General features: G+C 73.2%; 57 protein-coding genes and 2 riboswitches (2 of these 59 cut by a window edge). Of the genes, 24 read left to right on the top strand and 33 right to left on the bottom strand.

Annotation, left to right across the window (positions count from 1 at the left end; all coding sequences use genetic code 11):
- On the top strand, positions 1-245 hold the 3' end of the coding sequence (locus HHX37_RS27645; protein WP_220503238.1) for a cobyrinate a,c-diamide synthase. 1,084 nt of this gene lie to the left of the window's left edge; 245 of the gene's 1,329 nt are visible here — the last part of the coding sequence; its start codon lies beyond the left edge, outside the window; its stop codon occupies positions 243-245.
- Here HHX37_RS27645 and cobN read toward each other — a convergent pair.
- Positions 203-3,790, bottom strand: a complete 3,588-nt coding sequence (gene cobN / locus HHX37_RS27640; protein WP_182887336.1) for a cobaltochelatase subunit CobN — start codon at positions 3,788-3,790, stop codon at positions 203-205. The two genes, HHX37_RS27645 and cobN, sit on opposite strands and share 43 nt — an antisense overlap.
- 53 nt (positions 3,791-3,843) lie before the next feature.
- Positions 3,844-3,966, bottom strand: a riboswitch (cobalamin riboswitch).
- A 78-nt stretch (positions 3,967-4,044) separates the two neighbouring features.
- Between cobN and cobG the strand changes: the two genes are divergently transcribed.
- The 3 genes from cobG (at position 4,045) to HHX37_RS27625 (ending at position 7,470) form a co-directional block, all read left to right on the top strand.
- Complete coding sequence (gene cobG / locus HHX37_RS27635) at positions 4,045-5,262, top strand: precorrin-3B synthase (RefSeq protein WP_182887335.1); 1,218 nt, start codon at positions 4,045-4,047, stop codon at positions 5,260-5,262.
- 78 nt (positions 5,263-5,340) lie between these two features.
- Positions 5,341-5,967 carry a precorrin-8X methylmutase gene (locus HHX37_RS27630; RefSeq protein WP_182882321.1) on the top strand — a complete coding sequence of 209 codons (627 nt, stop codon included), beginning with the start codon at positions 5,341-5,343 and terminating at the stop codon, positions 5,965-5,967.
- Positions 5,968-5,973: 6 nt separating this feature from the next.
- Positions 5,974-7,470: a precorrin-2 C(20)-methyltransferase gene (locus HHX37_RS27625; RefSeq protein WP_182882322.1), complete on the top strand. Its 1,497-nt coding sequence runs from the start codon at positions 5,974-5,976 to the stop codon at positions 7,468-7,470.
- Here the strand turns inward: HHX37_RS27625 and HHX37_RS27620 are convergent.
- Genes HHX37_RS27620 through cobF form a run of 4 tightly spaced genes read right to left on the bottom strand, consistent with a single transcriptional unit; the run spans position 7,458 to position 10,910 of the window.
- Positions 7,458-8,198 (bottom strand): cobalt-precorrin-6A reductase, encoded by a 741-nt coding sequence (locus tag HHX37_RS27620; protein WP_182887334.1) that lies wholly within the window; start codon positions 8,196-8,198, stop codon positions 7,458-7,460. The genes HHX37_RS27625 and HHX37_RS27620 overlap by 13 nt on opposite strands.
- On the bottom strand, positions 8,186-8,938 hold the full coding sequence (gene cobM, locus HHX37_RS27615) for a precorrin-4 C(11)-methyltransferase (RefSeq protein WP_182887333.1): 753 nt from the start codon (positions 8,936-8,938) through the stop codon (positions 8,186-8,188). Before cobM ends, HHX37_RS27620 begins: the two co-directional genes overlap by 13 nt.
- Positions 8,935-10,155, bottom strand: coding sequence for a precorrin-6y C5,15-methyltransferase (decarboxylating) subunit CbiE (cbiE, locus tag HHX37_RS27610; protein WP_182887332.1), 1,221 nt, complete (start codon positions 10,153-10,155; stop codon positions 8,935-8,937). Before cbiE ends, cobM begins: the two co-directional genes overlap by 4 nt.
- Positions 10,152-10,910, bottom strand: a complete 759-nt coding sequence (cobF, locus tag HHX37_RS27605) for a precorrin-6A synthase (deacetylating) (protein ID WP_182882325.1) — start codon at positions 10,908-10,910, stop codon at positions 10,152-10,154. Before cobF ends, cbiE begins: the two co-directional genes overlap by 4 nt.
- Positions 10,911-10,934: 24 nt before the next feature.
- Positions 10,935-11,141, top strand: a riboswitch (cobalamin riboswitch).
- A gap of 28 nt (positions 11,142-11,169) precedes the next feature.
- Here cobF and HHX37_RS27600 point away from each other — a divergent pair.
- Together HHX37_RS27600 and HHX37_RS27595 are read left to right on the top strand one after the other, a co-directional pair.
- On the top strand, positions 11,170-11,382 hold the full coding sequence (locus HHX37_RS27600; RefSeq protein WP_111698211.1) for a CbtB domain-containing protein: 213 nt from the start codon (positions 11,170-11,172) through the stop codon (positions 11,380-11,382).
- A gap of 10 nt (positions 11,383-11,392) precedes the next feature.
- Positions 11,393-12,148, top strand: coding sequence for a CbtA family protein (locus HHX37_RS27595; protein WP_182887331.1), 756 nt, complete (start codon positions 11,393-11,395; stop codon positions 12,146-12,148).
- Between the two features lie 44 nt (positions 12,149-12,192).
- Here the strand turns inward: HHX37_RS27595 and HHX37_RS27590 are convergent, their stop codons facing one another.
- The 7 genes from HHX37_RS27590 to HHX37_RS27560 all read right to left on the bottom strand — a co-directional run bounded on the left by HHX37_RS27590 (position 12,193) and on the right by HHX37_RS27560 (position 22,227).
- Positions 12,193-13,959, bottom strand: coding sequence for an ABC transporter ATP-binding protein (locus HHX37_RS27590; RefSeq protein ID WP_259403879.1), 1,767 nt, complete (start codon positions 13,957-13,959; stop codon positions 12,193-12,195).
- Between the two features lie 493 nt (positions 13,960-14,452).
- Entirely contained in the window at positions 14,453-15,850 is a 1,398-nt protein-coding gene (locus HHX37_RS27585) for an arabinofuranosidase catalytic domain-containing protein (RefSeq protein ID WP_220503208.1), read from the bottom strand.
- Between the two features lie 559 nt (positions 15,851-16,409).
- Positions 16,410-17,258 carry an alpha/beta fold hydrolase gene (locus tag HHX37_RS27580; RefSeq protein ID WP_182887329.1) on the bottom strand — a complete coding sequence of 283 codons (849 nt, stop codon included), beginning with the start codon at positions 17,256-17,258 and terminating at the stop codon, positions 16,410-16,412.
- Positions 17,259-17,382: 124 nt separating this feature from the next.
- Complete coding sequence (locus tag HHX37_RS27575) at positions 17,383-18,300, bottom strand: DUF72 domain-containing protein (protein ID WP_182887328.1); 918 nt, start codon at positions 18,298-18,300, stop codon at positions 17,383-17,385.
- Entirely contained in the window at positions 18,285-19,448 is a 1,164-nt protein-coding gene (locus HHX37_RS27570; protein WP_182887327.1) for an acyltransferase family protein, read from the bottom strand. The genes HHX37_RS27575 and HHX37_RS27570 overlap by 16 nt, the downstream gene beginning before the upstream one ends.
- 10 nt (positions 19,449-19,458) lie before the next feature.
- Positions 19,459-21,135, bottom strand: a complete 1,677-nt coding sequence (locus tag HHX37_RS27565) for a serine/threonine-protein kinase (RefSeq protein ID WP_182887326.1) — start codon at positions 21,133-21,135, stop codon at positions 19,459-19,461.
- 183 nt (positions 21,136-21,318) lie between these two features.
- Entirely contained in the window at positions 21,319-22,227 is a 909-nt protein-coding gene (locus HHX37_RS27560) for a DUF72 domain-containing protein (protein ID WP_182887325.1), read from the bottom strand.
- Positions 22,228-22,354: 127 nt separating this feature from the next.
- On the opposite strand from HHX37_RS27560, the gene HHX37_RS27555 reads away from it, so the two are divergent.
- Together HHX37_RS27555 and HHX37_RS27550 are read left to right on the top strand one after the other, a co-directional pair.
- The gene (locus HHX37_RS27555) at positions 22,355-23,146 is read left to right on the top strand and encodes a hypothetical protein (RefSeq protein WP_182887324.1); all 792 of its coding nucleotides are present in this window, start codon (positions 22,355-22,357) and stop codon (positions 23,144-23,146) included.
- A gap of 46 nt (positions 23,147-23,192) precedes the next feature.
- A complete protein-coding gene (locus HHX37_RS27550; RefSeq protein ID WP_182882335.1) occupies positions 23,193-24,392 on the top strand; it encodes a helix-turn-helix domain-containing protein in 1,200 nt (399 codons plus the stop codon).
- Here the strand turns inward: HHX37_RS27550 and HHX37_RS27545 are convergent.
- The 12 genes from HHX37_RS27545 to HHX37_RS27490 form a co-directional block, all read right to left on the bottom strand.
- Positions 24,346-25,776: a DHA2 family efflux MFS transporter permease subunit gene (locus HHX37_RS27545; protein WP_182887323.1), complete on the bottom strand. Its 1,431-nt coding sequence runs from the start codon at positions 25,774-25,776 to the stop codon at positions 24,346-24,348. The genes HHX37_RS27550 and HHX37_RS27545 overlap by 47 nt on opposite strands.
- Entirely contained in the window at positions 25,773-26,288 is a 516-nt protein-coding gene (locus HHX37_RS27540; protein WP_182882337.1) for a PadR family transcriptional regulator, read from the bottom strand. Before HHX37_RS27540 ends, HHX37_RS27545 begins: the two co-directional genes overlap by 4 nt.
- Before the next feature lie 58 nt (positions 26,289-26,346).
- The gene (locus tag HHX37_RS27535) at positions 26,347-26,715 is read right to left on the bottom strand and encodes a group I truncated hemoglobin (RefSeq protein WP_182882338.1); all 369 of its coding nucleotides are present in this window, start codon (positions 26,713-26,715) and stop codon (positions 26,347-26,349) included.
- 235 nt (positions 26,716-26,950) lie between these two features.
- Positions 26,951-28,006 carry an endo-1,4-beta-xylanase gene (locus tag HHX37_RS27530; RefSeq protein ID WP_111698236.1) on the bottom strand — a complete coding sequence of 352 codons (1,056 nt, stop codon included), beginning with the start codon at positions 28,004-28,006 and terminating at the stop codon, positions 26,951-26,953.
- A gap of 285 nt (positions 28,007-28,291) precedes the next feature.
- Positions 28,292-29,230, bottom strand: a complete 939-nt coding sequence (locus tag HHX37_RS27525; RefSeq protein WP_182887322.1) for a GerMN domain-containing protein — start codon at positions 29,228-29,230, stop codon at positions 28,292-28,294.
- Between the two features lie 263 nt (positions 29,231-29,493).
- Positions 29,494-30,624, bottom strand: coding sequence for a GH12 family glycosyl hydrolase domain-containing protein (locus HHX37_RS27520; protein WP_220503207.1), 1,131 nt, complete (start codon positions 30,622-30,624; stop codon positions 29,494-29,496).
- A 134-nt stretch (positions 30,625-30,758) separates the two neighbouring features.
- Positions 30,759-31,334: an alkaline shock response membrane anchor protein AmaP gene (locus tag HHX37_RS27515; protein WP_182887321.1), complete on the bottom strand. Its 576-nt coding sequence runs from the start codon at positions 31,332-31,334 to the stop codon at positions 30,759-30,761.
- Positions 31,335-31,369: 35 nt separating this feature from the next.
- The gene (locus HHX37_RS27510) at positions 31,370-31,978 is read right to left on the bottom strand and encodes a DUF6286 domain-containing protein (RefSeq protein WP_182887320.1); all 609 of its coding nucleotides are present in this window, start codon (positions 31,976-31,978) and stop codon (positions 31,370-31,372) included.
- Positions 31,953-32,279, bottom strand: coding sequence for an Asp23/Gls24 family envelope stress response protein (locus HHX37_RS27505; RefSeq protein ID WP_182875082.1), 327 nt, complete (start codon positions 32,277-32,279; stop codon positions 31,953-31,955). The genes HHX37_RS27510 and HHX37_RS27505 overlap by 26 nt, the downstream gene beginning before the upstream one ends.
- Positions 32,276-32,461, bottom strand: coding sequence for a hypothetical protein (locus HHX37_RS27500; RefSeq protein ID WP_117410211.1), 186 nt, complete (start codon positions 32,459-32,461; stop codon positions 32,276-32,278). The genes HHX37_RS27505 and HHX37_RS27500 overlap by 4 nt, the downstream gene beginning before the upstream one ends.
- Positions 32,462-32,466: 5 nt before the next feature.
- The gene (locus HHX37_RS27495) at positions 32,467-32,814 is read right to left on the bottom strand and encodes a hypothetical protein (RefSeq protein ID WP_310738241.1); all 348 of its coding nucleotides are present in this window, start codon (positions 32,812-32,814) and stop codon (positions 32,467-32,469) included.
- Complete coding sequence (locus tag HHX37_RS27490; protein WP_182882344.1) at positions 32,811-33,284, bottom strand: Asp23/Gls24 family envelope stress response protein; 474 nt, start codon at positions 33,282-33,284, stop codon at positions 32,811-32,813. The genes HHX37_RS27495 and HHX37_RS27490 overlap by 4 nt, the downstream gene beginning before the upstream one ends.
- Positions 33,285-33,632: 348 nt before the next feature.
- Between HHX37_RS27490 and HHX37_RS27485 the strand changes: the two genes are divergently transcribed.
- From HHX37_RS27485 to HHX37_RS37215, 13 genes are all read left to right on the top strand, one after another.
- Positions 33,633-34,196 carry a hypothetical protein gene (locus HHX37_RS27485; protein ID WP_182887319.1) on the top strand — a complete coding sequence of 188 codons (564 nt, stop codon included), beginning with the start codon at positions 33,633-33,635 and terminating at the stop codon, positions 34,194-34,196.
- Positions 34,197-34,200: 4 nt separating this feature from the next.
- Positions 34,201-35,712 (top strand): SRPBCC family protein, encoded by a 1,512-nt coding sequence (locus HHX37_RS27480; protein WP_182887318.1) that lies wholly within the window; start codon positions 34,201-34,203, stop codon positions 35,710-35,712.
- Positions 35,713-35,793: 81 nt separating this feature from the next.
- Positions 35,794-36,207, top strand: coding sequence for a gas vesicle protein GvpJ (gvpJ, locus tag HHX37_RS27475; RefSeq protein ID WP_182887317.1), 414 nt, complete (start codon positions 35,794-35,796; stop codon positions 36,205-36,207).
- Between the two features lies 1 nt (position 36,208).
- Entirely contained in the window at positions 36,209-36,997 is a 789-nt protein-coding gene (locus tag HHX37_RS27470) for a GvpL/GvpF family gas vesicle protein (protein ID WP_182887316.1), read from the top strand.
- Between the two features lie 27 nt (positions 36,998-37,024).
- Positions 37,025-37,258, top strand: coding sequence for a gas vesicle protein GvpG (locus HHX37_RS27465; protein ID WP_117409907.1), 234 nt, complete (start codon positions 37,025-37,027; stop codon positions 37,256-37,258).
- 6 nt (positions 37,259-37,264) lie between these two features.
- On the top strand, positions 37,265-37,597 hold the full coding sequence (gene gvpO, locus HHX37_RS27460) for a gas vesicle protein GvpO (protein ID WP_138461554.1): 333 nt from the start codon (positions 37,265-37,267) through the stop codon (positions 37,595-37,597).
- The gene (locus tag HHX37_RS37225) at positions 37,594-38,103 is read left to right on the top strand and encodes a gas vesicle protein (protein ID WP_259406819.1); all 510 of its coding nucleotides are present in this window, start codon (positions 37,594-37,596) and stop codon (positions 38,101-38,103) included. The genes gvpO and HHX37_RS37225 overlap by 4 nt, the downstream gene beginning before the upstream one ends.
- Positions 38,096-39,061: a GvpL/GvpF family gas vesicle protein gene (locus HHX37_RS27450; RefSeq protein WP_310740564.1), complete on the top strand. Its 966-nt coding sequence runs from the start codon at positions 38,096-38,098 to the stop codon at positions 39,059-39,061. Before HHX37_RS37225 ends, HHX37_RS27450 begins: the two co-directional genes overlap by 8 nt.
- Positions 39,058-39,378 (top strand): gas vesicle protein, encoded by a 321-nt coding sequence (locus tag HHX37_RS27445; protein ID WP_310740563.1) that lies wholly within the window; start codon positions 39,058-39,060, stop codon positions 39,376-39,378. The genes HHX37_RS27450 and HHX37_RS27445 overlap by 4 nt, the downstream gene beginning before the upstream one ends.
- Positions 39,359-39,976: a gas vesicle protein K gene (locus tag HHX37_RS37220; RefSeq protein WP_259406818.1), complete on the top strand. Its 618-nt coding sequence runs from the start codon at positions 39,359-39,361 to the stop codon at positions 39,974-39,976. Before HHX37_RS27445 ends, HHX37_RS37220 begins: the two co-directional genes overlap by 20 nt.
- 67 nt (positions 39,977-40,043) lie before the next feature.
- Entirely contained in the window at positions 40,044-40,280 is a 237-nt protein-coding gene (locus HHX37_RS27435; RefSeq protein WP_182875089.1) for a hypothetical protein, read from the top strand.
- 82 nt (positions 40,281-40,362) lie between these two features.
- The gene (locus HHX37_RS27430; protein ID WP_182887315.1) at positions 40,363-41,115 is read left to right on the top strand and encodes a class I SAM-dependent DNA methyltransferase; all 753 of its coding nucleotides are present in this window, start codon (positions 40,363-40,365) and stop codon (positions 41,113-41,115) included.
- Entirely contained in the window at positions 41,116-43,242 is a 2,127-nt protein-coding gene (locus HHX37_RS37215; RefSeq protein WP_259406817.1) for an iron-containing redox enzyme family protein, read from the top strand.
- 268 nt (positions 43,243-43,510) lie between these two features.
- On the opposite strand, the gene HHX37_RS27415 is transcribed toward HHX37_RS37215, so the two are convergent.
- From HHX37_RS27415 to HHX37_RS27395, 5 genes are all read right to left on the bottom strand, one after another.
- Complete coding sequence (locus tag HHX37_RS27415) at positions 43,511-43,753, bottom strand: CDGSH iron-sulfur domain-containing protein (RefSeq protein ID WP_182887314.1); 243 nt, start codon at positions 43,751-43,753, stop codon at positions 43,511-43,513.
- A 55-nt stretch (positions 43,754-43,808) separates the two neighbouring features.
- Complete coding sequence (locus HHX37_RS27410; RefSeq protein WP_182887313.1) at positions 43,809-44,630, bottom strand: hypothetical protein; 822 nt, start codon at positions 44,628-44,630, stop codon at positions 43,809-43,811.
- Positions 44,631-45,663: 1,033 nt separating this feature from the next.
- Entirely contained in the window at positions 45,664-46,416 is a 753-nt protein-coding gene (locus HHX37_RS27405; RefSeq protein ID WP_182882352.1) for a hypothetical protein, read from the bottom strand.
- Positions 46,416-47,396, bottom strand: coding sequence for a MinD/ParA family ATP-binding protein (locus HHX37_RS27400; protein WP_117409899.1), 981 nt, complete (start codon positions 47,394-47,396; stop codon positions 46,416-46,418). Before HHX37_RS27400 ends, HHX37_RS27405 begins: the two co-directional genes overlap by 1 nt.
- A 67-nt stretch (positions 47,397-47,463) precedes the next feature.
- Positions 47,464-49,791: a hypothetical protein gene (locus HHX37_RS27395; RefSeq protein WP_182887312.1), complete on the bottom strand. Its 2,328-nt coding sequence runs from the start codon at positions 49,789-49,791 to the stop codon at positions 47,464-47,466.
- Positions 49,792-50,413: 622 nt separating this feature from the next.
- Here HHX37_RS27395 and HHX37_RS27390 point away from each other — a divergent pair.
- Both HHX37_RS27390 and HHX37_RS27385 read left to right on the top strand, forming a co-directional pair.
- Positions 50,414-51,025 (top strand): DUF998 domain-containing protein, encoded by a 612-nt coding sequence (locus HHX37_RS27390; protein ID WP_182887311.1) that lies wholly within the window; start codon positions 50,414-50,416, stop codon positions 51,023-51,025.
- Between the two features lie 85 nt (positions 51,026-51,110).
- Positions 51,111-52,406, top strand: a complete 1,296-nt coding sequence (locus tag HHX37_RS27385; protein WP_182887310.1) for a cryptochrome/photolyase family protein — start codon at positions 51,111-51,113, stop codon at positions 52,404-52,406.
- A gap of 11 nt (positions 52,407-52,417) precedes the next feature.
- Here the strand turns inward: HHX37_RS27385 and HHX37_RS35925 are convergent, their stop codons facing one another.
- Genes HHX37_RS35925 through HHX37_RS27375 form a run of 3 tightly spaced genes read right to left on the bottom strand, consistent with a single transcriptional unit; the run spans position 52,418 to position 53,599 of the window.
- Positions 52,418-52,516: a zinc-binding dehydrogenase gene (locus tag HHX37_RS35925; protein ID WP_310740562.1), complete on the bottom strand. Its 99-nt coding sequence runs from the start codon at positions 52,514-52,516 to the stop codon at positions 52,418-52,420.
- A 7-nt stretch (positions 52,517-52,523) separates the two neighbouring features.
- The gene (locus HHX37_RS27380) at positions 52,524-52,967 is read right to left on the bottom strand and encodes a zinc-binding dehydrogenase (RefSeq protein WP_220503206.1); all 444 of its coding nucleotides are present in this window, start codon (positions 52,965-52,967) and stop codon (positions 52,524-52,526) included.
- Complete coding sequence (locus tag HHX37_RS27375) at positions 52,964-53,599, bottom strand: TetR/AcrR family transcriptional regulator (RefSeq protein WP_259402457.1); 636 nt, start codon at positions 53,597-53,599, stop codon at positions 52,964-52,966. Before HHX37_RS27375 ends, HHX37_RS27380 begins: the two co-directional genes overlap by 4 nt.
- 68 nt (positions 53,600-53,667) lie before the next feature.
- On the opposite strand from HHX37_RS27375, the gene HHX37_RS27370 reads away from it, so the two are divergent.
- Positions 53,668-54,075 (top strand): PPOX class F420-dependent oxidoreductase, encoded by a 408-nt coding sequence (locus HHX37_RS27370; protein WP_138461541.1) that lies wholly within the window; start codon positions 53,668-53,670, stop codon positions 54,073-54,075.
- Here the strand turns inward: HHX37_RS27370 and HHX37_RS27365 are convergent.
- A protein-coding gene (locus HHX37_RS27365) for a selenocysteine-specific translation elongation factor (protein WP_182887308.1) crosses the window boundary here: on the bottom strand, positions 54,067-55,641 show its 3' portion. It continues 207 nt past the right edge of the window; the window shows 1,575 of its 1,782 coding nt (coding positions 208-1,782); the start codon falls outside the window, past its right edge; it ends in the stop codon at positions 54,067-54,069. The genes HHX37_RS27370 and HHX37_RS27365 overlap by 9 nt on opposite strands.

Genomic DNA, 55,641 nt, shown 5'->3' with positions numbered 1-55,641 from the left:
TGGCCGTGCGCGACACGCTGCTGACCCGGCAGGGCGAGCGGTTCAGGGGCCACGAGTTCCACCGGACCACGGTCACCGGCGGCGGGCAGCCGGTCTTCCGGTGGCGTGGCGGCGCCGACGGGGCCGGCGACGCCCGGCTCACCGCTTCGTACCTGCACCTGCACTGGGCGGGCGCCCCGCAACTCGCCCGCCGGCTGCTCGCCTACGCCGAGCCCTCCTCAAGGTCGCCCTCGATCGCGAGATAGGCGTCGCGCAGCCCGGCGAGCACCTCCGGGTCCGGGTGCTCCCACATGCGCCGCTCTGCGGCCTCCAGCAGGCGCTGCGCGATGCCGTGCAGCGCCCACGGGTTCGACTTGGCCATGAAGTCGCGGTTGACCGGGTCGAGCACGTACGTCGAGGCGAGCGTGTCGTACATCCAGTCGGCGACGACGCCGGTCGTGGCGTCGTAGCCGAACAGGTAGTCCACGGTCGCCGCCAGCTCGAACGCGCCCTTGTAACCGTGGCGGCGCATGGCGGCGAGCCAGTTGGGGTTGACGACCCGGGCGCGGAAGATCCGCGCGGTCTCCTCCGACAGGGTCCGGGTGCGGACGGCGTCGGGGCGGGTGCTGTCGCCCACGTACGCGGCGGGCGCGCGGCCCGTCAGCGCGCGTACGGTCGCGATCATGCCGCCGTGGTACTGGAAGTAGTCGTCGGAGTCGGCGATGTCGTGTTCGCGGGTGTCCACGTTCTTGGCGGCGACGGCGATGCGGCGGTAGGCGTTCTCCATGTCCTCGCGGGCGGGCGCGCCGTCGAGGTCGCGGCCGTAGGCGTAGCCGCCCCAGACGGCGTACACCTCGGCGAGGTCGGCGTCGTCACGCCAGTTGCCGCTGTCGATGAGCGGCAGCAGGCCCGCGCCGTACGCGCCGGGACGCGACCCGAACACGCGCAGCGTCGCACGCCTGGCGTCGCCGTGCGCGGCCCGGTCGGCGTCCACGTGGGCGCGCACGTAGTTGTCCTCGGGGCTCTCGCCGAGCCCGGCGACGAGCCGGACGGCGTCGTCGAGCATCGCCACCACGTGCGGGAACGCGTCCCGGAAGAACCCGCTGATGCGCACCGTCACGTCCACGCGCGGGCGGCCCAGCTCGTCCAGGGGCACGGGTTCGAGCGTGGTGACGCGCCGCGACGCCTCGTCCCAGACGGGCCGCACGCCGAGCAGGGCGAGCACCTCGGCGATGTCGTCGCCGGCGGTGCGCATGGCGCTGGTCCCCCACACCGACAGCCCGACCGAGCGCGGCCACTCGCCGGTCTCCGCGCGGTAGCGGGCGAGCAGCGAGTCGGCCATGGCCTGCCCGGTCTCCCAGGCGAGGCGGCTCGGCACGGCACGCGGGTCGACGGAGTAGAAGTTGCGGCCGGTCGGCAGCACGTTGATCAGTCCGCGCAGCGGCGACCCCGACGGCCCGGCGGGGACGTAGCCCCCGGCGAGCGCGTGCAGCACGTGGTCGAGTTCGTCCGTGGTACGCGCGAGCCGCGGCACCACCTCGGTCGCCGCGAACGTCAGCACCCGCCCGACCTCCGGGTCGTCCGTGACGTCGGCGACGGCGGCCGGGTCCCAGCCGAGCCGCTCCATGGCGGTGACGAGGGCGCGGGCCTCGGCCTCGACGCGGTCCACGGACGCGGTCGCGGCGCTGCCGTCCTCGGTCAGGCCGAGCGCCTCGCGCAGGCCGGGCAGGGTCTCGCGGCCCGCCCACATCTGGCGGGCGCGCAGCATGGCCAGCACCAGGTTCACCCGGGCCTCACCGGCCGGGGCCGCGCCGAGGACGTGCAGGCCGTCGCGGATCTGCGCGTCCTTGACCTCGCAGAGCCAGCCGTCCACGTGCAGGATGAACTCGTCGAACTCCGCGTCGTGCGGGCGCTCGGACAGGCCGAGGTCGTGGTCGAGGCGGGCGGCCTGGATGAGGGTCCAGATCTGGGCGCGGATCGCGGGCAGCTTCGCCGGGTCCATGGCCGCGATCGTCGCGTGCTCGTCGAGCAGCTGCTCAAGGCGGGCGATGTCGCCGTACGTCTCGGCCCTCGCCATCGGCGGCACCAGGTGGTCCACGAGCACGGCGTGCGCGCGGCGCTTGGCCTGGGTGCCCTCGCCGGGGTCGTTCACCAGGAACGGATAGACCAGCGGCAGGTCGCCGATCGCCGCGTCGGTGCCGCAGGAGGCCGACATGCCCGCCGACTTGCCGGGCAGCCACTCCAGGTTGCCGTGCTTGCCGACGTGGACCATGGCGTGCGCGCCGAATTCGGCCGACAACCACCGGTAGGCCGCCAGGTAGTGGTGGCTCGGCGGCAGGTCAGGGTCGTGGTAGATCGCGATCGGGTTCTCCCCGAAGCCGCGTGGAGGCTGGACCATCACCACGACGTTGCCCGACCGCAGCGCGGCGAGCACGATGTCGCCCTCGTGGACGAACAGCTCGCCGGGCGGCGCGCCCCAGTGGCGTTCCATGTCGGCGCGCAGGCCGGCGGGGAGGGTCTCGTACCAGGCGCGGTAGGCGGCGGCGGGGATGCGCACCGGGTTGGCGGCGAGCTGTTCCTCGGTGAGCCAGTCCTGGTCCTGGCCGCCCGCGGCGATCAGGGCGTGGATCAGCGCGTCGCCGTCCTGCTCGGCCTGGCCCGGGAAGCCGCCGCCGAGGTCGTAGCCCTCCTCGGCCAGCCGGGCCAGCAGCCTGACCGTGCTGGCCGGGGTGTCCAGGCCGACGGCGTTGCCGACCCGGGAGTTCTTCGTCGGGTACGCCGACAGCATCACGACGAGCCTCTTGTCCGCCGGGGGCACGTGGCGCAGCAGCCCGTGGCGTACGGCGATGCCCGCGACCCGCGCCGCGCGTTCGGGGTCGGCGACGTAGACGGTCAGGCCGTCGTCGTCGATCTCCTTGAACGAGAACGGCACCGTGATGATCCGCCCGTCGAACTCGGGGATCGCGACCTGCGAGGCGGCGTCCAGCGGGGACAGCCCGTCGTCGTTGTCCTCCCACTCGGCGCGGCTCGTCGTCAGGCAGAGGCCCTGCAGGATCGGCACGTCGAGTGCGGCGAGCGCGCCGACGTCCCAGGCCGCGTCGTCGCCGCCGGCCGACGCCGTCGCGGGCCGTGCCCCGCCCGCCGCGAGCACGGTCACCACCAGGGCGTCCGCGCCGCCCAGCACGTCGAGCAGATCCGGCTCCGCGGTGCGCAGCGAGGAGCAGAAGACCGGCAGCGCCCGGCCGCCCGCGTCCTCGATCGCGTCGCAGAGGGCGGCGACGAAGCCCGTGTTGCCCGCCATGTGGTGCGCCCGGTAGTAGAGCACCCCGATCACCGGCCCGTCGCCGGGGCGGCCCTCGCGTTCGAGGACCCCCCAGCTCGGTGTGGGCGCCGGGCCCGCGAAGCCGCGCCCGGTCAGCAGGACCGTGTCCGACAGGAACGCGTGCAGCTCGGCCAGGTTGGCGGGCCCTCCGTACGCGAGGTAGGCGTGGGCCTCGGCGCAGACGCCGCCGCTCACCGTGGACAGCTCCATGAGTTCGGCGTCCGGGGCCTGCTCGCCGCCGAGGACGACCACCGGGCACGGCCCCGCGAGGAGCGCGTCCAGCCCGTCCTCCCAGGCACGCCGGCCGCCGAGCAGCCGGACGACCACGAGGCCGGCGCCCTCGACCAGCGCGGGCAGGTCGTCCACGGTCAGCCGCGCCGGGTTGCCCAGCCGGTACGCGGCCCCACTCGCGCGGGCGCTCAACAGGTCGGTGTCCGACGTGGACAACAGGACGACGACGGGCTGCGCGGCGGACGCGTCTGTGCGCACGGCAAGGTCCTCCCTCGGGGTCCTCGCCCCGGGTCGTGGCGGCGCGACGGCAGGAGTCTCCTGGCTCCCGGATCGACGCTCACCCCGGCCTTCCCGTCTTCCGACAGTGGCCGTGTGGTGGGGTTCGCTCCCCGGTCACAGTGGCGGGACCGCGCCGGATTCACACCGGCTTCCTCCGCTTGCCATCGCTCACCGCAGACCCTACGTGACGGAGGTCGTGTCAGAAAACTGGCGTTAGCATCCTGTTCGTGGTCATGGGTGGCTTTTCTGGGCGCGCCGCCCAGGACGCGTGTCCCGGCGCGCTCCAGGTGCACGCGGCGGCGGACGGGGCGCTGGCCCGCGTCCGCGTGCCCGGCGGCGGGCTGGCCGCCGGCGCCCTGCGCGAACTGGCCGCCTGCGCCCGCGAGCTGGGCGCCGGGGTCGTCGAACTGACGTCACGGGCCAACGTGCAGGTGCGCGGGCTGGCCGACCCACCGGCGTTCGCCGCGCGGATGGCCGCCGCCGGACTGCTGCCGTCCGCGACCCACGAGCGCGTGCGCAACATCGTCGCCTCGCCGCTCAGCGGCCGTTCGGCGACGGCCCTCCTGGACGTGCGGCCCCTGGTGGCGGACCTCGACGCGGCCCTGTGCGGCCGCGCCGCCCTGGCTCAGCTGCCCGGCCGGTTCCTGTTCGCGCTCGACGACGGAACGGGTGACGTCCTCGGGCTCGGGGCGGACGTGACCCTCGCCGCGCACCCCGTCTCCCAGCCCGGCGGCGGCCTGACCCTGCTGCTCGCGGGGGAGCCGGTCGGGTCGGTGACCGCCGACGACGCCGTCTCCGTCGCGCTCGCCGCGGCCGAGGAGTTCCAGGAGGTGCGCGGGGACGCCTGGCGGGTGGCCGAACTCCCCGGCGGACCCGCGACGATCGCCGCCCGCCTCCCCGGCCGGCTCCCCCGTCGGCTCGCTGTCCTGCCCCCCGTGCCGGTGACGCCCGCCACTCCGCGCAGGGGCGGCCCGTCCGCGCAGGTGGACGGCCGGGTGGCGCTCGACGTGATCGTCCCCCTCGGCAGGCTGACCGCCGGCCAGGCCGGCCTGCTCGCCGATCTGGCCGCCGGTGAGGTGCGGCTGACGCCGTGGCGTACGGTCGTGCTGCCCGACCTCGCGCCCGAGGCGGTCGGGCCGGTGACCGAGGCGCTCGCCGGGGCGGGGCTGGTGATCGACCCCGCCTCGCCGTACGCCAGACTGTCGGCCTGCACCGGGCGGCCCGGCTGCGGGAAGGCGCTGGCCGACGTCCAGGCGGACGCGGTGCGCTGGGCGGAGTCCGGCGTGCCCGAACCACCGGTTGTCGGGCCGCCGGGTCTCCAGCCACCGGGTGCCGAACCGCTCGACGCCGGCCTGATCCACTGGGCGGGCTGCGAACGCCGCTGCGGCCGCCCGAGGGGCCGGGTCACCGACGTGGTCGCCACGACCGGCGGCTACGACGTCCGCCGTTGACCGTCCGTCCAGTCCGTCCAGTCCGTGCATCCACCGCCCGCTCCATCCACCGTCCGCCATCCACGAACAGAGGTGTCCGTGCCCGAGCACGACTACGTCCGCGACGGAGCGGAGATCTACCGGCGGTCGTTCGCGACCATCAGGGCCGAGGCCGACCTGTCGGGGCTGCCCGCCGACGTCGCCCGGGTCGCGGTCCGCATGATCCATGCGTGCGGCATGACCGACCTCGTCGGCGACCTCGGCTACTCCCCCGGCGTGGTCGAGAAGGCGCGCACCGCGCTGCTGGCGGGTGCGCCCGTGCTGTGCGACGCGCGGATGGTCGCCTCCGGCATCACCAGGAAGCGCCTGCCCGCCGGCAACGAGGTCGTCTGCACGCTCGGCGACCCCCGCGTGCCCGCCCTCGCGGAGCGGCTCGGCACCACCCGCAGCGCCGCCGCGCTCGACCTGTGGCTCGACCGACTCGACGGCGCGGTCGTGGCCGTCGGCAACGCCCCGACCGCGCTGTTCCGGCTGCTCGAACTGGTCGCCGGAGGCGCGGGACGGCCCGCCGCCGTGCTGGGCGTCCCGGTCGGCTTCATCGGCGCGGCCGAGTCCAAGCGCGCCCTCGCGGCGTCCGGCCTGGAGTTTCTGGTTGTCCACGGCCGCCGGGGCGGCAGTGCCATGACGGCGGCGGCGGTCAACGCCATCGCCTGCGAGCAGGAGTGACGAGACGTGACAGGAACGCTCTACGGCGTCGGCCTCGGCCCCGGCGACCCCGAACTGATGACCGTGAAGGCCGCCCGCCTGATCGGCGAGGCCGACGTGATCGCCTACCACGCGGCGCGGCACGGCCGCAGCATCGCCCGGTCGATCGCGGCCCACCACATGCGCGACGGGCAGATCGAGGAGCTCCTGCAGTATCCGCTGACGACGGAGACGACCGACCACCCCGGCGGCTACCAGGGCGCGCTCGACGACTTCTACGCCGGCTGCGCCGACCGCCTCGCCGCGCACCTGGACGCCGGGCGCGACGTCGTCGTGCTGTGCGAGGGAGACCCCCTCTTCTACGGGTCGTACATGCACATGCACAAGCGGCTCGCGCACCGCTACCCGGCCGAGGTCGTCCCCGGGGTCACCTCGATCGCGGGGGCGTCCGCCGTGCTGGGCCGCCCGCTGGTCGAACGCGACGAGACGCTGACGGTCCTGCCCGGGACGCTGCCCGCCGCCGTGCTGGCCGAGAAGCTGCGCGGCACGGACTCGGCGGCGGTGCTCAAGCTGGGCCGCACGTTCGAGAAGGTGCGCGACGCGCTGGCCGAGGCGGGCCGCCTCGACGAGGCCTGGTACGTCGAACGCGCCACCACCGACGCCCAGCGTGTGGCCCCGCTCAAGGACGTCGACCCGGGGCAGGTGCCGTACTTCTCGCTGGCGCTGATCCCCAGCCCGGCGCAGCTCACGTTCGTGCCGGAGCCCGCCGGACGCACCGGTGCAGGCGAGGTCGCGGTCGTCGGCCTCGGCCCCGCCGGGCGGCCCTGGCTGACCCCGGAGGCCCAGGAGGTCCTCGCCGAGGCCACGGACCTGGTCGGGTATGGCCCCTACGTCGACCGGGTCGCGCCCAACCCCCGCCAGACCCGGCACCGTACCGACAACCGCGTCGAGGCCGAGCGCGCCCGTCACGCGCTCGACCTGGCCCTCGCCGGGGCGCGGGTCGCGGTCGTGTCGTCGGGCGACCCGGGCGTGTTCGCGATGGCCAGCGCGGTGCTGGAGGCCGCCGCCGACCCGCGTTACGCGGACGTCCCGGTGCGGGTGGTGCCCGGTCTGACCGCCGCGCAGGCCGTGGCCGGCCGGGCGGGCGCGCCGCTCGGCCACGACTACTGCGTGCTGTCGCTGTCGGACCAGCTCAAGCCGTGGGAGGTGGTCGCCGGGCGGATCTCCGCCGCCGCCCGCGCCGACCTCGTCCTCGCGATCTACAACCCGGCGTCGAAGACCCGCACCTGGCAGGTCGCCGCGGCCCGCGACCTGCTGCTCGAACACCGCGATCCGGGCACGCCCGTGGTGGTGGGCCGCGACGTCGGCGGCGAGCGGGAGTCGGTCGTGATCACCACTCTGGGCGAGCTCGACCCGGCCGCGATCGACATGCGCTGCCTGCTGATCGTCGGCTCGTCCACCACCCGCGTCGTCGAGCGCGGGGACGGGGCGGTCGTCTTCACCCCGCGCCGCTATCCCGCGTGATCGCGTACCCAGGTGACGGCGTCGGCGACGTCCGTCACCCGGGTGACGCCGCCGGGCGTCGCGGGCCGGTCCACCATGACGACCGGCAGCCCCGCCTCGCGCGCCGCGACCAGCTTGGCGCGGGTCTGCTCCCCGCCGCTGTCCTTGGTGACCAGCACGTCGAGCCGGTGCTCGCCGATCAGGGCGCGCTCTCCCGCCACCGTGTACGGCCCCCGGGCGAGGATCACGTGGACGTTGGCGGGCACCGGCGGCTCCGGCGGGTCGACCGACCTCGCCAGGAACCACAGCCCGGTCAGCGGCGCGAACACCGGCAGGCTGCGGCGGCCCGTCGTCAGGAACACGCGGCTCCCGAGACCGGGCAGCGCGTCCGCCGCCGCCCGGAGCGACGGCACCCGCAGCCAGACGTCCTCCGGGCCCTCCGACCAGCCGGGACGCCGCAAGCCGAGCAGCGGCGTCCCGGTCGCCGCGCACGCGTGCGCCGCCGACTCGCTCATCCGCTGGGCGAAGGGATGCGTGGCGTCCACCACGACCCGCGGACCGTGCTCGGCGATCCACCGGGCGAGCCCGTCCGGGCCGCCGAAGCCGCCCGACCTGACCTCGCCCACCGGCAGCCGGGGATCGGCGACCCGGCCGGCCAGCGACGACACCACCCGCAGGCCCGGCAGCGGCGCCAGCTCGGCGGCCAGCGCTCGTGCCTCGGCCGTGCCGCCGAGGATCAGGACGAGCACGCGCGGTCCCGCGCGGCCGAGTAGAGGTGGCTGTCGGGGAACTCGTGCGCCGTCAGCGCCCGCCCCACCACGATCACGGCGGTCCGCCTGATCCCCGCCGCGACCACCCGATCGGCGATGTCGCCCAGGGTGCCCCTGATGATCTCCTCGTCGTCCCGGCTGGCCCGGGCGACCACCGCCACCGGGCAGTCCGCGCCGTACGCGGGCAGCAGGTCGGCCACGACGGCGGCGATCCGCTGCACGGCCAGGTGCAGCACCATCGTGGCGCGGCTCGCCGACAGCGTCGCGAGTTCCTCGCCGGGCGGCATCGGGGTGGCCCGCGCCGACGTCCTGGTCAGGATGATCGTCTGGCTCACCCCCGGAACCGTCAGTTCCCGCCCCAGGGCCGCGGCGGCGGCCGCGAAGGCGGGCACCCCCGGGATCACCTCGTACGGCACGCCGTGGGCGTCGAGCCTGCGCATCTGCTCGGCGACCGCGCTGAAGACCGACGGGTCGCCGGAGTGCAGCCGCGCCACGTCGAGCCCCGCCTCGTGCGCCGCCGTCATCTCGGCGACGATCTCGTCGAGGGTGAGGTTCGCGGTGTCCACGAGCCGCGCGTCCGGCGGGCAGTCGGCGAGCAGGTCGCGCGGCACGAGCGACCCGGCGTACAGGCAGACCGGGGCCGCCTGAAGGGCCCGCAGCCCACGCACCGTGATGAGGTCGGCCGCGCCGGGCCCCGCACCGATGAATCGAACCGTCACTGCTCGCGCTCCTTCCGCGCCGTCCAGATGGTCACCGGCATCAGGGGACGCCACCCGGTGAAGCCGCCCACCGGCGAGGCGCGCTGCACCGACAACCGCACGAGGTCCCCGCCGAGCCGGGCGTGCCACTGGGCGAGAACCGCCTCCGACTCCACGGTGACGGCGTTCGCCACCAGCCTGCCGCCCGGGGCGAGGGCGTCCCAGCAGGTCTCGACCACACCGGCCCCCGTCACGCCGCCGCCCACGAAGACGGCCGCCGGGGCGGGCAGCCCGCCGAGCGCGTCCGGGGCGGCTCCGGTGACGACCCGCAGGCGCGGCACGCCCAGCGCGTCCGCGTTGTGCCTGACGCGGTCCGCGCGGACGGGGTCGCGCTCGACGGCGACGGCCCGGCACGACGGATGCGCGCGCAGCCACTCGACGGCCACGCTCCCGGAACCCGCGCCCACGTCCCAGAGCAGCTCGCCCGGCAGGGGCGCCAGCTTGGCCAGGGTGACCGCCCGCACCTCCTGCTTGGTGAGCTGCCCGTCCGACTCGTACGCCTCGTCCGGCAGCCCGGGCACCCACCCCAGCGGCACCGCCGACGGGACGTCTGTGCAGGCCACCGCCACGACGTTCAGCGCGGGCGACGTCTCGCCGGCCGGCCAGCCCGCGGCCGTGCCGTCGCGGCGGGACTCGGTCGCCGCGCCGAGATCGCCGAACACGGTGACGCGGCTCGCGCCGTATCCCCGCTCGGTCAGCAGGGCGGCGACCAGCGCGGGCGTGTCCGCGCCCGCGCTGAGGACGAGGACGCGACGGCCCGGCGCGAGCGCCGCGGTCAGCGCGGCGAGCGGCCGTCCGACCAGGCTGACGGTCTCGACCTCCTCGGCGGCCCAGCCGAGCCGCGCGCAGGCCAGGGTGGCCGACGACACGTGCGGCAGCACCCGCAGCCGGTCCGGCCCGAGCAGCCGGGCGAGCGTCGCGCCGACGCCGAAGAACATGGGGTCGCCGCTGGCGAGCACCGCGACCGCGCGTCCCGCGTGCGCGTCGAGCAGCCCCGGCAGCCCCGCGACCAGCGGCGACGGGTACGGCGCCCGCTCGCAGGCCACCGACGCCGGCAGCAGGGCGAGCTGCCTGGCCGACCCGACCACGACGTCGGCGGCGACCAGTTCGGCGCGCGCCGCGTCGGTGAGACCGGCCCAGCCGTCCGCGCCGATCCCGACGACCGACACGGGCCTCATCGGGGGGGCTTCCTGAGCAGGTAGGTGTCCATGACCCAGCCGTGCGCCTCGCGCGCCTCCGCCCTGAGCCGCCGGATCTCGCCGGCGACCTCGCGCACCGGCCCGGCGACGAGGATCTCGTCCTCGGTCCCGACGTACGCGCCCCAGTAGACGTCGGCGTCGGCGGCCTCCGGCAGGTCCGCGAACGCGCAGCCCGCGTCGAGCATCACCACGATGTCGCCGGCGGCCTCGACGTCTGCGGGCAGGCGGCGGCCGGTCGTGATGTGCAGCGGCCTGGCGACCCTGGTCAGGCTGACGCGGTGCCGCGCGGCCAGCGCCGACACGCTGCTGATCCCCGGGATCACTTCATAGTCGAACGGCTCTCCGCCCCTGGCCAGGACGTCCTCGACGATCGCGATCGTGCTGTCGTACAGGGCGGGGTCGCCCCAGACGAGGAACGCGCCGACGCCGTCCTCCGGCACCTCCTCGGCGATGAGCCGGGCGTAGACATCGGCCCGGCGGGCCCGCCAGTCGGCCACCGCCTCCACGTACGCGCCGCTCGTACGGTCACGCTCCGGGTCGCGCGCCTCGACCGTCCGGTACGGCTCCCGCGCGTGGGCCGCGATCAGCTCGCGCCGCAGCCGCACCAGGCCGTCCTTCACGGCTCCCTTGTCGAGCAGGAAGAACACGTCGGTCTCCGCGATGGCCGCGGCGGCCTGGAAGGTCAGGTGGGCGGGGTCCCCGGCGCCGATGCCGATGATCAGGACTCGCTTCATAGGTCACGAGTATGGACCCCGGCTTGACGTACTTATGCGGACGGTGCACGCTCAAGGCGACAAAAGAAGACAGAGGCGACGGTGCGCAGGAACCTGGTGTGAATCCAGGACGGTCCCGCCACTGTGACCGGGGAGTGTCTCCCGCTCGTCACCACGGCCGCGACGGCTGGAAGGTTCGGGCGACACGATGACCCGGGAGTCAGGACACTGACCCGTTGTCCTCCATCACCGGGGCGAGCGACCCCGTGAGGAGAATCACATGGCTCAGCCGGCCGTCCCCGTCTCCCGGCCCTTGCCGGTCACCATCCCCGTGCGTGAGATCCTGCCCTGGGCGGTCTTCGCCGCCGTGGCCGGGCTCATCCTGCTCTACTTCGTCGGCGCGGAGCAGGGCGCCACCCACCTCATCAGCGGGCACACCGTGCACGAGTTCGTGCACGACGGCCGGCACCTCCTCGGCTTCCCCTGCCACTGAGGCCCGCCCGATGCCCACCATGCGCTCCCTGCTGGTGCGCGGCATGCTCGTCGGCCTCGCCGCCGCGCTGCTCGCGTACGTCGTCGCCTGGTTCGCCGGAGAACCCCAGGTCGCCGCCGCCATCTCCATCGAGGAGGCGAGGGCGGCGGCCGGCGGAGAGGCCGCCGAACCGGAACTCGTCAGCCGGACCGTCCAGGAGACCGCCGGCCTGCTGACCGCCCTGCTCGTCTACGGCGCCGCCCTCGGCGGCTTCTACTCCATCGCGTACGCCTTCGCCCACGGCCGCCTCGGCGCTCTCGGCGCCCGCGCCACGGCGCTCACCGTCGCCGCCGCCGGCTTCGTCGTCGTGTACGTGACCCCCATCCTGAAGTACCCGGCCAATCCCCCGGCCGTCGGCAACCCCGATTCGATCGGCCGCCGGACCACGCTGTACTTCGCGATGATCCTCGTCGCCCTCCTGGCGGCGGCGGTCGCCGCGTACGCGGGCCGTTCCCTGTCGTCCCGCCTGGGCACCTGGAACGCCGCTCTGTCGGGCATCGTCGTCTACGCCGTCCTCGTCGGTGTCGCGTACGCCGTGATGCCCCCGATCGACGAGGTTCCCGACGACTTCTCCGCCGACACGCTGTGGTGGTTCAGAGTGGCGTCGTTCGGCATCCAGTTCGTCCTGTGGGGAGCCATCGGCCTCCTGTTCGGCGGCCTGACCGAACGCTCCCTGCGCCAGGGAACCCCCCGGGAGGCCGGGCTCCGGCCCGCCGCGACGCGCTGAACCGGTCGGGACCACCCGCGGGCCGCCCGCGTGAAGCCGGCGTGTCACAGGTGGAGCGCGTCGGGGGCGTCGTCCTCGACGAGGAAGCCCCCGGACTGGTGGTGCCAGAGCCGGGCGTAGGACCCCTGGGCCTGGAGCAGCTCGCCGTGGGTGCCCTGCTCGACGACGCGTCCCCGGTCGAGCACGACCAGGCGGTCCATGCGGACGACGGTGCTGAGCCGGTGCGCCACCACGAGTGCCGTACGGTCCTGCATCAGGCGCCACAGGGCCTCCTGGATGAGGATCTCGCTCTCGGAGTCCAGGGCACTGGTCGCCTCGTCCAGCAGCAGGACGGGGGCGTCGCGCAGAATGGCGCGCGCGAGCGCGATGCGCTGCCGCTGGCCGCCGGAGAGCTTGACGCCGCGCTCGCCGATCAGGGTGTCGAAGCCGTGCGGCAGAGACTCGACGAACTCCGTGACGTGGGCCGCCCGCGCGGCCCGGAGGATCTCGGCGTCGGTCGCGCCCGGCCGGGCGAACGCGAGGTTCTCCCGTACGGACCGGTGGAACATGGCGGGTTCCTGCGGAACGTAGGCGATGAGGCCCCGCAGGTCGGCCTGCCGCAGCCGGGCGATGTCCTGACCGCCGATCAGGATCCTGCCTCCGTCCACGTCCATGAGACGCAGCAGCAACCGGGTGAGGGTGCTCTTGCCGCCACCGGACCGCCCGACCAGCCCGATCTTGGTGCCGCCGGGGATGTCCAGGTTCAGGCCGTCGAACAGCGGCGCGCCGCCGGCGTACCCGAATCTCACCCGCTCGAAGCGGACGCTCGCGTCGGCCGGGCGCAGGGGCTGCGGGTCGGCCGGGTCCACCACGGTCGGCGGCGTGAGGAGCAGCTCGGTGAACTGGGCGGCCTCGGTGAGCGTGCTCTCCATACGCCGGTACACCTGGTTGAACTCGAACATGATGTTGATCGCGTTCGTGTAGTAGGTGAACGTCACGACGATGGCCTCCACACCGAGGCCGCCGCGGAGCGCCGCGGCGAGGAGCAGGCCCGCGGCACTGGTGAGCACCGACAACGGGGCGACGACCATGTCCACCCTGAGGTTGTTGTAGTCCCAGGACCGGATGGACAGCCGGCGCTGCTCGGCGATCCTGGCCCTGTGCTCGACGGCCTCGCGTGTCTCGGCGGCGAACGCGCGGACCGTCTCCATGTTGGCCAGCACGTCGGCGACGTGACCCGACACCAGCACCTTGGCCGCCTCACGCGCGTCGACCAGGGCCTGCCGGTGGCGGATGAGCGGAGCGACGAGAACACCGGTGACGACGATGAGACCCACGAGGACGAGCACCAGCAGCGGGTCGTACCGCCACAGCACCACCGAGGCGAAGGCCAGGGGCACCACCTTCGCCATGATCGAGAACGTGAGGGTGTCCATGAACTCCTCGAACCTGGAGGAGAATCCGAGCACCCTCTTGGTCAGCGAACCGGCGAAGTTGTCGTGGAAGAACGCGACGTCCTTGGCCAGCAGCTCGTCCATGCCCAGCACGCCGAGCCGCTCGATGCCCCGGCCGTCGGCGCGGTTCAGGAAGTGCATCCCCGCCCGCCAGAACGCCTCACCCGTCAGAAGCAACGCGGCGAAGCCGAGCACGTAGGGCAGCAGCGCGTCGAAGGAGCCGTCCCGGCCGCCGGAGAGGTGCCCCACAAGGCCCGCCACCGCCAGCGGCGCCAGATAGAACAGGCAGATGTTCCCGATCGCCGGCAGCACCAGCGCGGGAGCCGCGATCGGCCACTGCCGCTTCAGCTCGCCGCAGTAGTACCGCAATGCCAGCAAAAGCGCCGATCTCCGCGCGGATTTATCATTTTCGGCCTCGTCCACCGTCCCGAGCACAGCCATCAGCCCTCCCGAATGCCGATATCGCCCTGGCCATGCTCCCGCAGCCCGTACGGGAGGAGCGAACGATTTTTCGCCGCCCGGCGAATAGGACCGAGGGGTAAACCTCACGCAGATGACCGAAATATTCATTAAGGGAGTTATCAGCTGCGACCTTTCCTTACGGCGGCCGGAGGCGTGCGCGGACGACACGAGATCAGCCTCGGCCGTCACATGGTCCTGAGCTCTGCTCAGCTGATCCCGGATCCGGCCACGCCCGGTGTGGCCCGACGTCTGCCCGGCATCGGGCCATGCCGGCCGGTTCCCGAGCACCCCGAACCGTACGCCGGAACAGCGGAGAGCCGCCCCCGGTGGTGCAAGGGGCGGCTCGGTCTTCCGGCTTCCGGATCCGCTGTGGCCGGTCTGCCTTTGCCTGACTTACCGGTATCCGGCCTTACCGGTATCCGGCGGCGACGATGTTCGCCTGCACCGCGTCCTCGGTGGCGTTCGTCGGGTATCCGGAGGTCATCACGCCCTCGTAGAAGGTGCCGGCGGCGCCGTGGCTGTTGTCACCCCCGATGCCGAGGATGATGGCCCCTTCCTTCTTCATCGGGTTGTAGCCCGAGACGTTGGGACGCTTGCCGTCGTAGAAGGTGCCCAGGCCGCCCGACTGCGCGTTGCCGCCGCGGATGGCCCAGTGGTTCGGCTCGCCCTTGATGATTGCGGTCAGGTAGCGGTGGCTGATGGTGGGGTCGCCCGCGTTGTACTTCTGGTTGACGCCGGAGAACAGGCCGTTCTCAAGGTCGGCCATGATCCACGGGCCGTTGCCGGCGCCGTAGCCCCAGACCTTGATGTTGCCGAAGTAGATGGCCTCCATGGTGCCGTTGCCGTTGTCACGGCTGTTGGTCTCGGCGTTGCCGTAGTCGAAGCAGCAGCCGCCGTTGTAGTGGGTGCCGTCGAAGATGGCGTACATGCCCTCCGGCTGGTCGCCCTTGGCCACGCCGTTGGTGTTGTTGTTGCGGTAACCCACACCGGGATCCACGTAGACGCCGTACGCCTTGCTGCCGTAGACCGTGGTCGGCGCCTTGGTCGCGGTGGCGAGGTTGTCGTACCCGCCGGGAGCCGGGCCCGAGAAGCCGCCGGGAGGCGCCTGGGTGAGGCGGTTGTTGCGCCCGGACTGGTCGTAGATGATCGTGATGAGGCAGGTCGTGTTCGCGCAGAACGAGTCCTGCGCGGCGGCGTTCGCGGCGCCGCCCGCGCTCAGCACGCCGATGTCCCGGGTGGTGTTGTCCGAGGAGCGGCGCACCTGGTAGAGCGGGCCGTTGTAACTGCCGTACAGGGCGCGGGTCGTGCTGTGCGCCGCGACGCAGGGCGTGCCGCCGGCGGCGTAGATGTCACACGGCCGCGTGCCACCCGGCGGCGGCGAGGGGGTGGACGAGGGCGTCCGCGAAGGAGACGCCGAAGGGGACGCCGAGGGCGAGCCGCCGGGGGACGGGGAGGTGACGCCGCCGGTGCAGGTCACGCCGTTGAGGGCGAAGCTCGCCGGCTTCGGGTTCGAGCCGCTGAAGCTTCCGTTGAACCCGAACTCGGTGCTCCCGCCGCTGGGGATGGCGCCGTTGTACGAGACGTTGGTGACCGTGACCTGGGAGCCCGACTGGGTGTAGCTGCCGTTCCACAGCTGGGTGATGGTCTGCCCGGCGGGGAACGCCCAGGTCAGCCTCCATCCGTCGATCGGGTCGCCGAGATTGTTAACGTTAACACTTGCGTTGAAGCCGCCCGGCCATTCGCTGGCCACCGTGTAGGTGACCTGACATCCGGCCGCGGCTGCCGAGGCCGCGTGGGTCCCCGCCATACCGGCGCCGGCCACCAGAAGGGCGGCGACGGCCGCGGCTGAGAGTTTCAGGCGCCGACGTAATGAGCTGACGTTTCGCACAGATGTTTCCCATTCTCCGAGATGTGCGTTCTCCGCGGCGTCATCGCCGCGGACGATCAACCCACCTGTTGGGAGTCAGTCCATATCCGATTTGCTGTTAGCGTTAACATTTTGCGGCCGATCACGGATGCGGCTCCGTTCATGGTGGTGGTGTGCTGCTGAGCCAATCCCGGCGCGGGGCATCAGTCAATCAGGCGGAACCCGGCCGCGCCCTCCGCGCGGCCGCCGACCCTTTTGAAGTGGAACGATGAACCGCGGTGAGGACCGGCGGTTCACATCCACGCTGAAAGTTTCAGTCCTCCGACCATTCATGGGCTTAGAAGAGCCGTGAGTCAAAAAGGTCATAACAATGATGACCGGTTATCGGACCTTTCGCAACCGCCGGGTTGCAGTCGATCGTGATACAGGGTCGCGAGCACGGCCGGCCGCCACTGGCGGAATCGAGATCGGGCCTGACTCTCCGAACCGGAGCGAAGTGTCAGGGCCGAGCGAGGAACTCCGCCGTCGTCGTCGTGAACCGGTGGGCGTCGTCGAGCCAGGGGAAGTGTCCCGCTCCCGGCTGCACGACGAACTCGGCGTGCGGGAACAGCGCCGCGAACTCGGCGACGACGTCCGGCGGCGTGTTCAGGTCGACCTCTCCGGCGAGCAGCAGCACCGGCGCGGTGAACGCGCCCAGCGCGGCGCGGGTGGCCGGTGGGTCGAACGCGCCCGGGGCGCCGAAGGCCGCCGCGGCCTCCTCGTTCCGCCCGCCCTCCTGGGCCGCCTGATGGTCCCGGGCGGCGGCGTCCCAGCGTCCGTAGAAGAAGGGGTCGATGCGCTTCCAGTCGTCGTCGGCGGCGTCACCGGCGACGATCGACTCGAGAGCCGCGAACGCGGCATCGAACCACGGCTCGTCCCGGCGCAGCCGGGCGGTCGCGAGGCGCGACTCCGCCGTGACCTCGATGCCGACCGCCCTGGTGCTCGGAGTGATCAGGGCGAGCCGGCGTACCCGGCCGGGGTGCCGGGCGGCGTACAGCGTCGCGAGGTTCGCGCCGGCGCAGTGCGCGAGCAGGTCGATCCGGTCGAGGCCGAGATGTTCGCGCAGCGCCTCGACGTCGCCGACGAGCCTGTCGCAGCGGTAGGAGGACACGTCCTCGGGTGTCGCGGACCGGCCGGCGCCCCGGGGATCGAGCATGAGCAGCCGCCGGTGCGCCGGCAGGCCACCGAGGTCGCCGAGGTAGTCCGCGCTCTGCATCGGGCCGCCGGGCAGGCAGATCACGGGGTCGCCCGCTCCGGACACGTGACAGGCCAAGGTCGTTCCGTCATGGGCGGAGTACGTCTGAAGCATGCCCGGAAGCCTGTCAGCGGCGTTTGGGCGCGGGCAACGGATTAACCGCCGGCGGGTGCGCGACCCCCTGGCCGTGCGCGACCCGCATCCCGGCACGAGCCCTCCCGGGACACCGCGTACGCGGTCACGGCCGGCGGTTCTCGCCCGGGGTGACGACGTCGGCGCCTCGCCGCCCCAGCAGTTCGGTCAGCCGCTCGGCGTTGCGCTGGGCGTTGTCGGCGCAGCAGTTGTTGTGCAGCACGTGCGTGGTCACCGCCTGGCCGGCCAGACCCGCGATCCGGTCCGCCCAGCTCCGGAGTTCCTCCTCCGAGTAGAGGTAGCCGAACCGCTCCTCGATGACGCGGCTCGTCCACTTGTCCGAGTGACCGTGCAGGCGGACGACGGCGAGGTCGGAGGTAGCCGCGAGCACGGGCGGGATCGACGACGGATGCCCCTGCGGCATGTCCACCCCGACGTACGGCAGGTCGTTGTCCGCCAGGAAGCCGAGGGTCTCGTCCTGGGCGGCGGGGTCCATCCAGGCCCTGTTGCGGAACTCGACGCACACCCGCATCGGCAGGCAGCGGTCCCGGCATTCGAGGATGTAGCGGCGGTTGGCGCTGCCGGGCGGGAACCACTGGGGGAACTGGAACAGCACCGCGCCCAGCTTTCCCGCCTCGTGCAACGGCTCCAGCGCGGAGAGGAAGCGCCGCCACACCTCCTCGACGACCTCGGTGGGAAGGTCACGCGCGTAGAGCGTGCCCTTGGGCTCCCCCAGCGCGGCCCGCAGGTCCTTGTACAGCGCCGAGGGCCGGGTCGGATGCCCGGTGAGCAGCGAGAACGCCTTGACGTTGAAGGTGAAGTCCTTCGGCGTGCGGTCCCGCCACAGCTCGGCCGTACGCCGGGCCGGCGGGTTGTAGTAGGTGGCGTCCACCTCGACCAGGGGGAACCGGCCGGCGTAGTAACCGAGCCGGGTCTCGGGGGTGGACGCCTCGGGGGGATACCAGCCGGACGCGAGCAGCGACTTGTCCGTCCAGGAGGCCGTACCGATCAGGATCTTGCCCATCCCCCGACCGTAGGCCCCCGCGCGCCGTCGCGGGCGCCGCTCCGGCCGGACAGGCGTCTGCCGAGGCGCTGGCCCGGGGCCTCCACGAGGCGGTACGTCACGTGGCCGAGCGCCACCGTGGCGAGGAAGAACAGCGGCAGGTTCGGCGCGATCCGCAGCAGCAGCGGGTGCAGCAGGTAGAGGGAGAAGCTGATCACCCCGAGGTGGGTGAGCCACCGGGGGAACGCCCGGCCCCGCAGCGCGAAGGCGGCCAGGAAACAGGCCGCCGCGAGCACGATCGCCACCGTGTGCGTGGGGTCGTCCTCGGCGATCACCGCGCAGGCCAGGACGGCCGACAGGACCGCCGCGGCCGTGCGCCACCGGATCGCCCCGCGCTCGGCCCGGTACACCGCCGTCCCGGCGAACATCATCGCCGCGATGACCAGCCCCTGGCCGGCGCCGCCCCGGCTGCCCAGCACGACCAGCGCCAGACCGAGGAGGCCCCCGATCACCGCCGCGGCCCTGCGGACGACGCCGTACGGGCCCGCGGACGCCACGACGGCGAGCACGACGGCGACGGCGAGGACCAGAGCGGCGGCGCCCGCGCGGCCGTTGATCGTCGCGCGCGGCAGCAGCAGGCCGAGGGGCACCGCCGCGAGCGCCAGGACGACGGCGATCGGCGCCGGCCGGTGCGCCTGCCGAACGGCGAACAGCCCGGCGACCATCAGGTAGAACGCCATCTCGTAGGAGAGCGTCCACATCACGCCGATCACGGCGGGCAGGCCGAGCAGTTCCTGCAGCATCGTGAGGTTGCCGAGGGCGACGAGCGCGAGCGGACGCCGGTCCAGGCCGGGCGACGGCACGAACGCGCCGGCGTACGCGAGGAGCAGCGCGAGGGCGAGCGCGGCGAGCAGCAGGGGCAGCAGCCGGAAGGCCCGGCCGGTCCAGAAGGCCCGCAGGTCACCGCGCCGTTCCAGGGATGCCGGGATGATGTATCCGCTGACCAGGAAGAAAGCGAAGACGCCCCAGGTGCCGACGTCGACCTTCCCGTCCACTCCCGCCCAGAACTCCGGGACGAAGGTCCAGGCACCGTGGTGCAGGGCCACGCCCAGCGCGGCGACCCCGCGCAGCGCGTCCAGCCAGGCCAGCCGGGAGGGATTCGCCGCCATTCAGGTGACTTTATCCCGCCTTGCTCACGCTGAAGTCGTCGAACGAGACGGTGACCACGCCGCCTCCGGCCTCGGGGACGCGAGCGAGGACCCCCGCCTGGCTGTGCGGGCCCGGCGGCAGCGGATGGGCGTCCTCGGCGTCGAGAACGCGGGTGCCGTCGATCCAAAACGTCAGGTGGGAGCCCCGGCAGGAGGCCTGGAGGCGCACCGCGCGCCCGGCGCTCGGCGGGGCCGCCTTCACCGGCGGCACGACGTCGAGGCTCGTGCCCTCGGACCGCCGCACGACGCGGGCGGTGCCGTCGAGGCCGAGCAGGAACGCGTAGCCGCTGGGAACGTCCTCGTCCCATCGGCACACGAGCCCGAGGCCGCCCTGCCCGGAGTCCTCCCGCGGTTCGGCCGTCACGCCGACCAGCACGTCGCGTCCGGCCGCCGCGTCGGTCTTGGCGGGCACGGGCGACAGCGCGACGTTGTGGGGATCGGTGCTGTCGGCGCGGACCGTGTAGACGCCGCGCTCGATCTCGTAGCCGCGCGTCGTGCGCTGGTCGCCGGCCGCGTCGGGGTCGAAGGTGTAGCCGTCCCAGTTGCCCCGATCGCCGAAGTCGTCGCCGTAGAGCAGGCTCCCGCCCCGGGGACCCGCCTCGCCGCCGCGGGACGCGTACAGGAGGATCCCGCCCGCGACGAGCACGGCCGTCACCCCCGCCGCGAGGCCGAGGAGCCACCGCCGCCGCGACGGCGGGTTCCCGGTGTCCGCGCCCGCCGGGATCCCGGCGCCGCCGGAGACGACCGTACGGGCCGGGTCGCCCGGTGCTGTGGTGAACGGTGCCGTGGTGGAAGGTGACGTGGCGGCGGGTGCTGTGGCCACCGTGGGGGCGTCGTCGCCGGTGAGTGCGCGCAGCAGGGCGGAGGCGGCGGGCCGGGCGGCGGGATCCTTCGCCAGGCACGCCTCCAGCAGCGGCCGGAGGTCGGCGGGCACGCCGGACAGGTCGGGCTCGCGGGCCGAGATGGCCATCAGGATGGCCGGGACGGTCGGCCCGGCGAAGGGCAGGCGCCCGGTCGCGGCGTACGCGATCGTCACGGCCCAGCTGAAGACGTCGGAGGCGGGACCGGGCCGCTGCCCGGCGAGCTGCTCGGGGGCGATGAAGGCGGGCGTGCCCGCCATGCCGCCGCCGGTGACGGTGTGGTCGGCGGCGCTCGCGATGCCGAAGTCGATGACCACCGGCCCCTCCGGGCCGAGGATCACGTTGCCGGGCTTGAAGTCGCGGTGCACGATCCCGGCCCGGTGGATCGCGGCGAGGGACGTCAGCGTGGCGACGGCGAGCCGGTGCAGCCCGCTGCCCGTACGCGGGCCGTCCTCGGCGACCGCCGTCGCCAGCGAGGGCCCGGGAATGTACTCGGTGACGATGTACGGCCGCCCGTGGTGGGACCCGGCGTCGAGCACGCGGGCCGTGCAGAAGAGGGCCAGCCCGCGCGCCGTCTCCGCCTCCCGGAGGAAGCGGCGGCGGCTCGTGGCGTCCGCGGCCTCCCTGGCGTGCAGCAGCTTGATCGCGACCTGGCCGCCCGAGGCGTCCCGCGCGAGGTAGACCGCGCCCTGGCCGCCCTCGCCGAGCACGCCGACGAGGCGGTGGTCGCCGATCCGCTCGGGATCACCGGGGTCGAGGGGGCGTCGCGGCCCGGCGGGACCCGTCACGACCGGCGGTCGCAGGTGGTCCGTTCCGGCCGTTCCCGCATTCGTCCCGCTCCCTCGCGATGCCGTCGATATGTCGATGGAACAGGCCGGATCCTGTCATATCCGGAGGTGACCCGGCAGCGAAATCACGCCCCGGCGTACGGACGGCAGGGGATGTGCCTGTGCCGCGACGGGCCCCGCAGGTCACGGGTGAGCCGGACGGGGGCGGACCTCGCAGTCCGGCAGGCCCGCCAGCACGGCGGCGAGTTGGCGGGCGTTGGTCTGCGCGTAGTCGCGGTAGCAGTTGTTCATGAGCACGTGCGTGGTGGTCGCCTCCGCGCCCAGGTCGCACAGCCTCGGCGCCCACCGCCGCAACTCCTCCAGCGAGTAGTGGTAGCCGAAGCGCTCGTGGACGTCGTGGCTGGTCCACCTGTCGCTGTGCCCGTGGAAGCGCACGACCTCCAGGTCGGAGGTGGCCGCGACGACCGGCGGGACCGAGTCCGGGTAGCCCTGCGGCATGTCCACGCACACGTACGGCAGCCCGTACGACCGGAGGAAGTCGAGGGTCTCGGCCCGGTTCTCCTCGCTCATCCAGGTGTGGTTGCGGAACTCCACGGAGATCCGCAGCGGTTCGCAGCGCCGCTTGCACTCCAGGATGTAGTGCTTGTTCGCCCGGCCGATCGGGAACCACCGGGGGAACTGGAAGAGCACCGCCCCGAGCTTGCCCGCCTCCAGCAGCGGCAGCAGGGCGGCGCGGAACCGTTCCCAGACCTGCTCGACGATCCGGGGATCGAGGTCGCGGGCGTACAGGTTCTTGCCCGTGCCGCTCGGCCGCAGGTCCTTCGGCAGCGCGCCCGGCCGGGTCGGATGCCGCGTGAGCAGGGAGAACGCCTTGACGTCGAAGACGAACCCCGGGGGCGTGCGCTCGGCCCACAGCCGTACGGTGGCCTCGGCGGGCGGCGCGTAGTAGGTCGAGTCGACCTCCACCAGCGGGAACTCGCCCGCGTAGTGGCGCAGGCGCTCCTCGGGTGTGGTGACGCCGGGCGGGTACCACCCGGACTCCAGCAGCGTCTTGTCCGTCCACGACGCCGTGCCGACCAGGATCTCTCCCATATCTCACGATAAGTCAGGAGAGGTGCGTTGGTTGTGACGCGTGAAGCGTGCGTGGGTCTATGATGTTGGAAAATAAAGCGGCCCCGGCGTGCGGTGGTCGCCGGCCGAAGCTCACCGGAGGTGGCCGATGCTGTCGACCTGGGCCCTGGAGACGTTCGGCCCGCGCGCCGAGCAGATCCGCCGCGGCGTGGCCGAGGCGCTGGCGGTCGCCCTGGAGAACGCCCGGGACGCCCAGCAGACGGCGCGGACCCGGCATCTGCATCCGTTCGGCTTCACGCTGATGTCGCGCAAGTTCGAGGCGCTCGCCCGCGCGTTCGCGGACATGGCGGACGTCGATATCGTCAAGCCGCAGGGCTCCCAGCACGAGCTCGTCGTCCTCGGCGGCAACCTGCTCTTCCCCTTCCGCTACGCGAAGGACCGGTCGGTCAGCGTCGTCAACGCCCGGATCGGCGACGGCAGGCCGTCCGGACTGGTCCAGGCGTTGTTCACCCGGTTCGGCCCGCGGCCCTGGACCGAGCAGCTGACACTGGGCGGCGCCGAGACCGGCATGCCCGAGCCGGTCACCCCGGCCGCCCGGGCTCTGACGCAGCTGCCCGAGGGCACCCGCCTGGTGCTCATCGCGTACGCGTGCAACGCCGGGGCCGGACTGCTCGACGCGTGGTGGGGCGAGGCCGAGCTGCTCGACCGCACCGGCAACCTGCGCTGGCACCACTACGAGGCGATCCCGCTCGCCGGAGCCGCCCTCACGGGAACCCTGCCCACACAGGCCCTGCCGATCGAGACCCTGCCGATCGAGGCGTCCGTCTTCTCCGGGGGCACGATGCCCGCTCCCGAGATGAACCCCCGGTCGCCGTACGAGCGCGCGGCGGCCCTGCCGCCGGTCAGCGAGGCGCCGGACGTCGCCGATGAAGGACGATAGGCCACTCCGGCTGGTCGGAAGTCCGGTCGAGGGGCAGGCCCGAAGGATGGCCGAGGGGCCGGTCGAGGGACCGGACGCGCGGCCGGGCGGGGAGCCGGGCGATGACGCGCCCTCCCGCGAACCCAGCCCGCAGGCGGTGGCGGACGCCTTCGACGGGACCCGGCTCACGCAGGCCAGACGGCTCGCCGCGCTGACCAAGAAAGAGGTCGCCGAGCGCGTCGGCGTGTCGCCCGCCGCGGTCGGCCAGTACGAGGCCGGGGTCACCCGGCCGCGGCCCGACCTGGTGCCGCTCCTCGCCGAGGTGCTCGCGGTCCCCTCGGCGTTCTTCCTGCCGGGCCGCCCGCACGGCAAGCTCGACGGCTCGATGGCGCACTTCCGCAGCCTGCGCTCCACCCGGGCCTACCAGCGGGCCAAGGCCGTCGCCTTCGTCGAGCAGGTCTGGGAGCTGACGTACGCGCTGGAGAAGCGGGTGCGGCTCCCCTTCGTCGACCTGCCGGGCTTCGCCGGGGGCGAGGTCGACTCCGGCACCGCCCTGCCCCGCGATCCGGTGGGCGCGGCCCGCGCGCTGCGGGCCCACTGGGGCCTCGGCGCCGGGCCGGTCAGTCACCTGGTGCGGCACATGGAGTCGCGGGGGATCGTCGTCGTCTTCCCCCGGGCCGACGAGGACGCGGTCACGGTCGACGCCTTCTCCACCTCCAGCCTGCCCCGGCCCATCGTCGTCCTGACGCCCAACCGCTTCGACGACGTCTACCGGCACCGCTTCACCGCCGCCCACGAGCTGGGCCACCTGGTCCTGCACGGCGACGCGGCGGCCGGGGACAGCCAGCAGGAACGCGAGGCCGACTCCTTCGCCGCCGAGTTCCTCACGCCGCGCGACAGCGTCGGGCCGAGCCTGCCCGCCCGCGCCGACCTGCGGCGGCTGGCCGAGTTGCGCCGCGTCTGGGGCGTGTCGGTCGACTCGCTGCTGTACCGGTGCCGGGAGGTCGGCCTGCTGTCCGACTCGGCGGCCGGCCGGGCCTGGCAGCGGCTCGCCGCGCTGCGCGACCAGCCCGGCTTCGCGGCGGAGCCGGTGTCGGGCTACCCCGGCGAGCAGCCCGTGCTGCTCGCCCGGGCCTTCGAGATGGCGGCGGCCGAGACCCGGCTGACCGTGCCCGCGCTGGCGCGGGAGCTCGCCTGGCCGCCGGCGCGGGTGCGTGAGCTCATCGGCCTCCCCGGTCACCGTCCGGAGCTGAAACTGGTCTTCTGACCAGCGGCGACCGCTCCGCCGGCCGCCGCAGCAGCGCCGCCCCGAGAGCGCCGAGCAGCGCCGTCGCGGCGAGGACCAGCATGGTCTCCCGGAAACCCGTGAGCGCGGATCCGGTGGCCGCGCCACGAGTGGTGAGGAGCGTCACCAGCAGCGCGATCCCGAACGATCCGGCCAGCCGCTGCACGACGCTGAACAGGGTGTTCGCGTCCGGGACGCGCTCGGGCGGCACCCCGCCCAGCAGCGAGACGACCAGGGGCTGGCTCGTGAACCCGATCGCCAGGCCGCGCCCGCACAGCAGGAGCGTGGTCAGCCAGACGGGCGTGCCGGCCGACAGCAGCGCCATGAGACCGGTCGTGACCGCGAGGAACAGCATGCCGGCCACGACCACGAACCGCACCGAGAAGCGCTCGGCCATCCTGGTGCCCGCGGCGGCCGACACTCCCATCGCCAGCCCCTGCGGCAGGAGCGCGAGCCCGGTGACGAGGCCGCTGTGGTGCTGGATCGTCTGGAGATAGAGCGGCGCGAGGAACAGCACGGCGAACAGCACGACGCTCGACACCGCGCACAGGGCGAGCGTGAGCGCCCGTACGGGATCGCGGGCGAGGTCGAGCGCCAGGGCGGCCTGCGGCCGGTGGCGCGCCCACAGCACGTAGGCGGCCAGGAGCGCCAGGCCGGCCGGCCAGGAGGGGGTGGCCCACCCGTGCGCCGCCGCCCGCTCCACTCCGTAGGTCGTCAGGCCGAGCCCGGCCGCCAGCAGGACCAGCCCGGGCAGGTCCGGCCGTACGGCGCGGTCGCCCCTCGCCCCGAGGCCGGCCCGGCGGGCCGCCAGCGCGCCGGGCAGGGCGAGCAGCCCGACCGGCAGGTTGACCAGGAAGATGGAGCGCCAGCCGTACGCGCCGATCAGCAGGCCGCCCAGGGAGACGCCCAGCGCGGGCGCGGCGAAGAACGCGAGTCCGGCGGCGAGCGGCACCTTGCCGCCCGCCCCCTCGGCGGCGCCTCCCCTGCCGATCAGCAGGCCGATCGCCAGCGGAATGAGGGGCGCCCCGGCGAGGCCCTGCACGACCCGGAAGCAGATCAGCATGCCGGCGTCGGCGCTGAGCGCGCACGCGGCGGAGGAGACCGTGAACAGGGCCAGGCTCCCGGCGTACGTCGGCACCATGCCGAAGCGCCTGGCCAGGTACGACGTGGCGGCCAGGCCGATCGCCAGGGCGAGCAGGTAGCCGCTCACCGCCCACTGGACGACCTCCAGCGGGCGGCCCAGCTCGCGGACGAGATCCGGCACCGCGAGGTTGACCACCGACGAGTCGATCATCGAGAGCACCGGCCCCGCGACGAGGCCGGCCGACATGAGGCGGGAGGGCGTCGCGCCCGCGACGTCCGTCACCCCGTCTCCTCCAGCACCGCCTCCAGCTCGGTCAGCCAGAGCAGTTCCAGCCGGAGCCGTTCGACGGTGAAGGCGAGGACGCGCTCGCCCCAGGGCGCGTGCGCGGCGGCGGCGGCCAGTTCCTCCTGCAGGGCCAGTTCGTGCTCGACGCGCTCCCGCCTGACCTCGACGATCCTGCGCCGGTCGGCGGCGGGCAGCAGGTCGAACAGCCCGACCCTGACCTGGAACTCCTCGTCCTTCGTCAGCACCTGGGGATCGGCCGTGCGCAGCAGCGCCAGCAGACGTTCACGCCCCTTGCCGGTGATCCGGTAGACGGTCCGCTGCGGACGGCCGGGCGCCACCTCTTCGGCGATCTTCTCGATCTCCCCGCGCTGCTCGAAGCGGCGCAGCGCGGGATAGAGCGTGTTGTTGTTGAGAAGACCGCCCGTCAGGCGCTCCATGTACTTCTTGATCTCGTAGCCGTGCTTCGGCGCGGTGAGCAGGCCGCGCAGAATCATTATGTCGGAGTACACCCGTCCAACATAACCTAGGTTAAGTTAACCTACCACTCCTTACGCGCCGGGCAGCGGGTCAGGCGACGGCCTGGCTCTGCACCACCTGGTCCTTCAGCGGGGCGAGGGCTCCGGCGATGGCGCCGATCGTCTCCCCGTCCACCCCGCACGACTCCAGCGCGCCGGCCAGGTGGACGACCACCTGGTCGAACTCCTCGGCGGTGATGCCGAGCCCGGCGTGCGCCACGTCCATCGACTTGCCCCGGTACTCCTGCGGACCGCCGAGCGCCGCGGCGACGAAGCTGCGCTGGTGCGCCTTGAGCTTGTCCATGTCGACGTCCGCGAAGTATCCCCGCAGCATCGGATCGGCGACGACCCGCCGGTAGAACTCGTCGACCACGGCCGAGACCGCGGCCGACCCGCCGATCTGATCGAAGATGGACGGCATACCGATTTCCTCCCGCGTCTGTGTGACCTCCTCGCCGAGGATCGACACGGAAGGTTACAGCGCGATTACCAACCGGAAATACGTGCGTAGCGGCCCGCTCACGCGGTCGATACGTTCGACCCGGAACGGTGCCCGCACCCCCGAGTGCGGGCACCGTCGTCCCGGAAGGCCCGGCAGAAGGACGGCACCCCGAAGGACCGGTGCCGTCCGGAAGAGCCGGTGCCGCCCGGAAGGGTCAGCGCCCTCCCGCGCTCCGGAGCGCGTCACGGATCGCGGCGTAGGCGGGCTTCGGCTGGAGGTTCTCGTCGTACGGCAGCGCCGCGCCCTCACCCTGGAAGACGGCGGGGATCCAGGAGTACTTGTCGGTGTAGTCCCAGACGGTGATGCCGACGCAGCGGCGGACGGCGAGGCAGGCCTTGGTGACCCTCGCGTACCAGTCGGCCTGGGTGGCGAGCTTGGTCGCGTCGGCCGGCAGGTACATGCGGATGTCCAGTTCGGTGACGGCCACGTCCAGGCCGAGGTCCGCGAAGCGCCGCAGGTTCTGCTGGAGCGTCTCCGGATAGCCGTACTGCAGCGCGAGGTGTCCCTGGAAGCCGACGCCGTCGATCGGCACGTGCTGGGCCTTGAGCGACTTCACGAGGTTGTAGTAGGCGTCGCTCTTCGGCCCGATCGCCTCGATGTTGTAGTCGTTCAGGTAGAGCTTCGCGTGCGGGTCGGCCTGGTGCGCCCAGCGCAGCGCGTCGGCGATGTATCCGGGACCGAGCGTCCGGTAGAAGATCGTGTCGCGGTAGGTGCCGTCCTCGTTGAACGCCTCGTTGACGACGTCCCACGAGTAGACCTTGCCCTTGTAGTAGCGGGCCACGGTCGTGATGTGCTTCTTGAGGATCGCCCGGAGCTGGTCGGCGGTGAAGGTGCCGTTGTTCAGCCAGTCGGGCAGCTGGTTGTGCCAGACCAGGGTGTGCGCCCGGAACGACATGTGGTGCCTGCGGGCGAAGTCGAGCACCTGGTCGCCCTGGGTGAAGTCGAACACGCCCTGCTGCGGCTCGGTGGCGTACCACTTCAGCGCGTTGCCCGCCGTCGTGGAGTTGAACTCGCTGCCGAGGATGCCGAGGTACGCCGTGTCGGAGAACTCGGGGTTGTCGGTCGCCGAGCCGAAGTAGCGGTGGGTGTCCGCGGCCAGCCGGCCCAGCGTCTTGTCGCCGTGCCGGTCGGGTGCGGCTGAGGCCGGCGTCGCCGCGATCGCGGTGACGAGCCCGGCGGCGGCCAGTGCGGCGGCGAGTCTGTGCGACATGAGGAAGGTCCTCCGGTGGGGGTACGTGGGCGGACGTCCAGATCCACGAGCGAGGCCGTCCGAAACGTTTCGGAATGTTTCCCTAACTTTCTGGTGACGTACCCTACGAATCCTTCACTCGTCGGTCAATACGAAGTGACAAATCCCGTTTCGAACAGCGAGAATGACGTTGGACGACTTGACAGACGTCCGAAAGTTTCAGCTCCGCGCCCTTTTCAGGGGTAAGGGTGCGGAAAGGGAAGGGGAGGGCCGGATCGTCCCGGCCCTCCCCTTCGTACGACCCGGTCAGGGTTCCAGGCTCTCCGGGATGGAGTCGGAGCGGCCCGCCGGGTGCTCGGTGCGGCCCCGGGCGTCGTAGATCTTCACCCGGTGGACGCCGGGCAGCCGCTTGAGCGTGGGCATGATCTCGTCGGCGACGGTGAACGCCGACCCGCCACTGCCGACGGCGCCGGTGAGCCGTACGTGGGCGACCCCGCCGCGGACGACCACGGACCGGAAGCCGGTGGCCCCCGAGGCGACGAAGCGCAGCCCGGCGGCGTACTCCGCCCGGGTCGGCCCGGCGAACAGCCGCTGGAGCGCGCCGCGCGCGGTGGCGGGCGCAACCACCGGCCGCCGCACCGCCCTGGTGTACGGCTCCCGCCCCGCGTGATAGCGGCGGGAGTCGAGGAAGTGGACGCCGACCGGCACGGTGCGGTGCGGCGTCCTGATGTCCACGACCACCCGGCTCGGACGGGTGAGCGTGTAGACGCGGTAGGGGGCCTTGCGCGCCAGGCCGATGCCGAACGAGAGCACCGCCTCGAAGTCGCCCGCTCTGACGACCTGGAGAACCCCGGGCAGCGCGAAGGTCTCACGGGCGGGACCGTGCGTGGAGGCGCCGCTCCCGTCGTGGCCGATCGCGCGCTCGAAGCGCAGGGCGAGGATCGCGTCGCCGGCCACCGGGATGGTGGCGCCCGATCCGTCGGCGATCAGCCGGGACACGTAGCCGGCGCTCCGCCGCGCCGGGAGCGGGCCGCGGAACTCGAAGACGACCCGGTCCAGGCCGGGGTGGTGCGAGGCGCGCACGCCGACCAGGGTCGCGACGGGCGCGGCGGCCCGTAGCGCGGAGGCCGGGGCCGCGGAGGCCGGCGCGGCGGCCGCCGGGACCGCCGGTAGGACCGCCAGTGTGAGCGCGCTCACCAGCGACGTGGCCGAGGCCGCGAGCGAGCGCATGGGAGGCAGAAACATGAGGGCTCCTCTGCCGGGTTCCTTTCGCGGGAGTGGGGGACCCGCACGGGCCGGACCGTTCCAACGGCCCGGCTCCTAACTGGAGTATCTCCATATCGCCACGGCCTTCGGCGTGACAGACGTGTCACTTTCGGCCGCACTTTTCTACCCGGTCGACGAGAAGGCCGGCGCCGGTCCTGCGTACGCGGAAAAGGGAGCGCCGCCGGAGGGACGTCTCTCCGGCGGCGCTCCTTATTCGGGGGGTGTCAGGCGTGGTGGTGTCGTCAGGCGTTGGTGCAGGCGGTGCCGTTCAGCGTGAAGCCGGTCGGGTTGCCGTTCGAGCCGCTCCAGGTGCCCTGGAAGCCGAACGAGATGCTGCCGCCCGCGCCGACCGAGCCGTTGTACGACAGGTTCTTCGCGGTGACCGAGGACCCGTTCTGGGTCACGGTGGCGTTCCAGCCACTGGTGATCTTCTGGCCGTTCGGGAAGTTGAAGCCCACGGTCCAGTTGTTCACCGCGCTGGAGGGGGTGACGGTGACGTCGGCGGTGAAGCCGCCCTGCCACTCGTTCTTCGTGTACTTCACCTTGCAGCCGCCGCCGTTGCCCGGGTTGCTCGGCGACGTCGTCGGCGTCGAACTCGGCGTCGAGCTCGGGATGGTGCCGCCGATGCTGTAGGAGAAGTTGTTGACGGCGAGGCCGGCGCCGCCCACCCAGGGCTCGAATCCGGCCTGGACGCTGGTGAGGTACCACGACCGCTGGCCGTAGCCCCGGTTCACGGTGTCGTCGTAGAAGTTGCGCACCGCGAAGCTGATCGAGTTCGTCGGCGAGGTCCGCACGTAGGAGATGACGTTCCAGCCGATGTTGCCGAACCAGACGTCCCAGGTGGCGCCGGCGATGTTGGCGGTGCCGACGCGGGATCCGACGGGCTGCACCGACCCGGTGTGGTTGAGCCACACCATGATCTCGGCGCCGGTGTTCTGGCCGTCCCGGCGGGGCGTGGGGTCGAACCAGATGTCGTACGCCGCGTCGTAGATCCCGGAGCCCGGGTAGCTCATGCTGACGCTGGTCTGCACCGTGTTGAACTGGCTGTTGCTCGCCTGGAGAGGCAGGCCGCTGTTCGTGGAGCAGTTGGCGTAGTGGCAGCCGGCGTAGATGGCCGGATAGGCCGCAGGGGTGCCGCCCGTGTTGTTGTGCTGCGCCTGCGTCACCGTGAAGCCGGTGTTCGTGACGTTGATGCACTGCGTGGCGCTGCTGCCCCACACGTTGTTGATGACGACGTACTTCCCGTTCTGGACGGTGGTACTGCCGTACTTGTCGCAGATCACCGTGTCTGCGTGCGCCGCCTGACCGACGACGAGCGACGCGGCGACGGAGCCGAGCATGGCGAGGCTCGCCGTGATCATTCGCATCTTCATGACCCGGACCATAGACACCTGACCATGGACCGCAACATGAGTTGATTTGGTCGACAAACTGGACGAAACCGCAACCAGCCACAACGCTGTGACGGTAGGTGAAACTTTCACCTACACCTCTGCCACTTTGTCCGTCAATGCACCACCCGCGTGCGGCGGCCCGAGGCGAGGCGCAGCCGCACCAGCGTCGGGAGACGGCGCAGCCCGAGGGTGGTGCGCAGGCCGGGGACGGCCTCCTCGTGCAGCCGGGTGACCAGCGCCCCGAGGTCGGCCGGTGCGACGGCGGAGACCCCGAGATCGAGGTGCGGGTCGTCGGAGGGGCCGCGCAGCACGGCGTGCGCCCTGCGCACGTCCGGGTACGCGCTGACCTGCTCGGCCAGGGCCGCGCTCGCCGGATAGGCGTCGACCTCCGTCACGCCGGAGGCGCCCGACTCCAGTCGCAGCCGCCTCGGCCGGTCGACCCGGAGCAGCGCGAGCAGCCAGGCCAGCCCGACGAGCGCGAGCACCACACCGGCCGCCGCCACCACCGGCCAGAACCAGGGGGTGGTCGCCGCGAAGGACGTGGTCCCCGCGTCGAGCACAGGCCGCCGCGCGGCGTCGCCGCCGAAGGCCCCGAGCGCCCGCGCCAGCGCCAGGCCGCCCGCGGCCAGCAGGACCAGCCCGAACAGCGTGAGACCCGTCCTATTGCCCTTGGACGGCTTCGTCGTCATGCCCTGCCTCCTCTTCGTCCTTTGGTTCCGGTGGCCTACGTGGGGCCGTGGACCCGGACCCGCAGGGACACCGGGTGAGCGGGGGCGAGCCGGGCGATCTCCTGCTCCGCCGCCGCGCGGACGCGCTCGCGGAGGACGGCGGTGTCGCGCAGGTCGGTCCGGACGGTCACGTCCGCGTGCCATCCGCGCACCCGTGCGCCCGCCGCCCGCACGCCGTCCACACGGCCGGCCGCCCCGCCGAGCACCCGCGCGAGCGCGCGGCGCGGCACGCCGACCACCAGGTCCGGATCGGCCGTACGCAGCGCGACCAGCCGTCCCCGCCCGGGCACGGCCGCGATCAGCACCAGCACCAGCCCGATCAGGGCCAGCGCGGCGGCCACCGCGAGCGCCCGGTCGTCGTTCCACGCCGTGGTCCTCGCCCACCCGGCCACCTGCTCGTACGGCACGACCCTGACGGGACGCCCGATCGCCGCGGAGATCACCTCGACGGCGGTCAGCACGCCGATCGCGAGCAGTGCGAGCGCGGCGACCGCGGCGGGCAGGCCCCGGCCGGGCCGGAAGGCCCGTTCGGCTCCCGCGCCGTCGAACCCCCGCACCGGCACGAAGAGCGGGGTCTTCTCAGACCGGCCTCCGCCTTCGTTCATCCCCACTCCTCTGCTCGGGCACGAGCCCGACGACCTCGATGTCCACGTTCTCCACGGTGACGCCGGTGAGCTCGCGGACGCGCCGCCGGACCCGCTCGCGGATCTCGCCGGCCACCCGCGGCACCGGCGACGGGTAGCGGACGGTGACGTCGCAGCGGACCGCCGCGACCATCCCGCTCAGGGACGCCGACACGTGCGGCGGCTCCGTCACGTGCTCCTCCTCGCCCACCACCTGCTCGACGATCTTCGTGAGCGCGCGCTCCGAGATCGTCGTCGTGCCGCGCTCGGCCGGGAGGCTCACTGCCGTCTCGGGTGCATCTGAGGCATGCGTACGCCGCCTTCGAGCACCATGCCGACGAAGAACCCGACGATGCCGAGGACCAGGACGATGAGGAACGCGTTGAGGCCGCCGAAGGCCCCGACCACCCCCAGCACCGTGCCGAACAGCAGCCCCGCGAGGGCCCAGACCGGATACCCTTCCATGATCATTACTTCCTTCCGTCGGATGTGACCAGGTCGGCGATCGCGACGTCCATCCTGCGGCCCGCCGCGAGGTCGCCGATGGCGTCGCGGATCAGTTCGGCGACCTCGGGGAGCGGCCTGCCGTACCGGGCGACGACGTGCACCTCGATCACGTCGTCCCGTACGGCGACGCCCGGGACGAGGTCGCCGGGGAGATAGGTCGCCACCGCGCCGAACGGCCCCCTCGACAGGCCGGCGACGTCGGGGCAGGACAGCACGCGTTCGGCGATCCGCCGGGCCGGCGCCAGAGGTACGGCGGCCTCCCGGTCGCCGTCCTCCCGGCTCGCGACCGCGTCACCCTGACCGGCGCTCACTGGACCCGCGGTTCCCCGTCGGCGGGCGCCGACGACTCCTGCCGGGGGAGATGGACGTCGTCGACGGCGACGTTCACCTCGGTGACCTCCAGCCCGCACATGCGCTCCACCGCGCGGATCACGTTGCCCCGTACGGCCTGCGCGAGGTCGGGGATCGCGACGCCGTACTCGACGACGAGATGGATGTCGGCGGCCGCCTGCCGCTCGCCCACTTCGACCGACACCCCTTTGGTGACGCCGTCCTCCGCGCCGAGCACGCCCTTGATGGCCCCGAACGCGCGGACCCCGCCGGCGCCGAACTCGTGGACGCCTTCGATCTCACGGGCGGCCATCCCGGCGATCTTGGCGACCACCTCGTCCGCGATGGTGGTGCGCCCGCGCTCGGTCATCAGGCTGGAGCCGCCCTGGCCTCCGTGCGGTCGGACGGGGGCCTGCTCCGCGGTCGCGGACGACGTTCTGGTCTCGGTCATGTGACTCCCCCGCTTCGCGCGCGCGGCAGATACGGCCGCTTCCCGCCGATTCACGGCCGTAATACCCGATTCGCGCACAGTAATCGTGCGAGGTGAGGCGAGGTTACGCCATCGGAAAGTCTCGAATACACCAAGACCACGGAGCCGGTCACAGCTCCGGGCATGGCCGTGGCCCATGCCCTAAGAGAGGGGTTATGGCATCCCAAAACTGTCCGCTATGTCCTCGATTGAGTTTTTGTGTCACCTTCTAGGGCATTCATACCGTTCGATTGGATCGCAGCGCCGCGCGGCGAGACGGGCGACACGACCGGCATCGGCGCTCCGGGCCGGCCAGTAGGAGGCGCGATCATGAAAGACGGACTGAAGGTGGCGCTGGCCGTCATCGCGGGCTACTACCTGGGGCGGCATCACAAGCTGCGCTTCGCGCTGGTGCTCGCCCTGGCCATCCTCGCCGCCCGCCTGCGTGGAGAGGGAGCCGCCGGCGCCCTCCTTGAGCAGGTGCCCAAGATCCTCGGCGGGGCCACCCCCGACCTCAGCAAGATCACCGAACGGGTCCGCGGCGATCTGGTGGACATCGGCAAGGCCGCGGCCAGGCGCGCCACCAGCCGGCAGATCGACACGCTCAGCGACAAGCTGCACGAACGCGCGGAGGCGCTCCGGCAGCCCCGGGGGCGCGGCCGGGCCGCGGAGGAAGAGGAAGAGGAGCGCCCGGAGGAGCCCCGCCGCAGGCCGGGGCGGGGGCGGGCGCGACGGGCCGAACCCGAGCCCGAAGAGGCCTACGAGGAGGAAGAGGAGTACGAGGAGGAGCCGTACGAGGAAGAGGAAGAGGAAGAGGAGCCCGAGCCCGAGCCTGAGGAGAGGCCCAGGCCCCGAGCCCGGTCCGCCCGGCCCGTGACACGGACCCGGAGGTGAGCCCATGACCGAGGAGACACAGGAGCGGGCACAGGAATCGGAGGAGACCGCGCTCCCCACCCAGCGCCTGGGCCAGGAGGTCCAGAACCTGCTGACGGCCGCGGCGGAACGCGCGCTGTCCGGTGTGGCCGGGAGGGTCGACCGGGTGGCCGGCCGTCTCACCGACTACGTGGAGCAGGGCGGCACCGGCCTGTTCGACGCGGTCACCGGGAGGCAGCGGAACGGCGGTCCCGGAGCGCTCGGCAACCTGACCGGCAGGCTGACCGGCGGCGAGGGTGGCCGGGGGCTGCTGCGGTCGCTCTCCGACCGCCTCGGCGCCACGGGCGGGGGCGGCCTGCTCGGCACCCTCACGGAGGCGCTGACCGAGGGCGGCGGCGGTGGCGGCGGTGGCAGCCACCCCGTACGCGCCGCCCTGTTCGCCTACGGCAAGGAGAAGATCAAGGGCCTGTTCGGCGGCGGAGGCAAGGGCAAGGGCGGCAAGGGCAAGAAGCTGAAGCTCACCAACATCGTCGAGTCGCTCGACGTCGGCGCGCCCCTCCGCGTGGTCTACAACCAGTGGACGCAGTTCGAGGACTGGCCGGGCTTCATGAAGAAGGTCGAGACGGTCGAGCAGAAGTCCGACGAGAAGCTCGCCTGGAAGGCCCAGGTCTGGTGGTCGCACCGCACGTGGGAGTCGACCATCGTCGAGCAGGTCCCGGACAGCAGGATCGTCTGGCGGTCGCAGGGACCCAAGGGCTGGCCGGACGGCTCGGTCACCTTCCACGAGGTCACCCCCGAGATGACCCGGGTCCTGCTGGTGATCGAGTACAACCCGCAGGGCCTGTTCGAGCGCATCGGCAACCTGTGGCGGGCCCAGGGCCGCCGGGTCCGGCTGGAGTTCAAGCACTTCAGGCGGCACGTCATGACCAACACCCTGCTGCACGCTGACGAGGTCGAGGGCTGGCGGGGCGAGATCCGCGACAGCAAGGTCGTCAAGGACCACGAGACGGCTCTCCGCGAGGAGCGCGAGCAGGAGGAGGGCGAGGAGGCTCCCGAAGCGGCCGGCGAGGCGGCGGAGGAGGCCCCCGAAGAAGGCGCGGAAGAGGCGGCCGAGGAGGAGCCCGAAGAGGAAGAGGCTCCCGAGGAACTCGAAGAGGAAGAAGAAGAGGGCGAGGAGGAGGAGCCCGAAGAGGAGGAGCCCGAGGAGCCCGAAGAGGCCGAGGAGGAGCGCGAACGCGCACCGGCCCGCGCCGAGGCGGGCGGAAGGGCCAGGGCCCGGGTGGTCGCGCGGAGGCGCGCGCCGGAGCGGGAACCGGAGGAACGGGAACCCGAGGAACGGAGGACCGCCACCCGGACACGCGGCGCCCGGACCGCCGAACCCGAGCGGCGGGGCGTCCGGACACCCGCACGGCGGCGTGCGGAGGGCGCCGGGACGGCCGAGCGCGGCGAAGGCGAGCAGACGCGCGGGGGCGAGGAGGCCGGCGAGCCCGAGCAGCCGGCGCGGCGCCCGGTCCGGCGCCGCCGGCCCCCGGAATGAGCGACGCGGGAGAGTCACGCGGGTCGGTGACGCGCGGGACACCGTGACCACGGCAGGACACAAGGAAAGGAGGGAACGCCCATGACGGTAGCCGTTCCACCGGCGGGTGGCGGCGGATTGCCGGGCCGGTCATCGGGATCCGGCCTGGCGGACGTCATCGACACGATCTTGGACAAGGGCCTCGTGATCGACGCCTACGTGCGGGTGTCACTGGTCGGGATCGAGATCCTGACGATCGACGTGCGGGTCGTCGTCGCGAGCGTCGACACCTACCTCCGCTTCGCGGAGGCGGTCAACCGGCTCGACATCGCGGCACAGCAGAAGGGACTGCCCGACCTCCTGTCGGAGGCGCCGCGGAGCATCGCCCGCGGCAAGTCCAAGGGCATCGCGCAGGGCGTGCTGGAGGCGGCCGGGGAGAAGCTGCAGGACCTCATGACGAACTACGGGGAGGAACCCGCCCCGCGGGCCCGCCGCCGGCGACGGGAGGAGGGCTGAGATGTCCCGCGCCATCAGGGAATCCGGACCCGGCGACCAGGCCGAGGCCCGTCCGGACGTCGCGTGCTACGTCTACGGCATCCTCCCCGAGGACGTCGAGATGACCGAGGACGCCCTCGGAGTCGGCGATCCCCCGGCCAAGGTCCGGATCGTCCGGCACGGCGAGATCGCCGCGCTGGTGAGCGACGTCGACGTGGACCGCCCGCTCGGCCGGGCGCAGGACCTCGTGGCCCACGAGCGGCTCCTCGACGACGTCGCCGCCGAGGTCCCCGTGCTCCCCCTGCGGTTCGGCGCCGTGATGACCACGCCGGAGGCGGTCGTGGAGGAACTGCTGACCCCACACCACGACTCGTTCGCGGCGGCGCTCAAGCAGATCGAGGGCCGCTCACAGTTCGTCCTCAAGGCGCGGTACGCCGAGCAGCCGGTGCTGATCGAGGTGCTGTCGGAGAACGCCGAGGCCAGACAGCTGCGTGACCGGATCAGGCAGCTGCCGGAAGAGGTGACGCGGAGCGAACGGATGCGGCTCGGCGAGCTGATCACGCACATCATCGCCGCCAAGCGGGAGGCCGACACGCAGGCGGTCGTCGAGCGGTTCGAACCCGTCACCGCCGGAGCGGTCGTACGGGAGCCCAGTCACGAACGCGACGCCGCGCACGTGGCGTTCCTGGTGGAGAACGACCGCTGGGACGACTTCGAGCGGGCCGTCGAGGAGTTGCGTGCCGACTGGGGCGCCCGGGTCGAGGTCCGCCTGCTCGGACCGATGGCGCCGTACGACTTCGTCGTCAGCTGATTCGTCACCATCCGAAGGGAGGCCGCCGTGGGACTGATCAGTCTGCTGTTCACCTGGCCGCTCGCCCCGGTGCACGGAGTCATCCGGCTGGGCGAGCTGATCCAGCAGCAGGTCGAGCACGAGCTGAAGGACCCGGCGGCGGTGCGGCGGCGGCTGGAGGCCGTCGAGGAGGCCAGGCGCTCGGGACAGATCTCCGAAGAGGAGGAGGCCCAGGCCGTGGAGGAGATCCTGCGCCTGATGAGCGGGACGCGGAGAGGGTGAGGTCCCGTGCCTCCGCGGCGCAGAGACCGCTTCGACGAGGACGCCGGCGAGGAGGAGCCGCGCCGGCGGCGCCCGTTGAACGCGGCCTCGGCCGGTCGGCTCGGCCTGCGGTACATCGCCGACCTGACGGCCAAGGACACCGAGGGGATCACGCTGGTGGAACCCCTGGAGGACGGCTGGGTGGTCGACGTCGAGGTCGTCGAGGACCGCAGGATCCCGTCCTCCAGCGACATGCTGTCGACCTACGAGGTGCAGGTCGACGACGACGGCGACCTCCTGTCCTACCGCCGCACCCGGACCTACCGGCGCGGCACGGGCGCGTTCGGCGGTGGCGCATGACCGATCCCCGCTCGCGTCCCGTGCTGCGGGAGTCGTACGCGCCGCCGTCCCCCATGTCCCGGGAGTCGGCCAACCTGGGTGACATCCTGGAACGGGTGCTCGACCGGGGCATCGTCATCGCGGGCGACATCCGGGTGAACCTGCTGGACATCGAGCTGCTGACGATCAAACTGCGGCTGGTCATCGCCTCGGTGGACACCGCCCGGGAGATCGGCATCGACTGGTGGGAACGCGACCCGTGGCTCAGCGGCAAGGACCGGGAACTGGTCGAGGAGAACCGCCGCCTCCGCGAACGCCTCACCGCGGTCGAGGAGCGCCTGCTCGCCTGGGAGGACCGGGTGGAGCTGGAACCGGGCGAGAGCCGGTACGAGCGCCCCGGCGACCAGGCGGACGCCGCGTCCGCCGGAACCCGCAGTGGACCCGGAACTTACCGGGCACCCGGAGCCGCCGCGGGCGCCGCCCGCCGGCCCGCGCGCCCGCGCGGCACGGAGCGCGACCGTGACTGACCACGCTCCCGCCGGCGTGACCCGGCCACCACCGCCCAGCCCGGCCGACGCGCCGCGCGCCGGCAGCGGGTCCAGGCCCGGACAGGGCGTCTACCTGTACGCGGTGACGCCCGGCGAGGCGCCGTACGCGGGCGAACCGCACGGCGGTCTCCCCGGCGGCACACGCCGTGACCTGCGCGGCGGCGTGGAAGGCGCTGACCTGCGGGGTGTGGGGGGTGGTGCGGTGCGGCCGATCGCCCGGGGCGGTCTCGTGGCCTGTGTCAGCGACGTGCCGCTCGACCAGTTCGGCGAGGAGCCGCTGCGGCGGCACCTGGAGGATCTCGACTGGGTCGAGGGGGTCGCCCGCGCCCATCACGCGGTCGTCGAGACCCTGGCCGCGGCCGGACCGACCGCTCCCGTGCGCCTCGTGACCGTCTACACCGGCGACGACCAGGTGCGTGACCTGCTCGACCGGCGGCACGACGACTTCGCCGAGATCCTCGCCCGCGTGGCGGGCCGCCGGGAGTGGGGCGTCAAGGCGTACCTGCGCCGCGAGACGGCCCGGCCCGCGGCCACTCCCCCGGAGCGGTCCGCACCGTCTCCGGCCCGCGCCCCGGCCGAACCCGAGGGAGGCGGTCCCGGCGCGGCGTACCTCCGCCGCCGCAAGGAGAGCCTGCGGGGCCGGGAGGACCTGTGGCGCGCGGCCGCAGAACGGGCCGAAGAGCTGCACGCCGCGCTGGGGCGGCTCGCCGTGGCGAGCCGCCGCCACCGGCCGCAGGATCCCCGGCTGTCCGGAAGGAGCGAGTCGATGCTGCTGAACGGCGCCTATCTCGTGGACCCGGCACGCGAGGAGGAGTTCGCCGCCGTGGTCGCCGCCCACAGCGACAGGTTCCTGGACGCCGAGATCACCGGCCCGTGGGCGCCGTACTCCTTCACCATGATCGACCTTGGGCCGGATCAGGACGGCGGCGTCCGGTGACCCCGGACGGCCTGCCGCGGTTCGCGCCGGAGCGGTCGCCGGGCAGGATTCTCGCCGCCGAGGGCCGCCTGCCGCCCGAGCGGGTGGCGCTCGTCGACATCCTCGACCGGCTCCTCGCCGGCGGCGTGGTGATCACTGGTGACATCGTGCTGTCGATCGCCGACATCGACCTCGTCCGCATCTCCCTGCGGGCGCTGCTCGGCTCCGTACGCGGCACCGAACCCTTCGATCCACTCGGTCAGCCGTACGCCGAGCGGGAGGCCGGCCGCCTCGGGACGGAGAGACGGGAGGGAGAAGATGACCGCTACGGGTGGTGAGGCCGGGGAGAACCCGTGGGACGCCTGCGCCGACGGCCTGGGGAACGGCCCGGCGCAGAGCTCGTCGCAGGGCCCGTCGATCGGCCCCGCAGACGGCCTGGCGAACGGCCCAGAGCAGGGCCCGTCGATCGGCCCCGCAGACGGCCTGGCGAACGGCCCAGAGCAGGGCCCGTCGATCGGCCCCGCAGACGGCCTGGGGAACGGCCCGTCGCGAGGGCCGTCGGACGACCCGGCGGACGCCGCGGGCCCGTGGCGGATGGGCGCCGTGCCCGGGACGGCCGCCGGGGAGTGGAGCCGGAACCCGCGCACCGGGCCGGACACCTGGCGTCTCAACACCGATCCCGAGGCGGTGCGGCGTGACCTGAGCCGGCTCGTGCTGACGCTCGTCGAGCTGATCCGCCAGCTCGTGGAGCGGCAGTGCGTGCGGCGGATGGATCAGGGCGACCTGTCCGACGAGCAGATCGAGACGCTTGGCCTGACCCTGATGCGCCTGGAGGAGGCGATGACCGAGCTGTGCGAGCGGTTCGGCCTGTCCCTCTCCGACCTCAACCTCGATCTCGGTCCCCTCGGCACGCTGCTGCCCACGGACACCCCGTGAGCATCCGTACGTGTACGACCAGGTCGAAGGGGTACGCGGACGAGACCGGGGGTCGGAGGGAGCCGTCATGAGGATCGTCGGCCGGGACGAGGTCAGGGCCCTGCTGGAGTCGCCGTCGCCCGACGCGACGCTCGTGCTGGTCGGCGGACGGTGCGAGATCGTGCCCGAGGCGCGGGCCGAGGGCCTGGTGATCGTCAGCAGTCGCGACCTCCGCATCCAGACGGGGGACGGCCCGGTCGACGACCGGCGGGTCGACGAACTGGCCGACCGCCTCGACACGCTGGCCCGCGAACTGGGGGGCTGACGGCCCGCCGGGCGACCGGCCGGCATGCCCGGGGGGAGCACCTGCGGAAACACGTGGGCGGAAAGCACGTGGGGGGAAGCACGTGGGGGAATGCGTTGGGGAGTGGTTTGACGCGTCCGCGTACGGGCGGGCGATCGCGGACATCTACGACGAAACGGCGCAGCAGCTGCCCGTCGAGCCCGTGATCGAGACGATCTCCCGGCTGGCCGGGCGAGGTCCGGTGCTGGAGTTCGGCATCGGCACCGGCAGGCTGGCGCTCCCCCTCGCCGCCCGGGGCATCCCCGTGGCGGGCGTCGACGGCTCCCCCGAAATGGTGAAGATCCTGCGGGCCAAGCCCGGTGGCGACAACGTCCCGGTGACCGTGGGCGATTTCTCCGAGGCACGGGTCGAGGGCGTCTTCTCGCTCGTCCTGCTGGCCGTCAACACCGTCTTCGCGCTGCCCTCCCAGGACGCGCAGGTGCGGTGCTTCCGCAACGCGGCGGCCCATCTGCGGCCCGGCGGCCGGTTCGTGGTCGAGGCGTGGGTGCCCGACCCGGCGGCGTTCCGCGACCGGACGTCGCTGCGCCTGCTGTCGGTCGCCGAGGAGGAGGTGGTCGTCGAGGCCGCCCGCCTCTGCCCGGCCGAGCAGCTCATGCACACCACGAAGCTGCGGATGACCGCTGACGGCCTGCGGCTGTTGCCGGCCAACCACCGCTACGCCTGGCCGTGCGAGCTGGATCTCATGGCCCGGCTGGCCGGGATGGAGCGCGAGCGGCGCTGGGCCGACTGGTCGGGCACGCCGTTCACCGACGACAGCCGCGCCCACGTGTCCGTCTACCGCGTCCTGGAGGGCTGAATGCTCCTGCCCGCGCCACGAGGCCCGATCACCGACCGACTCCGCGGCGAACTGGCCCGCCCGCCCCACCTGTTCGACCCGCCGCCCGACGAGGCGTACGGCGACGAGGAGGACCTCCACCTCGCGCTGTTCGTGTGTTATGAGCTGCACTACCAGGGCTTCGACGGCGTCGACGACCGCTGGGAGTGGCACCCGTCGGTGCTGGCGCTGCGGGAACGCCTGGAGAGGTGCTTCGAGGCCGAGCTGGCCCGGCTCGTGCCCCGCCCGCCCGCTCCCGCCCCGGAGGAGGTGCCCCGGGCCCTGGCGGCCCTGGTCGCCGCCGACCAGGGCCCCTCGCTCTCGGCGTACCTGCGGACCCGGGCCGATCTCGGCCGGTTCGCCGAGTTCGTCGTCCACCGGTCCGTCTACCAGCTCAAGGAGGCCGACCCGCACACGTGGGGCATCCCTCGCCTGCTCGGCCGGTCGAAGGCGGCACTGGTCGAGATCCAGGCCGACGAGTACGGCGGGGGCGTCCCGGAGCGCATGCACGCCGAAATGTTCCGCGCGACCATGCGGGCGCTCGGGCTCGACGACTCCTACGGCGCCTACCTGGACAGCGTTCCCGGCGCGACGCTCGCGGTCAGCAACGTCATGTCGCTGTTCGGGTTGCACCGCCGCCACCGGGGCGCGCTCCTCGGGCACCTCGCGGCGTTCGAGATGACCTCGTCGACCCCGAACCGCCGCTACAGCCAGGGCCTGCGGCGGCTGGGCGGCGACGCCGCGGCGCGCCGCTACTTCGAGGAGCACGTGCAGGCCGACGCCGTGCACGAGCAGATCGCCGCGCACGACATGTGCGGCGCGTTCGCCGCCGAGCATCCCGGCCTGACCGGGGACATCCTGTTCGGCGCCGCCTGCGCGCTCGCCCTCGACCGGATCTTCGCCGAGCGTCTGCTGGGCCGGTGGCGGGCCGGGCGGTCCTCCCTCTTGCGCCCACTCGCGAGCCTGTCCGAGGCCCGGCCCGGAAGGCCGCCGCAGGACCTCCTCGGAAGCCCGCTCGGGACCCCGCTGCGGAGCCCGCCCCCACAGCGGCTCGCGCAGTCACAGGCCGGGCGCCCGGCGCCGCGGCCGCCCGAGCCCGAGGCCGAATCCGAGCCGGTACCGGCGCCCCCGATCGACTACGTGCTGCCGCTCCGCTGGCAGGACGACAGCGACCTGGCGGAACTGACCGGCTATCTCCGCCGGTTGTCCCGGCACGCGCGGATCGTCGTCGTCGACGGCTCACCGTCGCCGTTGTTCGAGCGGCACGCCCGGCTGTGGCGGGAGATCGCCGAGCACCTGCGGCCCGACGACGACGTCGACGTGGCCAACGGCAAGGTGGCGGGAGTGCTCACCGGCATGCGCAGAGCCCGGAACGAGCACGTGATCATCGCCGACGACGACGTGCGCTACGAGATCGCCGCGCTCGGCCGGGTCAGCGCCCTGCTGAAGAACGCCGACCTGGTCCGCCCCCAGAACCACTTCCACCCGCTCCCCTGGCACGCCCGCTGGGACAGCGCCCGCACCCTGCTCAACCGCGGCCTCGGCGCCGACTATCCCGGGACCTTCGGCGTACGCCGTTCGTTCTTCGCCCGGATGGGCGGCTACGACGGGGACGTGCTGTTCGAGAATCTGGAGCTCATCCGGACCGTCCGGGCCCACGGCGGCCGGGAGGTGTGCCCGCTCGACCTGTACGTCCGGCGCCTGCCGCCCGGCACCCGGCGGTTCTGGTCACAGCGCGTCCGGCAGGCGTACGACGACCTCGCGCAGCCCGCGCGGATGGCGGTCTTCCTGGCCGTGCTGCCCGCCGTGGGCGCGGCATTGCGGCGACGGCGCCCGGCACTGGTGGCGGCGGGTGCGGCGGCGGTCGCCGGCCTGGCGGAGATCGGACGCCGCCGAGCCGGGGGCCGCCGTGTCTTCCCCGCCACGACCCCCCTGTTCGCTCCGGTGTGGGTACTCGAACGTGCCACCTGCAGTTGGGCGGCGCTCACGGCCAGGGTCCTGTTCGGCGGCGTCCCCTACGCCGGGCGGCGCCTGCGGGTCGCCGCGCACTCGACCCGGCGGCTGCGCCGCCGGGCGACCGGGCCGGGCCCTCCACACGCGTCCCCGTGAAGACCGGGACGCACGGCGGATCGGGCACCCGCCCGTCTCCAGACGAAGACGCGCTCATCCTTCGCGCGATGCGATGCGGAGCAGGCACCAGACAGGCGGACGGGGCGTGGAGTCCACGCTCTACACCGGCCGATCGCGGCCACTCACCCTTCGCGCACTGCGATGCGATGCAGGCGGGCCGGTCAGGCGGGCGGGGCGTGAAGTCCACGCTCTACACCGGCCGACCCCGGCCACTCACCCTTCGCTCGATGCGGGACAGGCGGGCCGGTCAGGCGGGCGGGTCGGGCTCGCTCGACGCGCGGAACCCGACCGCCTTGTGCGAGCCGTCGCAGAACGGCTTGGCCGAGGAACGGCCGCAGCGGCACAACGCCACCGTCGCCCTGCCCGGATCGATGCGCCGCCCGTCCTGCGTGGTGAGCGTGAACGGCCCGCGGACCAGCAGCGGGCCGTCCTCGCACGGCGTCACCGTGACCACCGCCGCCGTGACCTGCTCGTTTGCCCGATGCTCCATAGGGGCAGCGTGCCCGGCACGGCGACGGCGTAACACACGGGCGCTCCCGGTCCGGTCAGTCGGCTCGCGCGCACACCACCGAAGGGCTGAAGGCCCAGCACCCGGACCGTTCGTCGACCGAACCGGCCTGGACGAACGCGGGCGCCCCGTCGAACGCGGCCCGGGGAGCGGTGAACACGCCGGGCACGCCGGAGGGGCTGGCAACCGAGTTCTTCCCACCCGGCGGGGCGAACGCCCACTGCGGCATCGCCGGGCTGTCCGCCTGTCCGCCCGGTGCGGTCCCCAGGGGGAACCCGGACGTACGGCTCCGCCAGGGGGCCAGGCTCCAGCAGCCGGCGGCGTGGCCGTGACCACACCCGTCCTCCCGCGAGTGGGAGGCGAGCGGCGGCAGCGGCAGGTAGCCGGGGATCGCCAACGGCGCCTGCGGCTGTCGCGCGCCGCCCGCCTGCGGCGGCACCGCCGCGGACCCGCCCGCCGGCAGCGGAATCGTGCCCGTCGGACTGTCCGGGGGCAGTGCCGGTTCGGCCGTGGGAAGCGCCGGCGAGGCGGTGGTCACGCTCGGCTTTGGCAGCGGTTGCGCCCCCTTGGGCGGCTTAGCAGGCTTGCTCTCGGACTTGCCGCCGGCCTTCGGAGGGTGCGCCGCCTTGGGCGGCTTGGCCGGCTTGCCTTTGGATTTGTCGTCGGACTTGTCGTCAGATTTCGACTTCTCGTCGGACTTGTCCTTCGGCTTGTCCTTGTCCTTGTCCTTGTCCTTGTCCTTCGGCGCGTCCTTGTCCTTCGGCGCCGGCGTGGGCGACGCCTCCGCACTCGGTGTGGCGCTCGGCGTGGCGCTCGGTGCCGTGCTCGCTCCGGAGGACGGGGCAGGCGTAGCACTCACGGTGGTGTCCGGAGCCGGAGTCGCCGTCGCGGTCGTCTCGGTGTGCGGAGCCGCGGTGTCCTGACCGGTCGGAACGGGCGACGCCGTCGCCGTGGGAGCGCCGCTCGCGGTGGGCGCGGGCTGCCCGGATCCGGACGGCGAGGGCGAGGGCGCCGCCGGCCCAGGTGAGGACGCCGCACCGGGGTCCGGCTGGGACTTGTGCCGGCCGGTCGCCTCGGGCGCCGGCCGCTTCCGATGGGTGGTGCCGGTCGCCCCGGAATCACCCCTGCGCCCGTGCTCCTTCCGGCTGGTGCCGCTTCCACCCGCCGAACGCCCCGAGGAACCGTGCCCGCCGGAAGCACTGTGTCCGCCCGAGGCACTGTGTCCACCGGAAGAGCTGTGCCCACCGGACGCGCGGTGGTCGGACGTACGGTCCCCGCCGGATCCGCCGTGCGTGGGAGCGCGGTCGGCGGGGTCTCCGCCGGACCCACGGCCCGACGTGTGCCTGGAAGTGTCGGCGGCCTCACGCGTGCCGTCGTCGGACTGGTCCGACGACCGGTCGGAGCCACCGGAGGAATGGCTGGACGCGCCGTCCCCACCGGACGAGCCGGCGGAGGGGCGGGAGCCTCCGGAACCGGAGTCGCTCCCGGAGTCCGCGTTGCGTGCCATCCGAGCCCGCGGCTGTGCGGGCTCGGCTTCGCGACCGGCGCGGGGGGCGGAATCGGCGCGCGGCGCCGCCTCACGCGAACCGCCGTCCGATCCACTCGCGGACGCCCTGTCACGTGAACCGCCGCCCGCATCGGCCGCGGAGGCTGCGCGGGCGCCGGACGCGCCGTCGTCGTTCCGGTCGGCGGAGTCGTCCACCTGTCCGGCGTCGGCGAGGTCGAGAGGGACGGATCCGTCCGACGAGGAGCCGTGGCCGGGTTCCGCCACGGCTGTCCAGGGTTGCGCGGCGACGGCGCCGGCCGTGGCGGAGACCGCGGCAAGGAGCAGGCCGGAGACCAGTTTGGCGCGTCGAGGAGAAATTCGGGGGGGCATGAGGCTCAACCTCGATCTAGGGGGTGGGCCGGGGATCGACGAGGGACTTCCAGCCCGCCGCGGCGAACTCGGGCGTCCCCGGGAGAGCTGCTGCGGGCACGGACGGAGGCGTGGGGTCGGGGATGTTCACCCAGTCGCCCTTGTTCGTGCCACGCATGTCGGGCGCCCACGCCATGAGCAGGCTCATCGCGTACGGGCTGGAGTAGACGGGGCCGTTGCCGCCGGCGCCCGTGGTCGCCGTCACCTTGACCAGGACCGACACCTGCACCTGGTCGTCGGAGCGGACGTTCCACTGCACGCCGATCGTCTGGGTTCGCAGGGCCGCCCCTGCGGGAAGGTCGCCCTCGACGGGAAGGCCGAGGGTCTCGCGCCACCCGCGTACGGCCTCGCGCGCGCCGTCGCGCGCCGCCTTCTGCTGGTCCGGCGGCGCGTACAGCGCGGCGGCCTGCTCGGCCTGGCCGACGTCGAGCGTCCAGGCGGCCTCCAGGGCGGCCGCCGCGGCGGAGGCCGCGCCGAGCTCGGTCCGGGGGAAGCCGACCGGATAGCCTCCGTCGCCCTCGTGATCGCTGGGCATCGCCAGGGCGACGGCCGGGGCGACCGCCCGGACCGGCGGAGCGGGCGGTTCGGAGTCCCGGGTCTGCAGCACGATCACCGCCACGGCGACGACGGTGACGACCCCCGCGATCACGACGATCAGATGCCGGGGGTCCCACCGTCGCGGTGGTCCGAGATCCCAGTCGAGCTCCGGCTCGGGGTAGATCTGTCCCACTAGTGGCCCCGGTCCGGCCGCTGCCCGAACGCCTGCCCCGCCGCGGCGGCCAGCCGCAGGTACGCGCCGCGGGTGGTGGGCCGCAGCCGGGTCAGGTCGACCTCCGCGCCCTCCTTGAGGTGCGGGTCGAACGGCACCCGCACCACCGTGCGGCACCGGCCGGAGAAGTGGCGTTCGAGGAGGTCCACGTCGACGTGCGACTTGGGTTCGACCGCGTTCAGCACCACGATGGCGTTCTTGACCAGGTGCCCGTGGCCGTGGGCGGTGAGCCAGTCGAGGGTCGCCGCCGCCGAGCTCGCTCCGTCCACCGCCACCATGGTGACCAGCACGATCTGGTCGGCGAGCTCCAGCGTCGCCCCCATCGCGCCGTGCAGGAGCCCGGTGCCGCAGTCGGTGATGCAGATCGAGTAGTAGCGCTCGATCAGGTTGGCGACCGTGCGGTAGTCCTCCGCGTTGAACGCCTCGCTCACCGCCGGGTCGGTGTCGGAGGCGAGGACCTCCAGGCGGGCGGACGACTGGGAGGTGAACGCGCGGGCGTCGGCGTACCGGACGATGTGCGGCGCCTCGGCCAGCAGTGTCCTTATCGTCGCCGCGGTCTCCGACTTGACCTTGATGCCGAGCGTGCCCCGGTCCGGGTTGGCGTCGATCGCGATCACCCGGTCGCCGCGCAGGGAGGCGAGCGTGTTGCCCAGCGCCGCCGTCGTCGTGGTCTTCCCCACGCCGCCCTTGAGACTCATCACCGCGATCCGGTGGTGCCCGCTGGCCACGGGAGTCTGCGCCTGCGCGATCAGCGTGCGGCGCTCCAGCTCCGCCGCCGACTCCGACGGGTTGATCTTCCCGCCCGAGAGCTGGTAGACGAGCCGCCGCCAGCCGCCGGTGGGTTCGACACGGCGGTTGATCAGCAGGTGTTCGGCCGTGAGGGGCACGCTGTCCGGAAACTGCTCGGCGGATGTCGGCGCCGAGGTGCGGATCTCGGTCATGGTCGGGTCCTTTCACCGAGGACGTGGGGGAACGGGGAGGCGGTCAGCAGATGCTCCATCGCACTTGTCAACAGGTGCTCCATTGCACTGTGGCGGTGCGTTCGCCCTTCGGCCCGTGCAGAACGAGCGGCGTCGTCGTCGGCGCGGGGACCCCGCACCAGTAGCGGACTCGCTGCGCGCGAAGGGTGAGCACGGCGGTGTGCCGGGGCTTGAGCGTTCCACTGGACGGCACGACCGACAGGCCGGGAGCCGTTATCCGCCATTTCACCGATTTACCGGCGGTCGTCGAGAGAGAGATCGTGCCTCTGCCGAAGGCGTCGAGCGTGATGACGTTCGGCGCCTGGATGCCCCACGCACCCATCAGCACGGCGGCCGGGGAGGCCGGGGTGTCCCCGGGCGAGGCGGTCGCGGTCGCCTCCGGTCCGCCGGAGGCTCCGCCCGTCGCGCCATCGGTGGTGCCGTCGTTCGTGGTGCCGTTGGTTTCCGTGCCGTCGGTTTCCGTGCCGTCCGTTCCCGCCGCCCCGTCCGTCGAGGCGCCGGCGCCGCCCGCGCCCGCTCCGGCAGCCGGGGTGTCCACCGGGATACTCGCGGGGGCGCTCGCCGTCCCCGCGCCGAGCGGGGCGCCCGCTCCGGCCGCGCCGGGACCGGCCGTCGTCTGTGTGATCCCCGCGCTCCTGGGCTGTGGAGCCGGGGCGAAGAGGTTGATCCCGGCCACCGTCCCGGCCGCTCCCGCGACCATGACGATGATGATCCGTACGGCGGTCGCGCGCAGCAGCGTGACGACCCGCGCCAGCATCGCGACGATCCTGATCTGGACGCCGGGCGACGGGCGCGCGGAGCGCTCCAGGTCTTCCGCCGGGGCCGGGTCCAGGGCCCGATCCAGAGCCGGGACGAGGGCCTCGGTCTCGGGCGTGTCGGCGTGTGCCTCCCTGGCCCTGATCTGCGAAAGCAGGGCGTCGTACAGGGGGGTGTCCTGGCCCGGTGGTGTGCCGGGCCCACCCCGCGAGCCCGGCGCCGCGGTGGTTCCGGGAGGGCCGGCGTGCTCGGACGTCCCGGACCGTGAACCGCCCGGCGGCCGTCCCGCACCCGGCGGCCGGGATGGCCGTGACGTGCCTCGGGGCCGCACGAGGCTCGGCTGTGTGTCCTCCTGCGAGAAGGGCCGCACCGGTCGCTCCGGCGCCGCCTCGGCGCCCCGCTCCGGCCGGGAGTCACGCCGGGAGCCGGGCTTCGGGTCACGCTTCGGGTCACGCCGCGAGCCGGGCTTCGGGTCGCCCTGGGAGGCGCGCTTCGGGTCGGGCCGGGAGTTACGGCCGTGCTCCGGCTCGCCGTCCGGGGTGGCCGGGGACGCCGGGGCCCGCGGCGGAACCGTCCGGGACGCCGCGGGGGCGACGGGGGCGGGGGCCGTCCCCACCGGCGCGGTGAGCGGCAGCCCGAAGGACAAGGGGGGACGGCGCGCCGACGACGGCGCCTCACCGGACGCGGACCGGTCCGGCGCCGAGTCGTCGGGCCCGGGCTGGTCGGGTACGTCCTGGCCGGGCGCCGGCCGAGCCGGCGCGGGCCGGGCGGGCCGGGCGGGCAGGGCGGGGACGGGCGACCTCCGGACGGGCACGACCGGGGCGGAGGCGATCGGGGCCGGCGTGATCGGGGCCGGCGTGATCGGGGCCGGCGTGATCGGTGCGGGGGCGGGGCGGTTCAGGGCGTCGAGGAGCCGCTGCCGTGTCTCGGAGGTGAGGTCGGCCATCGGCGGACGGGAGAGCACCTGCGGAACGGTGTATCGGATGTTGATGGGCCGTTTGCAGACCACACAGGTCACGATGTGCGTGAGCAGAGCCGTGCGAGCGGCGCCGAAGTCGGCCGCCTCGCTGTTCTCGTCCGGGAAGACGGCGGCGGCCAGGGGGCCGAGCTCCGGGCAGATGGGACGGCCCCTGGCCAGCCCGTCCAGCCCGCTCACCAGGATCTCCACCACGTCCTGGGTGCGCGCGACGAGCCGGCCGGCCTCCTTCGAGGGCAGGGCGAGCACGTGCACGAGATCGCGTAACCCGAGTTCGTGGCGGTAGAGCAGGCGCAGCGTCTCGGCGCCCAGAGGGTCCGCCAGCCGCCACGCGCGCCTCACCGCGCGGAGGTCCGGCCCTCCCGAGCCCGCCCCCGGCAGGAACCCCCGCCCCGGTCCGGTGGCGCACTCCCTGCGCAGCGCGGACAGCAGCCAGGCGCGGTCTGTCACGTTCCCGGGCCGCTCGCGGGCGGCGCACGACCGCAACACGGCGGTCACCGCCGTGAGCGTGGCGGAGGGCTCAAGGTGATAGGACGCGTAGTCCACGAGGTGGGCGCCGTGCTCGTCCACCCATGCCATCCCCCGGCCGGGGTCGAGCGTCACATCCCCGGCGGGCGGGCTCATGCGCACCGGTTCAGGTGGAGGACGGCGACTGCGTCATGTTCGGCCAGAGCATCACCGCGGCCAAGGCGCCCCACTTGCGCGGCGGGAAAATCCGATGCATACCGATACATAGAACGAGATCTTAGACTGACTCGGATGTGTTGGGAAGGAAAAGAACCCGAGAAATCCTCAGTTGAGGATAAGCCGCAAATAACACTGATATGGCCATCCGAAAGGGGCCCAGAAGAGACGCCCGTTATCAACTCCCAGCCTGTCTGGAGAGGTCGCGACACGTCTCCCCTTCCCCTCAGCGAGACCCGGATGACCTGCACGTACCTTCCCATTCTGCACGCGCGTACGCACGTGCCGGGACGGGTTTCCGCCGCCGTCCGCCATCCGTCATCCGATCGCCACATCCGATGTGAATAACCTTCATATTTCCGGGGAATAACCTGCCTTTCATGCTTTCTCGGTATTACGGCGCTTGCCCAGAGTGACTCCACCCGGCACCGCCCGCCCCGGTCGCCCGGAACAGCCCCCCGAAGGCCATGGAAACGCGATCTCCGCGATTTCCCGGCACAAGGCCGCCCGGCGTTTGTCAATCTAGGTTGACAACCGCATCGCGTCAGCCTACGTTGACGCCATGCTTGATCGGCTGCTGCTCGGCTGCGGGCTGGTCGTGGGCCCCCTCTTCACCGTCGCGTACCTCGTGGAAGGCGCCACGCGCGCCGGCTACAGGTCGCTACGCCATCCCGTCAGCTCCCTCGCCATCGGCGATCGCGGATGGACCCAGACCACCAATTTCTTCGTCGGAGGCCTGCTCTGCCTGGCCTTCGCCGTCGGCCTCTGGCGTGCCGGCCCCTCGCACTGGGGCGCGCTGCTGGTCGGCGTGTGGGCGATCGGCCTGCTCTGTGCGGGGTTCTTCCGTACGGATCCGGTGAGCGGCTTTCCTCCGGGAACTCCCGACCTGCCCCAGCCCAACACCCGGCAGGGAGTCCTCCACGATCTCTTCTCCCTGGCCGGGTTCGTGGCACTGGCCGCGGCCTGCTTCGTGTTCGCCTGGTCGGGCACGCGAGGATGGGCGATCTATTCGGTCGCGAGCGGTGTGCTCTTCGCGGTGACGATGGTGCTGGCGAGCGCCGCCTTCGCCCAGAAGGAGGGCCTGGTCGATCTGGGCGGACTGATCCAGCGCGTCTCGGTCACCATCGGCTGGGCCTGGCTCGCGGTTCTCGCCGTACGCACGCTGGGCGGCTGATCGTCGCGATCTTCACGATCTCCGCCTCCGCGGTTTCCGCCGGCGCGCCGCAACCACCGGCGCCGGGGACCACGAAGAGAGGAGCGTGGAGGCCGTAGTCGTGCTGTTCAACCGGGATCTGCGGGTCCACGACCACCCCGCGCTGGCGGAGGCCTGCGCGTCGGCCGGGCACGTCGTGCCGCTGTTCGTGCTCGACCCCGCGATCGAGGCCCGGCACCGCCGCGACTTCCTCCACGCCTGCCTGCACGACCTGCGGTCGTCTCTCCGGGCGCTCGGCGGGAACCTCGTCGTACGCCACGGCGACCCGGTCGCCCAGGCCGTACGCCTGGCCCAGGAGACAGGCGCGTCGGCGATCTGGGCGAGCGAGGACGTCAGTTCGCTGGCCCGGCGGCGCGAACGGCGCCTGGCGGCGGAGTGCGAGACCCACCGGCTGGAGTTCCGGCTCTTCCCCGGAGTGACCGTGGTGCCCCCCGGCGCGCTGACCCCGGGCTCGTCCGGGTCTAACCACTATCGGGTGTTCTCGCCGTACTGGCGGGCGTGGTCGGGCACGGCCCACAGGCCGGTGCTCGGCGCACCCCACCGGCTGCGCCTGCCGCCGGGCGTCGAACCCGGAGAGCTGCCCGCGCTGCCCCCTGAGCCGTACGGGATCGTGCGGGGCGGGGAGAGCGAGGGACGGCGGCGGCTCGACCACTGGGTGCGCCACGGGCTGGCCTCCTACGCGGCGGACCGCGACCGGATGGCGGGCCGCACCTCGATGCTCAGCGCCTATCTCCACTTCGGCTGCGTGTCGCCTTCGGAGGTCGTCGAGCGCGCGTGCGAGCGGCCGGGCGGCGAGGAGTACGTCCGGCAGTTGTGCTGGCGCGACTTCCACTACCAGGTCGTCAACGACTTCCCCGAGATGGGCCGGCGGGACTACCGCGACAGGGACGTGGAGTGGCGGCGCGACGAGGACGCGGAGGCGGCCTGGCGGGAGGGCGTGACGGGCGTCCCGATCGTCGACGCGGGGATGCGGCAGCTGCGCGCCGAGGGGTGGATGCACAACCGGGCGCGGCTCATCACCGGTTCCTACCTCACCAAGCGGCTCGGGATCGACTGGCGTGCGGGCCTGGCGCACTTCGGCGAGTGGCTCGTGGACGGCGACATGGCGAACAACTCCGGCAACTGGCAGTGGGTGGCGGGGACGGGCAACGACACCCGGCCCTACCGCACGCTCAACCCCCTGCGGCAGGCGAAGAAGTTCGACCCCGAGGGCGAGTACGTGCGGCGGTACGTCCCCGAGCTGGCATCCCTTCCGGACGACCTGGTCCAGGAGCCGTGGAAGGTCCGCGGCGGCGTGCCGGGCTACCCCGCCTCTCCGCTGGGCGGCGAACTCAGGGCCTGACCGGCGGCGGCTCAGAAGACCAGGACGAGCTTGCCGGTGGTGTGACCGGACTCGATCAGCCGGTGCGCCCGCGCCGCCTCCTCGACCGGAACGGCCTCCTGGATCCGCACCCGCAGCTCACCCTTCCCACAGGGCGACGAGCCCGGCGAGCCGCGCCGCGGAGCGCTCGGTGCTCAGCCGCTGGACGCCGAACCGGTCGGCGGCCGGCTGGTAGGCGATCGTGCCCACGCGTGCGCGGTCGGCCACGAGCTCCACCGAGACCTCCAGGGCCTCCACGGTCCCGGCCGCGTCGAGCGCGGCGTCCACTCCGCCCGGGGCCGCGGCGCGCACCCTCCCGGCCAGCCCGTCTCCGTACGCCACCGGGATCACGCCGAGCTCCCGCAGGTAGGCGTGGTTGCGCTCGCTCGCGGTGCCGACCACCGTCGCCCCGGCCGCCCTGGCGAGCTGCACGGCGAACGTGCCGACCCCTCCGGCCGCCGCGTGCACGAGCAGGGTGTCGCCCGCGCCGACGCGCAGCACCTCGGGGCCGCCGTAGGCGGAGAACACGACCGTCCTGCTCATGAACGTCTCCTCGTCATGGCCGCGAGCTGCCCGACGACCCACTCGCGGTACTCCTTCGACAACGGATCGGCGCCGACGATCCCCTCGACCACCCGCGGCAGCGCGATGGGCGCGAAGGTCAGGGCGTAGGCGACCAGCAGGACGAACTCGGCGTCCAGCTCATCGGTGATCTCCCCCTCCTCCTGCCGCCCGCGGGTCCGCTCGACGGCCTCGCGCAGCCGGGCGCGCTGCGCCGCCGCCCACTCGTCGTCGCTCTCCCCGGCCGGACCGCCTTCCGTGCCGGCCGGGCTGTCGCCGAGGGCCTGCCAGATCATCAGTCGCGACCAGTCCGGGTTGTCCAGGGTCGCGGTGAGATGGGCGGCCACGCTCTCGGCGTACGTCGCGCCCGGCGGCGTCACGCTCTCCTGGGCGCGCGCCCACCTGCGGCGCAGCTCTTCGACGAGCCCCTGCTTGCCGCCGAAGTAGTACGAGATGAGCTGCTGGTTGACCCCGGCCCGCTCCGCTATGGAGGCCGTGCGGGCCCCCGCGTACCCCTTCGCGCCGAACTCCTCGACCGCCGCCCGCAGGATGCGCTCCCGGGTCCGTTCGGCCGCCTGCCCGCGCTCCTGAGGTGCGCGCCGTGCTGAAGACATGCGCCTCAATCTAGTCATTCAATCGGTTGAGTGACAACTGTCAATCAAACACATGATTAGATGTCGGCATGAGCTTCACAGAGCGCGAGATCGAGTACCTCCACGGTCAGCGGATCGGCCGGCTGGCCACGCTCCAGCCGGACGGGACGCTCCAGGTGAGCCCGGTCGGGTTCCGCTACAACCCCGGGCTCCGGACCATCGACATCGCCGGGCGCGACATGGCGGCGAGCCGCAAGTTCCGCAACGTCCTGGCCAACGGCAGGGTCGCGTTCGTCGTGGACGACGTCCCGTCAGTCGACCCCTGGCGGGTGCGCTGCCTGGAGATACGCGGGTACGGCGAGGCCCTGGCCGAGCCGGCCGACTCGGCGGCGCCCCTCCCCGGCCCGATCATCCGCGTCCACCCGCGGCGCGTCATCAGCTTCGGCGTCGACCCCGGCAACCCGGCGTCCGGCGCTCGCGACGTCCCCTCACACTGACCGGCGGTGGACGTCGTCCACGCGCTCGGTGAACCCCCGGCGGTCGAGGTGCTCCAGCAAAGGCACGGCCACCCGGCGGCTGGTGCCGAGCGCGCTTCTGGCCTGGCTGACCGTGAACGGCTGCGGCAGCCGGCCCAGCACCGCCGCCGCCCGGGCGTCGGCACCCGGTGCGAGGACCACCCCGTCGGCCACCCGCAGCAGCGCCCCGGCGCGTACGGCGGCGGCGATCTCGCGCGGCCCCAGGCCCAGCTCGGCCAGCCGCCCGGCCTCCGGCGCCTGGAAGGGCGTCGAGGTGAGGCCGGCCAGCAGGGTCCTCACCGCCCCGGCGACGGGAGCCGGCAGCCCCGCCTCCCCGGCCGCCGTCCGGCCGGTCGTGATCCGGCCGTCCGCCACGGTCAGCGGGGGCCGTACGAGGGCCGTCACGAGCCTGCGGTCGGGCAGGCCCAGCTCGTGGCGGGCGGCCTCCAGCGGCATCGCGGGCTCCAGCGGATGCGCCTCCGCGTGGCGCCGCACGACCTCGGGCAGCCGGGCGAGCAGACCGGTCCAGTAGCCGGGATCGGCGTGCCAGTCCCCGGTCACCGGCCGGCCCGGCGGCGGGCTGCCCATCGCGACCAGTTCTCTCCCGCGCAGCAGCAGATGCGTACGCAGGAGGGACGCGGCGTCGGCGGAGGCCTCCGCGAGCGCCTTCGCCCGCTCCCGGGCCGCACCCCGCCGCCGCAGCTCCGGCGGCCGTACGTCGAGGACCGTCGCCCGCGCCGGCACGCGAAGCTCGCCCTGTCCGCGGCCGGGGTCGCGCAGCAGCAGCGTGTCGCCCACGTGCAGCGGAAGCGGCCGGGCCAGGCGCAGCCGCGCCGCCTCCGGGCCGAGCGGCCGGACCTCGCACGGCACCGACGCGGACCCGATGTGGACGGTGAGCCGGCCCGGCAGCGGCCCCCGCGCGCCCTCGGCCATCGTCACGCGCACGTCGGCCAGGCCGGTCGCCGTCCAGGCGCCGGGCGTGACGAGCGCGTGCCCGCGTTCCGCGGCGACCCGCCCGCGCAGGTTGAGCGCCACCCTCGCCACCCCGGTGACCGACTCGGCCTGCTCCTTCAGCGACTCGAGACCGCGCACCCGCACCGGCTCGCCGTCCAGTTCCAGCTCGTCGCCGACCTCCACGCGACCGGCGGGCAACGTGCCGGTCACGACGGTGCCGCTGCCGCGCACGCTGAACGCGCGGTCGATCCACAGCCGCACCGGCGCCTCCGGATCGGGCGCGGGCAGCGCCGCCACCAGCCGGTCGAGGGCGGCGCGCAGCGCGTCCAGGCCCTCGCCGGTGCGCCCGCTCACCGCCAGCGTCTCCACCGCTCCGCCCGCCGGTCCCGTACGGAGACCGGCCTCGGTGAGACGGTCGCCCGCGTCCTTCGCCGCCGGGCCGGGGTCGGCGAGGTCCGCGCGGGTCACGACGAGCAGGCCGTGCCGTACGCCGAGGGTGCGCAGCGCGACCAGGTGCTCCTCCGACTGGGGCATCCACCCCTCGTCGGCGGCGACGACGAACATCACGGCGGGCACCGGGCCGACCCCGGCGAG

The organism is Microbispora sp. H10885, assembly GCF_014161415.1.
Classification (GTDB): domain Bacteria; phylum Actinomycetota; class Actinomycetes; order Streptosporangiales; family Streptosporangiaceae; genus Microbispora; species Microbispora triticiradicis.
This window is presented reverse-complemented; position numbering and strand designations above follow the sequence as displayed.

What these genes read in the sequence shown, in the direction of transcription:
- HHX37_RS27535 (WP_182882338.1), bottom strand. Translation starts at nt 26,715, where the DNA reads ATGCCGTCCATCTTCGATCAGATCGGCGGGTCGGCCGCGGTCTCGGCC.
- cbiE (WP_182887332.1), bottom strand. Translation starts at nt 10,155, where the DNA reads ATGAGGCCCGTGTCGGTCGTCGGGATCGGCGCGGACGGCTGGGCCGGT.
- HHX37_RS27575 (WP_182887328.1), bottom strand. Translation starts at nt 18,300, where the DNA reads ATGGGCAAGATCCTGATCGGTACGGCCTCCTGGACGGACAAGTCGCTG.
- HHX37_RS27550 (WP_182882335.1), top strand. Translation starts at nt 23,193, where the DNA reads ATGGCCGAGGGGCCGGTCGAGGGACCGGACGCGCGGCCGGGCGGGGAG.
- HHX37_RS27520 (WP_220503207.1), bottom strand. Translation starts at nt 30,624, where the DNA reads ATGAAGATGCGAATGATCACGGCGAGCCTCGCCATGCTCGGCTCCGTC.
- HHX37_RS27395 (WP_182887312.1), bottom strand. Translation starts at nt 49,791, where the DNA reads ATGAGCCCGCCCGCCGGGGATGTGACGCTCGACCCCGGCCGGGGGATG.
- cobG (WP_182887335.1), top strand. Translation starts at nt 4,045, where the DNA reads ATGGGTGGCTTTTCTGGGCGCGCCGCCCAGGACGCGTGTCCCGGCGCG.
- HHX37_RS27595 (WP_182887331.1), top strand. Translation starts at nt 11,393, where the DNA reads ATGCCCACCATGCGCTCCCTGCTGGTGCGCGGCATGCTCGTCGGCCTC.
- HHX37_RS27555 (WP_182887324.1), top strand. Translation starts at nt 22,355, where the DNA reads ATGCTGTCGACCTGGGCCCTGGAGACGTTCGGCCCGCGCGCCGAGCAG.
- HHX37_RS27485 (WP_182887319.1), top strand. Translation starts at nt 33,633, where the DNA reads ATGAAAGACGGACTGAAGGTGGCGCTGGCCGTCATCGCGGGCTACTAC.
- HHX37_RS27530 (WP_111698236.1), bottom strand. Translation starts at nt 28,006, where the DNA reads ATGTCGCACAGACTCGCCGCCGCACTGGCCGCCGCCGGGCTCGTCACC.
- HHX37_RS37225 (WP_259406819.1), top strand. Translation starts at nt 37,594, where the DNA reads ATGACCGATCCCCGCTCGCGTCCCGTGCTGCGGGAGTCGTACGCGCCG.
- HHX37_RS27510 (WP_182887320.1), bottom strand. Translation starts at nt 31,978, where the DNA reads ATGAACGAAGGCGGAGGCCGGTCTGAGAAGACCCCGCTCTTCGTGCCG.
- HHX37_RS27380 (WP_220503206.1), bottom strand. Translation starts at nt 52,967, where the DNA reads ATGAGCAGGACGGTCGTGTTCTCCGCCTACGGCGGCCCCGAGGTGCTG.
- HHX37_RS27585 (WP_220503208.1), bottom strand. Translation starts at nt 15,850, where the DNA reads ATGGCGGGGACCCACGCGGCCTCGGCAGCCGCGGCCGGATGTCAGGTC.
- HHX37_RS27390 (WP_182887311.1), top strand. Translation starts at nt 50,414, where the DNA reads ATGCTTGATCGGCTGCTGCTCGGCTGCGGGCTGGTCGTGGGCCCCCTC.
- HHX37_RS27490 (WP_182882344.1), bottom strand. Translation starts at nt 33,284, where the DNA reads ATGACCGAGACCAGAACGTCGTCCGCGACCGCGGAGCAGGCCCCCGTC.
- HHX37_RS27500 (WP_117410211.1), bottom strand. Translation starts at nt 32,461, where the DNA reads ATGGAAGGGTATCCGGTCTGGGCCCTCGCGGGGCTGCTGTTCGGCACG.
- HHX37_RS27515 (WP_182887321.1), bottom strand. Translation starts at nt 31,334, where the DNA reads ATGACGACGAAGCCGTCCAAGGGCAATAGGACGGGTCTCACGCTGTTC.
- HHX37_RS27580 (WP_182887329.1), bottom strand. Translation starts at nt 17,258, where the DNA reads ATGCTTCAGACGTACTCCGCCCATGACGGAACGACCTTGGCCTGTCAC.
- HHX37_RS27370 (WP_138461541.1), top strand. Translation starts at nt 53,668, where the DNA reads ATGAGCTTCACAGAGCGCGAGATCGAGTACCTCCACGGTCAGCGGATC.
- cobF (WP_182882325.1), bottom strand. Translation starts at nt 10,910, where the DNA reads ATGAAGCGAGTCCTGATCATCGGCATCGGCGCCGGGGACCCCGCCCAC.
- gvpJ (WP_182887317.1), top strand. Translation starts at nt 35,794, where the DNA reads ATGACGGTAGCCGTTCCACCGGCGGGTGGCGGCGGATTGCCGGGCCGG.
- HHX37_RS27375 (WP_259402457.1), bottom strand. Translation starts at nt 53,599, where the DNA reads ATGTCTTCAGCACGGCGCGCACCTCAGGAGCGCGGGCAGGCGGCCGAA.
- HHX37_RS27470 (WP_182887316.1), top strand. Translation starts at nt 36,209, where the DNA reads ATGTCCCGCGCCATCAGGGAATCCGGACCCGGCGACCAGGCCGAGGCC.
- HHX37_RS27560 (WP_182887325.1), bottom strand. Translation starts at nt 22,227, where the DNA reads ATGGGAGAGATCCTGGTCGGCACGGCGTCGTGGACGGACAAGACGCTG.
- HHX37_RS37220 (WP_259406818.1), top strand. Translation starts at nt 39,359, where the DNA reads ATGACCGCTACGGGTGGTGAGGCCGGGGAGAACCCGTGGGACGCCTGC.
- HHX37_RS27415 (WP_182887314.1), bottom strand. Translation starts at nt 43,753, where the DNA reads ATGGAGCATCGGGCAAACGAGCAGGTCACGGCGGCGGTGGTCACGGTG.
- HHX37_RS27570 (WP_182887327.1), bottom strand. Translation starts at nt 19,448, where the DNA reads ATGGCGGCGAATCCCTCCCGGCTGGCCTGGCTGGACGCGCTGCGCGGG.
- HHX37_RS27480 (WP_182887318.1), top strand. Translation starts at nt 34,201, where the DNA reads ATGACCGAGGAGACACAGGAGCGGGCACAGGAATCGGAGGAGACCGCG.
- HHX37_RS27400 (WP_117409899.1), bottom strand. Translation starts at nt 47,396, where the DNA reads ATGACCGAGATCCGCACCTCGGCGCCGACATCCGCCGAGCAGTTTCCG.
- HHX37_RS37215 (WP_259406817.1), top strand. Translation starts at nt 41,116, where the DNA reads ATGCTCCTGCCCGCGCCACGAGGCCCGATCACCGACCGACTCCGCGGC.
- HHX37_RS27525 (WP_182887322.1), bottom strand. Translation starts at nt 29,230, where the DNA reads ATGTTTCTGCCTCCCATGCGCTCGCTCGCGGCCTCGGCCACGTCGCTG.
- HHX37_RS27600 (WP_111698211.1), top strand. Translation starts at nt 11,170, where the DNA reads ATGGCTCAGCCGGCCGTCCCCGTCTCCCGGCCCTTGCCGGTCACCATC.
- HHX37_RS27435 (WP_182875089.1), top strand. Translation starts at nt 40,044, where the DNA reads ATGAGGATCGTCGGCCGGGACGAGGTCAGGGCCCTGCTGGAGTCGCCG.